This is a genomic window from Streptomyces sp. NPDC026673, from assembly GCF_040638135.1.
Classification (GTDB): Bacteria; Actinomycetota; Actinomycetes; order Streptomycetales; family Streptomycetaceae; genus Actinacidiphila.
Genome location: NZ_JBEZXR010000018.1, coordinates 68,277 through 122,471 on the forward strand (window position 1 = coordinate 68,277; position 54,195 = coordinate 122,471).

Annotated in this window: 50 protein-coding genes, 1 tRNA gene and 2 pseudogenes (2 of these 53 running past the window's edge); 20 read left to right on the plus strand and 33 right to left on the minus strand. The window is 72.1% G+C overall.

The window, feature by feature from the left end:
* Nucleotides 1-5, plus strand: partial view of a ferredoxin gene (locus tag AB0F62_RS15460; protein WP_361797796.1) — the 3' portion only. It extends 205 nt beyond the left edge of the window; only the last 5 of its 210 coding nucleotides appear in the window; the start codon falls outside the window, past its left edge; the stop codon is at nt 3-5.
* Nucleotides 1-1,359 carry the 3' portion of an FAD-dependent oxidoreductase gene (locus AB0F62_RS15465; protein WP_361797799.1) on the plus strand. The gene continues 6 nt to the left of window position 1, outside the view, so 1,359 of the gene's 1,365 nt are visible here — the last part of the coding sequence; its start codon lies off the left edge, out of view; the stop codon is at nt 1,357-1,359. Before AB0F62_RS15460 ends, AB0F62_RS15465 begins: the two co-directional genes overlap by 11 nt.
* A gap of 84 nt (nt 1,360-1,443) precedes the next feature.
* Nucleotides 1,444-2,664 (plus strand): cytochrome P450, encoded by a 1,221-nt coding sequence (locus AB0F62_RS15470; RefSeq protein ID WP_361797802.1) that lies wholly within the window; start codon nt 1,444-1,446, stop codon nt 2,662-2,664.
* 28 nt (nt 2,665-2,692) lie between these two features.
* Here the strand turns inward: AB0F62_RS15470 and AB0F62_RS15475 are convergent, their stop codons facing one another.
* Both AB0F62_RS15475 and AB0F62_RS15480 read right to left on the minus strand, forming a co-directional pair.
* Complete coding sequence (locus AB0F62_RS15475) at nt 2,693-3,574, minus strand: MurR/RpiR family transcriptional regulator (RefSeq protein ID WP_361797805.1); 882 nt, start codon at nt 3,572-3,574, stop codon at nt 2,693-2,695.
* A 76-nt stretch (nt 3,575-3,650) separates the two neighbouring features.
* Nucleotides 3,651-5,003 (minus strand): acyl-CoA synthetase, encoded by a 1,353-nt coding sequence (locus AB0F62_RS15480; RefSeq protein WP_361797808.1) that lies wholly within the window; start codon nt 5,001-5,003, stop codon nt 3,651-3,653.
* Nucleotides 5,004-5,088: 85 nt separating this feature from the next.
* Between AB0F62_RS15480 and AB0F62_RS15485 the strand changes: the two genes are divergently transcribed.
* Entirely contained in the window at nt 5,089-5,535 is a 447-nt protein-coding gene (locus AB0F62_RS15485; protein ID WP_361797811.1) for a hypothetical protein, read from the plus strand.
* A gap of 226 nt (nt 5,536-5,761) precedes the next feature.
* On the opposite strand, the gene AB0F62_RS15490 is transcribed toward AB0F62_RS15485, so the two are convergent.
* Both AB0F62_RS15490 and AB0F62_RS15495 read right to left on the minus strand, forming a co-directional pair.
* Nucleotides 5,762-6,583 (minus strand): inositol monophosphatase family protein, encoded by an 822-nt coding sequence (locus AB0F62_RS15490; protein ID WP_361797814.1) that lies wholly within the window; start codon nt 6,581-6,583, stop codon nt 5,762-5,764.
* Nucleotides 6,584-6,916: 333 nt separating this feature from the next.
* Nucleotides 6,917-8,302 carry a cystathionine beta-synthase gene (locus AB0F62_RS15495; RefSeq protein ID WP_361797949.1) on the minus strand — a complete coding sequence of 462 codons (1,386 nt, stop codon included), beginning with the start codon at nt 8,300-8,302 and terminating at the stop codon, nt 6,917-6,919.
* Nucleotides 8,303-8,504: 202 nt separating this feature from the next.
* Here AB0F62_RS15495 and AB0F62_RS15500 point away from each other — a divergent pair, with 202 nt between their 5' ends.
* Nucleotides 8,505-9,341, plus strand: coding sequence for a LuxR C-terminal-related transcriptional regulator (locus AB0F62_RS15500; protein ID WP_361797817.1), 837 nt, complete (start codon nt 8,505-8,507; stop codon nt 9,339-9,341).
* Nucleotides 9,342-9,456: 115 nt separating this feature from the next.
* Complete coding sequence (locus AB0F62_RS15505; RefSeq protein WP_361797952.1) at nt 9,457-10,497, plus strand: SGNH/GDSL hydrolase family protein; 1,041 nt, start codon at nt 9,457-9,459, stop codon at nt 10,495-10,497.
* 510 nt (nt 10,498-11,007) lie between these two features.
* Here the strand turns inward: AB0F62_RS15505 and AB0F62_RS15510 are convergent.
* Nucleotides 11,008-11,424 (minus strand): VOC family protein, encoded by a 417-nt coding sequence (locus AB0F62_RS15510; protein WP_361797820.1) that lies wholly within the window; start codon nt 11,422-11,424, stop codon nt 11,008-11,010.
* Between the two features lie 10 nt (nt 11,425-11,434).
* Nucleotides 11,435-11,854 (minus strand): helix-turn-helix transcriptional regulator, encoded by a 420-nt coding sequence (locus AB0F62_RS15515; RefSeq protein WP_361797823.1) that lies wholly within the window; start codon nt 11,852-11,854, stop codon nt 11,435-11,437.
* A gap of 175 nt (nt 11,855-12,029) precedes the next feature.
* Here AB0F62_RS15515 and AB0F62_RS15520 point away from each other — a divergent pair, with 175 nt between their 5' ends.
* Both AB0F62_RS15520 and AB0F62_RS15525 read left to right on the plus strand, forming a co-directional pair.
* Nucleotides 12,030-13,250, plus strand: coding sequence for an acetyl-CoA C-acetyltransferase (locus AB0F62_RS15520; protein WP_361797827.1), 1,221 nt, complete (start codon nt 12,030-12,032; stop codon nt 13,248-13,250).
* Nucleotides 13,251-13,491: 241 nt separating this feature from the next.
* The gene (locus AB0F62_RS15525) at nt 13,492-14,301 is read left to right on the plus strand and encodes a hypothetical protein (protein WP_361797830.1); all 810 of its coding nucleotides are present in this window, start codon (nt 13,492-13,494) and stop codon (nt 14,299-14,301) included.
* Between the two features lie 10 nt (nt 14,302-14,311).
* Here the strand turns inward: AB0F62_RS15525 and AB0F62_RS15530 are convergent, their stop codons facing one another.
* Nucleotides 14,312-14,635, minus strand: coding sequence for a hypothetical protein (locus AB0F62_RS15530; RefSeq protein WP_361797833.1), 324 nt, complete (start codon nt 14,633-14,635; stop codon nt 14,312-14,314).
* 106 nt (nt 14,636-14,741) lie between these two features.
* Here AB0F62_RS15530 and AB0F62_RS15535 point away from each other — a divergent pair, with 106 nt between their 5' ends.
* On the plus strand, nt 14,742-14,972 hold the full coding sequence (locus AB0F62_RS15535; RefSeq protein WP_319161564.1) for a DUF4287 domain-containing protein: 231 nt from the start codon (nt 14,742-14,744) through the stop codon (nt 14,970-14,972).
* A gap of 84 nt (nt 14,973-15,056) precedes the next feature.
* On the opposite strand, the gene AB0F62_RS15540 is transcribed toward AB0F62_RS15535, so the two are convergent.
* Together AB0F62_RS15540 and AB0F62_RS15545 are read right to left on the minus strand one after the other, a co-directional pair.
* Nucleotides 15,057-15,920 (minus strand): Bax inhibitor-1/YccA family protein, encoded by an 864-nt coding sequence (locus AB0F62_RS15540; protein ID WP_361797836.1) that lies wholly within the window; start codon nt 15,918-15,920, stop codon nt 15,057-15,059.
* 219 nt (nt 15,921-16,139) lie between these two features.
* Nucleotides 16,140-17,435 carry an alkaline phosphatase gene (locus tag AB0F62_RS15545; protein ID WP_361797839.1) on the minus strand — a complete coding sequence of 432 codons (1,296 nt, stop codon included), beginning with the start codon at nt 17,433-17,435 and terminating at the stop codon, nt 16,140-16,142.
* Nucleotides 17,436-17,701: 266 nt separating this feature from the next.
* On the opposite strand from AB0F62_RS15545, the gene AB0F62_RS15550 reads away from it, so the two are divergent.
* Entirely contained in the window at nt 17,702-17,974 is a 273-nt protein-coding gene (locus AB0F62_RS15550; RefSeq protein WP_361797841.1) for a hypothetical protein, read from the plus strand.
* Between the two features lie 15 nt (nt 17,975-17,989).
* Here AB0F62_RS15550 and AB0F62_RS15555 read toward each other — a convergent pair whose 3' ends face one another.
* The 5 genes from AB0F62_RS15555 to AB0F62_RS15575 all read right to left on the minus strand — a co-directional run bounded on the left by AB0F62_RS15555 (nt 17,990) and on the right by AB0F62_RS15575 (nt 21,547).
* A complete protein-coding gene (locus AB0F62_RS15555; protein ID WP_361797844.1) occupies nt 17,990-19,501 on the minus strand; it encodes a metallophosphoesterase in 1,512 nt (503 codons plus the stop codon).
* A 53-nt stretch (nt 19,502-19,554) separates the two neighbouring features.
* Nucleotides 19,555-19,950 (minus strand): VOC family protein, encoded by a 396-nt coding sequence (locus AB0F62_RS15560; RefSeq protein ID WP_361797847.1) that lies wholly within the window; start codon nt 19,948-19,950, stop codon nt 19,555-19,557.
* 155 nt (nt 19,951-20,105) lie between these two features.
* Nucleotides 20,106-20,588, minus strand: coding sequence for a DUF6461 domain-containing protein (locus tag AB0F62_RS15565; protein ID WP_361797850.1), 483 nt, complete (start codon nt 20,586-20,588; stop codon nt 20,106-20,108).
* Nucleotides 20,589-20,634: 46 nt separating this feature from the next.
* The gene (locus AB0F62_RS15570) at nt 20,635-21,216 is read right to left on the minus strand and encodes a hypothetical protein (protein ID WP_361797853.1); all 582 of its coding nucleotides are present in this window, start codon (nt 21,214-21,216) and stop codon (nt 20,635-20,637) included.
* Nucleotides 21,217-21,464: 248 nt separating this feature from the next.
* Nucleotides 21,465-21,547, minus strand: a tRNA-Leu gene (locus AB0F62_RS15575).
* A 363-nt stretch (nt 21,548-21,910) separates the two neighbouring features.
* Here AB0F62_RS15575 and AB0F62_RS15580 point away from each other — a divergent pair.
* Complete coding sequence (locus tag AB0F62_RS15580; protein ID WP_361797856.1) at nt 21,911-22,681, plus strand: ABC transporter ATP-binding protein; 771 nt, start codon at nt 21,911-21,913, stop codon at nt 22,679-22,681.
* Nucleotides 22,682-22,722: 41 nt separating this feature from the next.
* Nucleotides 22,723-25,224, plus strand: a complete 2,502-nt coding sequence (locus tag AB0F62_RS15585; RefSeq protein ID WP_361797859.1) for an FtsX-like permease family protein — start codon at nt 22,723-22,725, stop codon at nt 25,222-25,224.
* A gap of 120 nt (nt 25,225-25,344) precedes the next feature.
* On the opposite strand, the gene AB0F62_RS15590 is transcribed toward AB0F62_RS15585, so the two are convergent.
* The 13 genes and pseudogenes from AB0F62_RS15590 to AB0F62_RS15650 form a co-directional block, all read right to left on the minus strand.
* Nucleotides 25,345-26,670 carry a cyclopropane-fatty-acyl-phospholipid synthase family protein gene (locus AB0F62_RS15590; RefSeq protein ID WP_361797862.1) on the minus strand — a complete coding sequence of 442 codons (1,326 nt, stop codon included), beginning with the start codon at nt 26,668-26,670 and terminating at the stop codon, nt 25,345-25,347.
* A 196-nt stretch (nt 26,671-26,866) separates the two neighbouring features.
* The gene (locus AB0F62_RS15595) at nt 26,867-28,237 is read right to left on the minus strand and encodes an NAD(P)/FAD-dependent oxidoreductase (RefSeq protein ID WP_361797865.1); all 1,371 of its coding nucleotides are present in this window, start codon (nt 28,235-28,237) and stop codon (nt 26,867-26,869) included.
* A 364-nt stretch (nt 28,238-28,601) separates the two neighbouring features.
* Entirely contained in the window at nt 28,602-29,543 is a 942-nt protein-coding gene (locus AB0F62_RS15600) for a Ppx/GppA phosphatase family protein (protein WP_361797868.1), read from the minus strand.
* Complete coding sequence (locus AB0F62_RS15605) at nt 29,540-30,088, minus strand: DUF501 domain-containing protein (protein ID WP_361797871.1); 549 nt, start codon at nt 30,086-30,088, stop codon at nt 29,540-29,542. Before AB0F62_RS15605 ends, AB0F62_RS15600 begins: the two co-directional genes overlap by 4 nt.
* A 30-nt stretch (nt 30,089-30,118) precedes the next feature.
* Entirely contained in the window at nt 30,119-30,616 is a 498-nt protein-coding gene (locus AB0F62_RS15610; RefSeq protein ID WP_361797874.1) for a septum formation initiator family protein, read from the minus strand.
* Nucleotides 30,617-30,701: 85 nt separating this feature from the next.
* Nucleotides 30,702-31,982, minus strand: a complete 1,281-nt coding sequence (gene eno / locus AB0F62_RS15615) for a phosphopyruvate hydratase (RefSeq protein ID WP_361797877.1) — start codon at nt 31,980-31,982, stop codon at nt 30,702-30,704.
* Between the two features lie 181 nt (nt 31,983-32,163).
* The gene (locus AB0F62_RS15620; RefSeq protein WP_361797880.1) at nt 32,164-33,192 is read right to left on the minus strand and encodes a transglycosylase family protein; all 1,029 of its coding nucleotides are present in this window, start codon (nt 33,190-33,192) and stop codon (nt 32,164-32,166) included.
* Nucleotides 33,193-33,308: 116 nt separating this feature from the next.
* The gene (locus tag AB0F62_RS15625) at nt 33,309-34,583 is read right to left on the minus strand and encodes a cytochrome P450 (protein ID WP_361797883.1); all 1,275 of its coding nucleotides are present in this window, start codon (nt 34,581-34,583) and stop codon (nt 33,309-33,311) included.
* Nucleotides 34,576-35,277 carry an endonuclease V gene (locus AB0F62_RS15630; RefSeq protein WP_361797886.1) on the minus strand — a complete coding sequence of 234 codons (702 nt, stop codon included), beginning with the start codon at nt 35,275-35,277 and terminating at the stop codon, nt 34,576-34,578. Before AB0F62_RS15630 ends, AB0F62_RS15625 begins: the two co-directional genes overlap by 8 nt.
* Before the next feature lie 259 nt (nt 35,278-35,536).
* Nucleotides 35,537-36,109: a DUF6479 family protein gene (locus AB0F62_RS15635; protein WP_361797889.1), complete on the minus strand. Its 573-nt coding sequence runs from the start codon at nt 36,107-36,109 to the stop codon at nt 35,537-35,539.
* A gap of 65 nt (nt 36,110-36,174) precedes the next feature.
* Nucleotides 36,175-37,155 (minus strand): nucleoside triphosphate pyrophosphohydrolase, encoded by a 981-nt coding sequence (locus tag AB0F62_RS15640; protein ID WP_361797892.1) that lies wholly within the window; start codon nt 37,153-37,155, stop codon nt 36,175-36,177.
* A gap of 76 nt (nt 37,156-37,231) precedes the next feature.
* A complete protein-coding gene (locus tag AB0F62_RS15645) occupies nt 37,232-37,873 on the minus strand; it encodes a SurA N-terminal domain-containing protein (protein WP_361797895.1) in 642 nt (213 codons plus the stop codon).
* A 137-nt stretch (nt 37,874-38,010) separates the two neighbouring features.
* A pseudogene (locus tag AB0F62_RS15650) lies at nt 38,011-38,679 on the minus strand (DUF1524 domain-containing protein); the annotation flags it as partial.
* Nucleotides 38,680-38,801: 122 nt separating this feature from the next.
* Here AB0F62_RS15650 and AB0F62_RS15655 point away from each other — a divergent pair.
* The 3 genes from AB0F62_RS15655 (at nt 38,802) to AB0F62_RS15665 (ending at nt 42,720) form a co-directional block, all read left to right on the plus strand.
* Entirely contained in the window at nt 38,802-39,932 is a 1,131-nt protein-coding gene (locus AB0F62_RS15655) for a tyrosine-type recombinase/integrase (protein ID WP_361797898.1), read from the plus strand.
* Between the two features lie 350 nt (nt 39,933-40,282).
* Nucleotides 40,283-42,124: a site-specific integrase gene (locus AB0F62_RS15660; protein WP_361797901.1), complete on the plus strand. Its 1,842-nt coding sequence runs from the start codon at nt 40,283-40,285 to the stop codon at nt 42,122-42,124.
* Nucleotides 42,121-42,720 (plus strand): DUF6262 family protein, encoded by a 600-nt coding sequence (locus AB0F62_RS15665; protein WP_361797904.1) that lies wholly within the window; start codon nt 42,121-42,123, stop codon nt 42,718-42,720. Before AB0F62_RS15660 ends, AB0F62_RS15665 begins: the two co-directional genes overlap by 4 nt.
* Here the strand turns inward: AB0F62_RS15665 and AB0F62_RS15670 are convergent.
* The 5 genes and pseudogenes from AB0F62_RS15670 to AB0F62_RS15690 form a co-directional block, all read right to left on the minus strand.
* Entirely contained in the window at nt 42,665-43,024 is a 360-nt protein-coding gene (locus AB0F62_RS15670; protein ID WP_361797955.1) for a DUF6183 family protein, read from the minus strand. The genes AB0F62_RS15665 and AB0F62_RS15670 overlap by 56 nt on opposite strands.
* A 106-nt stretch (nt 43,025-43,130) precedes the next feature.
* Entirely contained in the window at nt 43,131-43,904 is a 774-nt protein-coding gene (locus AB0F62_RS15675) for an HNH endonuclease family protein (protein WP_361797907.1), read from the minus strand.
* An 82-nt stretch (nt 43,905-43,986) separates the two neighbouring features.
* A pseudogene (locus AB0F62_RS15680) lies at nt 43,987-44,199 on the minus strand (calcium-binding protein); the annotation flags it as partial.
* Between the two features lie 101 nt (nt 44,200-44,300).
* Entirely contained in the window at nt 44,301-45,032 is a 732-nt protein-coding gene (locus AB0F62_RS15685) for a DUF6585 family protein (protein ID WP_361797910.1), read from the minus strand.
* Nucleotides 45,033-45,136: 104 nt separating this feature from the next.
* Nucleotides 45,137-45,874, minus strand: coding sequence for a hypothetical protein (locus AB0F62_RS15690; RefSeq protein WP_361797913.1), 738 nt, complete (start codon nt 45,872-45,874; stop codon nt 45,137-45,139).
* A 225-nt stretch (nt 45,875-46,099) separates the two neighbouring features.
* On the opposite strand from AB0F62_RS15690, the gene AB0F62_RS15695 reads away from it, so the two are divergent.
* From AB0F62_RS15695 to AB0F62_RS15705, 3 genes are all read left to right on the plus strand, one after another.
* Nucleotides 46,100-48,106, plus strand: coding sequence for an N-6 DNA methylase (locus AB0F62_RS15695; protein WP_361797916.1), 2,007 nt, complete (start codon nt 46,100-46,102; stop codon nt 48,104-48,106).
* 99 nt (nt 48,107-48,205) lie between these two features.
* Nucleotides 48,206-48,787 carry a hypothetical protein gene (locus AB0F62_RS15700; RefSeq protein ID WP_361797919.1) on the plus strand — a complete coding sequence of 194 codons (582 nt, stop codon included), beginning with the start codon at nt 48,206-48,208 and terminating at the stop codon, nt 48,785-48,787.
* Nucleotides 48,784-50,313: a serine/threonine-protein kinase gene (locus AB0F62_RS15705; protein ID WP_361797922.1), complete on the plus strand. Its 1,530-nt coding sequence runs from the start codon at nt 48,784-48,786 to the stop codon at nt 50,311-50,313. Before AB0F62_RS15700 ends, AB0F62_RS15705 begins: the two co-directional genes overlap by 4 nt.
* 30 nt (nt 50,314-50,343) lie before the next feature.
* On the opposite strand, the gene AB0F62_RS15710 is transcribed toward AB0F62_RS15705, so the two are convergent.
* A complete protein-coding gene (locus tag AB0F62_RS15710; RefSeq protein ID WP_361797925.1) occupies nt 50,344-51,528 on the minus strand; it encodes an acyltransferase in 1,185 nt (394 codons plus the stop codon).
* A 204-nt stretch (nt 51,529-51,732) separates the two neighbouring features.
* Between AB0F62_RS15710 and AB0F62_RS15715 the strand changes: the two genes are divergently transcribed.
* Nucleotides 51,733-52,749 (plus strand): glycosyltransferase family 2 protein, encoded by a 1,017-nt coding sequence (locus AB0F62_RS15715; protein WP_361797928.1) that lies wholly within the window; start codon nt 51,733-51,735, stop codon nt 52,747-52,749.
* Nucleotides 52,746-54,095, plus strand: a complete 1,350-nt coding sequence (locus AB0F62_RS15720; protein WP_361797931.1) for a polysialyltransferase family glycosyltransferase — start codon at nt 52,746-52,748, stop codon at nt 54,093-54,095. The genes AB0F62_RS15715 and AB0F62_RS15720 overlap by 4 nt, the downstream gene beginning before the upstream one ends.
* The last annotated feature ends 100 nt before the right edge of the window (nt 54,096-54,195 follow it).

A 54,195-nucleotide genomic window follows, 5' to 3' on the forward strand; every position in this document is an offset into this window, starting at 1 on the left:
GGTGAGCTGCGCGACGGCCGCATCGTCATCGTCGGCGCGTCCCTGGCCGGCCTCAGGGCCGCCGAGGCGCTGCGCGACGAGGGGTTCGCGGGGTCCCTGATCCTGGTGGGCGACGAGCCCCATCCGCCGTACGACCGGCCGCCGCTGTCCAAGCAGGTGCTGCTCGGCCGGGTGTCCGCGGCGGAGACCGGGCTGCCGGAGCGCCGCCCGGTGGACGCGGAGTGGAAGCTGGGCGTCGCCGCCGCGGGGGTCGACGGGATCGGCAAACGCGTCTTCCTCGCGAACGGCGAGGAACTCCCCTTCGACCGGCTGCTGATCGCCACCGGCACCCGGGCGCGCCCCTGGCCCAACCCCGCCGAGGCCGCCCTGGACGGTGTGTTCACCCTGCGGACCAGCGACGACGCGGCCGGGCTGGCCGAGCGGCTCGATGCCGGGCCCCGGCGGGTCCTGGTGATCGGCGCCGGGTTCACCGGCTCGGAGATCGCCTCCGCCTGCCGGGAGCGCGGGGTGGAGGTGACGGTCGTGGAGCGCGGTCCCGCGCCCCTGGTGGGCGCGCTCGGCGGGACGCTCGGCGCGGTGGCCGCGGAGATGCACCGCAGGCACGGGGTGGACCTCCGCTGCGGGGTGCAGGTCGCCTCCCTGGAGGGTGACGGCCGGTTCACCGGCGCCCGGCTCTCCGACGGGAGCACCGTCGAGGCGGACGTGGCGGTGGTCGCCCTCGGCGCGATCCGCAACACCGAGTGGCTGGCCGAGTCGGGCCTGGCCGCGGGTCCGCGCGGCGTGACGTGCGACGCCGGCTGCCGGGCCTTCGACATGTACGGCATCGTCACCGACGACGTGTTCGTCGCCGGCGACGTGGCCCGCTTCCCGCACCCGCTCTTCGGCTACCAGCTGCTCGCCCTGGAGCACTGGGGCAACGCGGTCGCGCAGGCCGAGGTGGCGGCCCACAACATGGTCAGCGCGGGGCCGTTCCGGCGGCCGCACCTGGCGGTGCCCACCTTCTGGTCCAGCCAGTTCGGCCACAACATCAAGTCGGTGGGCGTGCCCACCTACTCCGACCAGGTCGTCGTCGCCCAGGGCTCGCTGCGCGAGGCCCGCCTGGTCGTCGTCTACGGCTACAAGGGCCGGATCACGGCCGCGGTGTCGGTGAACCGGGCCAAGTGGCTGGACTACTACCAGAACCTGATCGAGACGGCGGCGCCCTTCCCGCCCGAGCCCGGGGCCGCCGACCGGACGGTCCCGATGGTCCCCCTGCCGTCCGACGTGCCCGATCCCGCGGTGCTCTCGCACGGCCCGACGGTCGCCCTCACCGGTCACCTGCCGGACCGGCGCCTGACCCTGGTGCGGCACGGCGGCTGAGGCCGGCCGCCGGCCGTACCGCGGACCGGTCCGTGGCACACCACCACAACCACCACGGCCCACGAAGACGAGGAGCCCCCGCGCATGGCTGCGGACACGCTGTTCCGACGGATCACCGACTACGCCAGCCGTCCCGACCCCTATCCGCTCTACGCCGAACTCCGCGAGAGCAAGGTGGCGGAGCAGGACGACGGCAGCTATCTCGTCGGCACGTACCACGAGATCACGGCCCTGCTCCACGACCCGCGCGTCAGCTCCGACCGGCGCAACCGCAGCGATCCGGAGGAGGTGCGGCTCGCCACGGAGCTGGCACCGTCCTTCATCGGCCTGGACGACCCCGAGCACGACCGGCTGCGCCGCACGACGATGCGGCCGTTCGGCCCGCCGCACACCCCGGGCCGGGTCGACGCCATGCAGGGGGAGATCGCCGCCATCGCCGAGGAGCTCATCACGGCGATGCGGGACAAGGAACGCGTCGACATCGTGGACGACTTCGCCTATCCGCTCCCCGTCACCGTGATCTGCCGGCTGCTGGGCGTGCCCCAGGAGGACGAGCCGATGTTCCGCGGGTGGTCGGACGCGATCGTGGGCGGGCTGGACCTCAACCCCGACGAGGACCCCACGGCGCGCACGCGGGCCGCCACCGAGGCCCGCCGGTCGATGGGCGTCTACCTGGGCGGGCTCGCGGAAAAGCGGCGGGGCACGTCCTCCGACGACCTGCTGGCCGCGTTCGTCAACGATCAGGACCCCGGCGGCGGCCTGAACCAGATCGAGGTGATGGTCACCTCCGTGCTGCTGCTCGTCGCCGGGCACGAGACGACCGTCAACCTGATCACCAACGGGATGCTCACCCTGCTGCGCCGTCCCGACCAGCTGGACCTGCTGCGCCGTGAACCGGCCCTGATGCCGCGGGCGGTGGAGGAGCTGCTGCGCTTCGAGCCTCCCGTGCAGATGCTGCCCCAGCGCACCCCGCTGGTGGACATCGAGGTCGCGGGGGTCACCGTTCCCAAGGGGGCGCCGCTCGTCCTGGTGCTCGCGTCCGGCAGCCGGGATCCGCGGCGGTTCGGCGATCCGGACCGGTTCGATCCGCGGCGCACGGACAACCAGCACCTGGGCTTCGGCAGCGGCGTCCACAGCTGCTTCGGGGCGCCGCTCGCCCGGCTGGAGGCGCAGATCGCCCTCACGGCGCTGTTGCGGAGTCTGGAGGGGCCCCGGCTGGCGGAGGACCCGCCGCCGTACCGGCGCAGCCCGGTGCTGCGCGGCCCGCGCCATCTGCTCGTCGAGCTCGACGGAGTGCGTGTCTGAGCCCCGACCGCGCGGGGGCCGCGGCCCGCTACTCCACGAACAGGCCCTGCGCCGCGGCCTTGGCGTCGAACTCCTCCAGGCGCGCCTGCGCGTCCGGCAGTCCGTCGCACATGGCCTCCAGCAGCACACGCCCGAGCAGCATCGGCGCGCACGCGGTGTCGAAGGCGAGCCCCGTGCCGACAGCCGCGGGGAGCAGGACGTCGGAGTGGGCGGCGACCGGCGCGAAGGCGCTGTCGGCGACGGTGACGACGGTCAGCCCGGCGGAGCGGGCGTACTCCAGTGCGTCGACGACCTCGCGCGGGTGGCGGGGCAGCGCGAAGCACAGCAGGGCCGTCGCCCCGGCGCGCACCGCGGCGTCCACGCGGTCGGCGAGCATGCTGCCGCCCTCGTCGAGCAGGCGGACATCGGGGTGCACCTTGGCCGCGAAGTAGCCGAAGCCACGGGCCTGGGCGGCCGCGGCCCGCAGCCCGAGCACGGGCAGCGGCCGGGACGCGGCGAGCAGGGCGCCGGCGCGGGCGACCGGGGCGGGGTCGGCGAGCAGCGCGGCGAGGTGCCGCAGGTTCTCGATCTCCGCCTGGACGGCCTCCTGGTACTCGTTGTGCGAGTCGGCGGCCGGACGCCCCTGCGGCACCGCGGCGGGGGCCACCTCGCGCAGGTGGCGGCGGAGCGCGGGATAGCCGTCGAAGCCGAGGGCCACGGCGAACCGGGTGACGGAGGGCTGGCTGACGCCGGCCAGTTCGGCGACCTCGACGCTGGACAGGAAGGGCGCGTCGGCGGCCCGCCGGACGAGGCAGTGGGCGATGCGGCGCTGGGTGGGAGTGAGCCGGTGCGCTTCGAACAGCTTCATCAGGCGCGCCGACGCGGTGTCGGTTCCGGCGCCGCCGGTGGCGGTGGCGTTCTCGGTGGCCATGGCGCCCTCTCCCACTCGCCCATTCATGTGCCGACGACTGTGCATGATTCTATGCAGGAGGGCAAGACACCCCGGATCACACGGGCGGCAGCAGCTTCTTCTGCGGCTTGCCCATCGCGTTGCGCGGCAGTTCCGCCAGGAAGCGGACCTTGCGCGGGCGCTTGTGCGCGGACAGATGGCCGGCCACGAAGTCGATCAGCTCGTGTTCGCCGACCCCGTCCGCCACGACGTAGGCCACGATCTCCTGGCCGAGGTCGGCGTGCGGGGCGCCCACCACGGCCGCCTCGCGCACGGCGGGGTGGTCCAGCAGGGCGTTCTCCACCTCGCCCGCCCCGATCCGGTAGCCGCCGGACTTGATCAGGTCGGTCGAGGCGCGGCCGACGATCCGGTGCATGCCGTCCGGGTCGATCGCGGCGATGTCCCCGGTGCGGAACCAGCCGTCCTCGGTGTACGAGGCCGCCGTGGCCTCCGGCCGCCCCAGGTAGCCGTCGAAGAGCGTGGGCCCGGTGAGCTGGAGCTCGCCGATCTCCGCCCCCGGCTCGGCGGCGATCCGGGTGCGGATCCCCGGCAGCGGCAGCCCGACGGAACCGGGGCGCCGCTCACCGGCCGCCCGGGTGCTCACCGTGATCAGGGTCTCCGTCATGCCGTAGCGCTCGACCGGCCGCTGCCCGGTCAGGGCCTCCAGATCGCGGAAGACGGGCGCGGGCAGCGGCGCGCTGCCCGAGACCAGCAGCCGGGCGCCGCCCAGCGCCCTGGCGGACTCCGGATCCCGGGCGACGCGGCCCCAGACGGTCGGCACGCCGAAGTACAGGCTGCCGCCCGCCGCCGCGTACGCCTGCGGGGTGGGGCGGCCGGTGTGGACCAGGCGGCTCCCGGTGCGCAGCGCTCCCAGCACGCCGAGGACAAGGCCGTGCACGTGGAACAGCGGCAGGCCGTGCACCAGGGTGTCCTCGGCCGTCCACTCCCACGCCCCGGCGAGCGCGTCGAGGCCCGCGGCGACCGCGCGGCGCGGAACCAGTACGCCCTTGGGCGCCCCGGTCGTGCCGGAGGTGTAGAGGACGAGGGCCGTGGTGTCCGGATCCGGCTCGGGGCCGTCCCAGGCGCCGCGCTCGGCGAGATCGGCGGGGGGCGCCTCGACCGCCCCCGAGTCGCGCAGGATGTGGTCGCGCTCGGCCGGTCCGGCGTCGGGCGGCACCGGGACGACCGGCACCCCCGCCAGCAGGCCGCCGACGACCGCGGCGACCGTCTCCAGGGTGGGCGTCGCGTGCACCGCGACCGCCGGGGCCCCCGCGATCCGCGCGGCGAAGGCGCCCGCGGCGCCGAGCAGTTCCTCGCGCGAGCACGACCGCCCGTCCACCGTGACCGCGTCGGGGCGGTCGGCGGGGGCGTCGTGGAGCGCGGTCAGCAGGCGCGGCACGTGTCCGGTCACGGCACGACCATACTGGGGCGGCCCCTGAGAAGGTTCGGGGGTTTCCCCCAGTGCCACGGGCCGGCTCCGTCCGTACGGTGGCGTCATGGACGCCCGAGACCCAGAGCTCAAGAAGGAATTCGCCGCCACCATCCAGGCGCGCAAGGACCTCGGGGAGGAGTACGAGTCGGCCCTGATCGACTCCTTCCTGGAGAAGATGGACCAGCGCATCGACGCCCAGGTCGAGCGGCGGGTGCGCCGCGAACTCGCCGAGCACCAGACGGCGTTCGCCCGCGCCGGGCGCCGGGTCGGTCCGCAGGCGCGCGGCCACGAGGGCAGCCGTTTCGGCGCCCGCTACGGATTCGGGGCGTTCTCCCTCATCATGGCGATCCCGCTGTCCGCCATCGCCGCCGATAAGGCCGAGCTGTCCGGGCTGCTCGTCGCCTGGATCGGCATCGTCGCCGTCAACGCCGCGCACTCGCTGGGCTGGCTCTTCACCGAGCGGGGCGGCGGCGCACGCCGCACCAAGGACCCGGACGCCTGGGAGGACTGACGGCCTGACGGCGTCGGGCCGCCGCACCGGTCACGGCCGGCAGGCGGCGCGCACGCTGCCCCACGGGCCCGCCGGGGCCCGCCGGGGCCCGCCCCCATAGGAGCCGGCCGGACGATACGGGAACCCCCGGGCCGAAAGCCGCGGCAGGCCGTGCGCAGCCGGGGCCCGACACCTGGATGCCCGCTCCATGGCCGCCGGCGACGGCCGGCAGGCGGCGGGCGCGCCGCTACGCGGTGAGCAGCGCCACGACCCGGCGGGCCGCCGTCTCGTCGCGCGCCGCGGCGAAGGGCAGCGGCCCCGCGCCCATGCGGAACGGCAGCCCGTCGGCGCCGAGCACCCGGCCGCCCGCCTCGGCGACCAGCAGGATCCCGGCGGAGTGGTCCCAGGGGTTGTCGTAGGCGTACGTGGCCGCGTCGAGCCGTCCGAGCGCGACATCGAGGTAGTCGCAGCCGGCGGAGCCGCTCGCCCAGGGCTTGATGCCGTGCGCGGCCCCCGTCTCGTACAGCCGCCGGTGCTGGTCGGAGGTGAGGTGCGCGGGCCGGGCGGCGGCCACGAGCAGCACCTCGTCGGCGTCCTCCGCGCCGCCGGGCGCCATCCGCAGCGGCCGGCCGTCGGCATGGGCCCCCTCACCGCGACGGGCGGTGGCGAGCGTCCCGTCCACCGGCCGGTACGTCCAGGAGGCGAGCAGTTCGCCGCGCGCGGCGAGCGCGACCTGGGTGACGAACGAGGCGTCGCCGTGCACGAAGTTGGAGGTGCCGTCGACCGGATCGATGATCCACACGGGATCGTCGCCCAGCAGCGCCCCGAGCAGCGCGGGATCGCCGTGCACGGCCTCCTCGCCGATGACGGCGGAGCCGGGCAGCAGGCCGGTGAGCGTACGGGTGAGGCGTTCCTCGACGCGGCGGTCGGCGACCGTGACGAGATCCAGCGGGCCCTTCTTCTCCCCGACGTCGCCCTCCGCGAGGCGGCCGAAGCGCGCGAGCACCTCCTCGTCGGCCACGGTGCGTATGGACTCCCCGACGGCGGCGAACATCTGTGCGCTGATCACGCGGTCACTCAACCAGAAGAGCGGCCCGCGCACAGGCGCGGGCCGCTCTTTCACAGATTGCGCGGGAACCGCCGCACCCCCGGTCACCCGGGGGGCGGGACGACGGCGGTCCCCGCGAGGGACGCGGGCCGGATCAGGGCCGGACCTCACGTCCTGGGGTCACCATGGAGGTCCGGGAGCCGCTCCGGAGGTCCTTGGCGCCACATCCGTGGTGTCGGCCGGGCGACCGGTGCGCCGTCCGCCGACATCCACCAATGTGCCGGAGCCGTGTTAAGCGCGTGCTGCGCGGACGTGACGTGGGTGTACCAGTTCCACGAACCCTGGCGGCCGGTGCTACTTGGCCTCCTCCGCGAGGAAGGCGAGCAGGTCCTGGCGGCTGACCACTCCGGTCGGCTTGCCCTCGACCAGCACGATCGCCGCGTCGGCCGAGCCCAGCACCGCCATCAGGTCGGCGACCGGCTCACCGGAGCCCACCTGCGGCAGCGGCGCGCTCATGTGCCGCTCCAGCCGGTCGTCGAGGGTCGCGCGCTTGGTGAACAGGGCGTCCAGCAGCTCCCGCTCCACGACCGAGCCGACGACCTCGGCGGCCATGACGTCGGGGTGCCCGGCGCCCGGCTTGACGATCGGCATCTGGGAGACGCCGTACTCGCGCAGCACCTCGATGGCCTGGCCGACCGTCTCGTCGGGGTGCATGTGCACCAGGTGCGGGAGGCCGCCGTCCTTGCGGTCCAGCACGTCGGCGACGCGGGCCTGGCCGCTGCCCTCCTCGAGGAAGCCGTAGTCCGCCATCCACTCGTCGTTGAAGATCTTCGACAGGTAGCCGCGGCCCGAGTCCGGCAGCAGCACGACCACGACGTCGTCCGGGCCGAGCCGCTCGGCCACGCGCAGCGCCGCGACGACGGCCATGCCGCAGGAGCCGCCGACGAGCAGGCCCTCCTCCTTGGCGAGGCGGCGGGTCATCTGGAAGGAGTCCTTGTCCGAGACCGCGACGATCTCGTCCGCGACGGTGCGGTCGTAGGCGGTGGGCCAGAAGTCCTCACCGACGCCCTCGACCAGGTACGGGCGGCCGGAGCCGCCGCTGTAGACGGAGCCCTCCGGGTCGGCGCCGATGACCTTGACCCTGCCGTCCGAGGCGTCCTTCAGATAGCGGCCGGTGCCGGAGATGGTGCCGCCGGTGCCGACGCCCGCCACGAAGTGGGTGATCTTCCCCTCGGTCTGCTCCCACAGCTCCGGGCCGGTGGAGTGGTAGTGCGAGGCCGGGTTGTTGGGGTTGCTGTACTGGTCCGGCTTCCAGGCGTTCGGGGTCTCGCGCACCAGCCGGTCGGAGACGTTGTAGTACGAGTCCGGGTGCTCGGGGTCCACGGCCGTGGGGCAGACCACGACCTCGGCGCCGTAGGCCCGCATGACGTTGATCTTGTCCGCGGAGACCTTGTCGGGGCAGACGAAGATGCACTTGTAGCCCTTCTGCTGGGCCACGATCGCCAGGCCGACGCCCGTGTTGCCGGAGGTCGGCTCCACGATCGTGCCGCCGGGCTTGAGCTCGCCGCTCTTCTCCGCGGCCTCGATCATCCGCAGCGCGATGCGGTCCTTGACCGAACCTCCGGGGTTGAAGTACTCGACCTTGGCCAGGACGGTCGCCTGGATTCCTGCCGTCACGCTGTTGAGCCTCACCAGCGGGGTGTTGCCGACGAGGCTGATCATCGAGTCGTGGAACTGCACCATTGTCTCCGGGTTCTCCGTGATTGTGAGGCCAGGGTAAGCGGTTTTGCGGCGGCGGGCGGCCCCCGTCGTGGGATGGGGGCCCCACACTTCACATCGCTGTTACCCACGCCCCCGACGGTCCGGCGGTAGAGTCACACCGTGGCGCGATCACGACACGTCGCAGTTACGACACCGGGCTTGTACAACCGGGGGGTGAGCGATGCCTGACGAGCAGCACCCGGATCCCGCCGACGCGGGCGCCGGCAACACGGACTACCTCGCCGCCCTCAGCGGCCTGGCCGCGGTGGAGTCCGGCCTCGCCTCCGTGCGGGAACGGCTCACGGCGCTCGCCGCCGTACGCCCGTCGCGGCCCGCCGAGCCGGTGATGCCAGGCGGGATCGCCGAGGTGATCCACGGCGAGGCAGAGCAGCAGCACATGATCGAGCAGCTGCAGCGCGAGGCCCGCAAGGAGGTGCTGACCTTCGTGCGGCCGCCGTACGTCTCCTTCGCGGGCAACTTCGTGCAGAAGGAGCGGCTGGCCGCCGGGGTGGAGTACCGCTCGCTGTACGAGACGACGGCCCTGGTCTACCCCGGCGCGGCCGACATGCCCGGCTTTGTGGAGCCGGGCGAGCTGGCGCGGGCGGCACCGAGCGTGCCGATGAAGCTGATGATCGTGGACGCCGAGCGGGCGCTGCTGCCGCTGTCCGGTGGCGCCGACCGGTCCGTGGTCTCCTCCGCCGGCCTGCTGCTGCTCCACCCCTCGGTGCTGGTCGACGCGCTGCTCGAGCTCTTCGAGGACCGCTGGCTGCGCGGTACGCCGCTGCGCATGCCCTCGCCCGGCGACACGGAGGAGGACCCGGACTTCTCCGGCTCCCCCGAGCTCGACGAACAGCTGCTCTCCCTGCTGATGTCGGGGCTTCCCGACAAGGCGATCGCCTCCCAGCTCGGGATATCCCTGCGCACGCTGCAGCGCAGGATCCGGGCTCTGATGGAGTCCACCGGCACCGCCAACCGCACCCAGCTCGCGTGGTTCGTCGCGCAGCAGCGCCTGACCTGAGTCCGGCCCGCGTGGCGGTTGCGGCGGGCGCCGGACGGGGCAACAAAGTGTTGTACGGGTGAGGGCCAGCGGGGCCCGCGCCCGGCGCGGGAGGTGGACGTTGTCCAGGGCCAGGGTGGCGCGGCGGATCGCGACGGCCGCCGCGTACGGAGGTGGCGGCATCGGGCTGCTGGGCGGAGCCGCGGTCGGCCTGCTGCTGACCGAGGCCGCGCTCGCCCGCAGGACCGTGGGGGGCTCCGACGGCCTCCCGCCCCGCGCGGACGGGGTCTACGGTGCCGCCTTCGCGCTGAGCACCGGCGAACGGCCGATCGTGCTCGCCCTCGCGGGCGACTCCACGGCGGCGGGCCAGGGAGTGCACCGGGCGAGCCAGACCCCCGGGGCGCTGCTGGCGTCCGGACTGGCCGCGGTGGCGGAACGGCCCGCGCGGTTGGTCAACGTGGCCAATCCCGGCGCGCAGTCCGACGATCTGGCCCGGCAGGTCGATCGCCTGCTGGCGGGCGGCCCCGGCGCCGTGCCCGACCTGTGCGTGATCATGATCGGCGCGAACGACGTGACCCGGCGCATGCCGCTGGCCGTCTCGGTGCGGCTGCTCTCCGACGCGGTGCGGCGGCTGCGCGAGGCCGGCTGCGAGGTGATCGTCGGCACCTGCCCGGACCTGGGCACGATCGAGCCGGTCTACCAGCCGCTGCGCTGGATCGCGCGCCGGCTGAGCCGCCAGCTCGCGGCCGCGCAAACCATCGCGGTGGTCGGCCTCGGCGGCCGCACGGTGTCGCTGGGCGATCTGCTCGGGCCCGAGTTCGAATCCCGCCCCCGGGAGATGTTCGGCCCGGACAACTACCACCCCTCGGCCGAGGGTTACGCGACCGCGGCCATGGCGATGCTGCCCACGCTCTGCTCGGCGTTCGGGCTGTGGCCCGAGGAGGACGAGCGCCCCGACGCCCGGCGCGGCGAGGGCTTCCTGCCGGTGGCCCAGGCCGCCGCGGAAGCCGCGGGCGAGGCCGGTACCGAGGTCACCGCGGCGGCCGGCACGGTCTCCGGCCCCCGCGGCCGCTGGGCCCTCCTCAAGCGCCGCCGCCGTCGCCGCCTCCCCGACACGACGGAGCCGGCCACCACGGCCCAGGCCGCGGCGGAGGCCGCAGAGGCCGCCCAGAACTAGCGCCTCCCGGCGGGTCCCCGGACGGCGGCGGTCCCCGTCGCCGCCCGCGGGTCCACCGCGCCCGCGGCGGGCCCTCTCCCACCCACCCGCCCGAACCCCGGACCACCAGGCACCGCAGGGGCACCCATCGCGGGGGCGGTCCGGCATCGAACACACAGCCCACAACCAGCGCCCCCGGCGGGAGCGGGTCCCCGGACGGCGGCGATGCCCGTCGCCGCCCGCCCGAACCCCGGACCACCAGGCACCGCAGGGGCACCCGTCGCGCACCGCCGGCCTCCGCAGAAGGCGCGGTCACGGACGCGCAAGGCCGCCCTGTCGGCGCCCGCCGCGCGGTCGCGGGCGCGGGGCCCGGACCACCGGCGTGAGCACGGGGCAGACCACGCCGCAGGACCGCCCGGAACTCGACCACCGGCGCGACACCCAGGCCGCGCGCCACCCCGCCCCGCGACCGCCACAGGACGGCCCCCGGGGAACCGGCCCCGCACGAGCCGGTCCCGGAGGCCGCCGGCGTCAGCCGGCCTTGCGCTGGTTGAAGCGGAGCAGATTCCCCGCGGGGTCGCGGAAGGCGCAGTCGCGGACGCCGTACGGCTGGTCCATGGGCTCCTGCAGCACCTCGCCGCCCGCGTCGCGGATCCGCTCGAAGGTGCCGTCGACGTCACCCGTGGCGAAGATGACCCCGCGCAGCATGCCCTTGGCCAGCAGCTCGCTCATCGCCTTCCGGTCCGCGGCGGAGGCGTTGGGGTCGGCCAGCGGCGGTTCCAGGACGATCTCGACGCCGGGCTGGTCGGGGGAGCCGACCGTCACCCAGCGCATCCCCTCGAAGCCGACGTCGTTGCGGACCTCGAGGCCCAGGACGTCGCGGTAGAAGGCGAGCGCCTTGTCGTGGTCGTCGACGGCGATGAAGCACTGTGACAGCGTGATGTCCATGCGGACCACGCTAGGCCCGCGCGGCGGGCTTCGCTTCCTTGTTCCTGACCGGCCTGGTGTACCTCTTCGCGACGCACGCCGGGATCGCCGCGCCCGGCTCGTGGTCGCGGGCGCGGTAGGCGCTCGGGCTCTCCCCGACGAGCTCGGTGAAGCGCGAGCTGAACGAGCCGAGCGAGGTGCAGCCCACCGCGAAGCAGACCTCGGTGACCGTCAGGTCGCCGCGCCGCAGCAGGGCCTTGGCGCGCTCGATCCGGCGCGTCATGAGATAGCTGTACGGGGTCTCGCCGTACGCGGCCCGGAAGCTGCGCGAGAAGTGGCCGGGGGACATCAGCGCCGTACGGGCCAGCGCGGTGACGTCGAGGGGTTCCGCGTAGTCGCGGTCCATCGCGTCACGGGCGCGCCGCAGCCGTACCAGGTCGTCCGGATTCACCGGATCAGCATCGCACGGGGGGCGCGGTCGGCACGAGGATGCGCCATCATGGACTAAGCAAGCGCTCAGAAAGAGGTCCGCGTCACAGCGCTCAAGCCGTGACTCCCTCCGCTACGTACAGGTAACTTCCCAGAGAGTCCCAGCCGTACCCCCGCCGCCTCGTCGAGGAGTCGCGATGCCCGAAGCCGTGATCGTCTCTGCCGCCCGCTCCCCCATCGGCCGGGCCGTCAAGGGGTCCCTGAAGGACCTGCGCCCCGACGACCTGACCGCCACGATCATCCAGGCGGCCCTCGCCAAGGTGCCGCAGCTGGACCCGCGCGAGATCGACGACCTGATGCTGGGCTGCGGCCTGCCCGGCGGCGAGCAGGGTCACAACCTGGGCCGGATCGTGGCCGTGCAGATGGGCATGGACCACCTCCCGGGCTGTACGGTCACGCGTTACTGCTCCTCCTCGCTGCAGACGACCCGGATGGCGCTGCACGCCATCAAGGCGGGCGAGGGCGACGTCTTCATCTCGGCCGGCGTCGAGACCGTCTCCCGTTTCGTCAACGGCAGCTCCGACGGCATGCCCGGCACCCACAACCCGCTCTTCGCCGAGGCCGAGGCCCGCACCGCGGCCCGCGCCGCGCAGGGCGGGGGCGAATGGCACGACCCGCGCGAGGACGGGCTGGTCCCCGACGCCTACATCGCGATGGGCCAGACCGCCGAGAACCTGGCGGCCCTCAAGGGCGTCACCCGCGCCGACCAGGACGAGTTCGGCGTCCGCTCGCAGAACCTGGCCGAGGAGGCCATCAAGAAGGGCTTCTGGGAGCGTGAGATCACCCCGGTGACGCTGCCCGACGGCACCGTCGTCGCCAAGGACGACGGCCCGCGCGCCGGGGTCACCCTTGAGGCCGTGCAGGGCCTGAAGCCGGTCTTCCGCCCCGACGGCACGGTCACCGCCGGCAACTGCTGCCCGCTGAACGACGGTGCCGCCGCGCTCGTGATCATGAGCGACACCAAGGCGCGCGAGCTGGGCATCACCCCGCTCGCCCGGGTGGTCTCCACCGGCGTCTCGGGCCTCTCCCCCGAGATCATGGGCCACGGCCCGGTCGAGGCCTCCCGTCAGGCCCTGAAGCGGGCCGGGCTGACCATCGACGACATCGACCTGGTCGAGATCAACGAGGCCTTCGCGGCACAGGTCATCCCGTCCTACCGGGACCTGGGCGTCGACATCGACAAGCTGAACGTCAACGGCGGCGCGATCGCGGTCGGCCACCCCTTCGGCATGACGGGCGCCCGCATCACCACCACGCTGATCAACTCGCTCCAGTGGCACGACAAGCAGTTCGGCCTGGAGACCATGTGCGTCGGCGGCGGCCAGGGCATGGCCATGGTCATCGAGCGCCTGTCGTAGCGAGGGCGCCCACGCCGTCGGACGTATGTTCGAGGCACAAGTCGCAATCGAACCGCCCCCGGGATGTGACCTAATCCCGGGGGCGATCGTTTGCGCAGGTCAGATATGTACCGCCCGGCCGGACCAAGACTTAGGACCCTCCCATTTCGTGACGTTCCGCACTGCAGAGGCCATGGATTCCGGTGCAGAGTGGTGGTGTACAGGGGGCCAGACTCGGGAAAGCACAGTCGGGAGTACGCCAGTGAGCGCCATGTTCCTCGTCCTGCTGACGGGTGCGGCAACCGCCGTGGCCGCCGGCTCCGCCGCGCTGTTCGCCACACGCGGCGTACGTCGTGATGTCGCGGCCCTGCGGGCGGACCTGGCCGAGGCCCGTGCCGAGCGGGCCGCGGTGCCCGCCGCACGCACGACTCCGGACTCCGAGGCCATCCGCACGGCCGTCGCCGACGCCCTCGCCGACGAGCGGGAGCGCGAACTGGCCGAGGCGCGCGCCTTCTGGGCCGCCCAGGAAGCCCCCCTGAGCTACGGCACGGGCGAGTCGGGCGAGGCCCTCACCGACCCCCAGCTGGACGCCCAGCTCTTCGGCGGGCAGGGCAACGGCCCCGTTCCCGGCACCGCCGGTACCGACTACGAGGTGCTGCCGTACGGGCCCTTCCTGCCCCGCCAGGCCGACCTCGCGGGACTGGAGTCCGGCGGCCCGGTGCCGTTCCGGCACCCCTCCGACGCCGATTTCGGCCTCCCGGCGCCGGTCGTGGCCAACCAGGAGCAGACCGCGGACCGCCTCTCCGAGCTCGCGGACCTGCGGATGCCGCTCGCCGACGTCCGCCCCGGCCCGCTGGGCACGCTGGACGTCTACGTCTTCGCCGACGGCACCACGCTCTGCATGACCCCGGGCGACCGGGAGACCGCCGACCGCCTCTGCGACGCCCTGGACCAGGGCGAGTCCCCGATCCTGCTCGGCGGCTCCGCCGTGGCCGGCGGCTACGCGCTGACCTTCACCTTCGGCGAGGAGTCGGTGTACGTCCTCGCCGACCGCGTGGTCGCCTCCCTGTAGCCGGCCCGTCCTACAGACCGCAGCGCGCGGCCGTGTCCCGGATCCGGGACACGGCCGCGTCGCGTACGTGCGCCAGTTCGGGATGCGGTTCCAGGGCGGCGGCCAGGTCGTGGGCGGCCACGGAGATCTGGTCGCCGATCACGAAGATCCCCTCGTCCGGCATCGGCAGCGGTTCCCGTCCGGGGAACTCGATCCGCTGCGCCTGCGCGGCCAGTTCGCGGGCGAGTTCGAGGCCCGCCCGGGCCACCTCGCCGCGGAGCCTGCTCTGCGGCAGGGAGCGGTAGCGCGCCGCCAGGAGTCCGGCGGCGTCGCGGAGCGTCGTACAGTCCAGCACGGCGCGAGCCTACCGGTGCGTACACAGAACCGAGCGCGTTGCACTGTTGCCATCGGTCGACGGCTCAGGCACGGTGGGGTGACCGGAACGCATACCGGAGGCGCCGATGTCACAGACCTTCTCGGAAGAGACCCACCGGAACCTGCTCTCCCACATCCCGCACTGCACCGGCCGCGAGATCGGCGAATGGCTTCGCACGGTCGACGACGGACCCGCATTCCTCCGCTTCGAAGAGAAAGTCAGCTGGCTCCGCAGCGAGCACGACCTGTCCTACGGACACGCCAAGGCCATCGTCCACGAATACGACCTGAGGCGGGCCGCGCGGAGGTTCGGCTGACGCGCCTCCCCTTCCGCGCACGCGAACGGGCCCCGAAAGGCGATGCCTCCGGGGCCCGTTGAATGTGCCGAGTGGGTCGGCGCGCTAGTCGTCGCCGCGCAGGATCGCGATCAGCCGCAGCATCTCCAGGTAGATCCAGACCAGGGAGAGCGTGAGGCCGAAGGCCGCCAGCCAGGACTCCTTGGCCGGAGCGCCGTACTGGATGCCGTCCTCGATCTGCTTGAAGTCCAGCGACAGGAAGAACGCGCCCAGCGCGATCCCGATGACGCCGACCACGACGCCCAGCGCGCCGCTGCGCAGACCCAGGCCGTCACCGCCGCCGATCATCGCGGCGATCAGGTTGACGAACATCAGGATGACGAAGCCGATGGCGATCGCCATGCCGATACGGGTGTAGCGGGCGGTGACCCGGATGAGGCGCGTGCGGTACGCCACCAGCATGCCGACGAAGACCGCCATGGTCCCCAGCACGGCCTGCAGCGGGATGCCCGGCCACATGAAGTTGAGGATCTTGCTCCAGATGCCGAGGAAGATGCCCTCGAAGACCGCGTAGCCGAGGATCAGCGCGGGCGACGCCTCGCGCTTGAACGACTGGATCAGACCCAGGACGAGGGCCACGAGCGAGGCGCCGATCGCCAGGCCGTAGCTCTTCTCCGAGACCGGCAGCACGAACCACGCCACGAGCGCGCCGAGCACGACCGTGCCCAGGGTCATGGCGGTGCGCATGACGACGTCGTCCATCGTCATCCGGCCGGTCTGTACGGGGGCGCCAGGCGGGGCCTGGTACGTCGTCTCGTACGGGTTGGTGCCCGCGTACGGGTTCGTGCCCGCGTAGGGGTTGCCCGCCTGGGGCAGGCCCTGGGTCTGCGGCTGACCGCCGCCGAAGCCCGCGTAGCCCTCCCCGCGGGAGAACCCACGCCGCGAGAAGACCGGGTTGCTGCTCCTCATCTGTCACTCCTCCATGGCCGCGCGATACGGCTTCGCACCAAGAGTAATGCTATGGCAAAGCGTGTCGGCTAGTCCTCAAGGAGGATCTTTTACCACACCCGGCACGCCCTGCCACCACGGCTTTCCCGTCGGACGGCCGCCACACCGCCCTGGCCCGAACGGCGGATGCCGGGGAGGGGCCGGGCCCCTCCCCGGCATCCGCCGGACCTGGATCCGCGCTCAGCGGCGGGGCGCCAGGATCTCGCTCAGCACGTCGTGCACGTAGGTGTTGGCGTGCTTGCCGGTGAAGCGGTTCGCGAGCGGGCCGGCCGCGGTGACGGGCACGTCCACACCGGTGTGACCGGAGGTGGTCCAGTCGATGTAGAACTTCTTGTCGCTGCCGCGGATGGCGAACGGACCGTCCTCGGCGGAGATGCCGTCGCCGGACTCGTCGGCGGCGTCGGCCTCCTCGACGGCCAGGCCGCCGGTCTCGTGGTCACCGGTGACGACCAGGAGGGTGTCGGGGTGGGTGGCCACGTAGGCGCGGGCCACCGCGACGGCCTTCTCCAGCTCCTGCATGGACTGCAGGACGCGGGCGCCGTTGTTGGAGTGCGCGAACTCGTCGGTGCCCTCCTCCTCGACCATGAGGAAGAAGCCCTTCTTGTTCTTGTCCAGCGTGCTCAGGGCCTTGCTGGTCATGGTGGACAGGCCGACCACGGGGTTGTACACGTCGCCCTGGCCCTCGGGACGCTGCTGGAACATCTCCTCGTTGGCGAAGAGGCCCAGGAGCTTGCCGCCCTTGGCGCGGTTCAGCTGGTCCGCGCTGGAGACGTAGGAGTAGCCGGCCTTCTCGGCCTTCTTGATCAGGTCGCCCTTGGTGCCCTTGCTCGCCTCGGAGGTGTCCTCGGCGGGCTTGTCCTGGAAGGCGCCGGGGCTGCCCGCGGGCAGCCACCAGTCCTCGCCACCGCCCAGGATGACGTCGGGCTTGCTGACCTCGATGTACTGGCGCGCGATCTCGTCCTGCGCCGACCGGTTGGCGGTGCTGGAGAAGAAGGCGGCCGGGGACGCGTCGGTGACCTGCGCGGTCGTGACCAGGCCCGTGGCCTTGCCGGCGGCCTTGGCCTGCTGGCCCAGGGTGGCCAGCGGGTTGCCGTCCACGTCGACGCTGATCGCGCCGTTGTAGGTCTTCTCGCCGGTGGCCCACGCGGTCGCGGCGGCGGCGGAGTCGGTGACGACGGCCTTCGGGTCGTCCGGCTCGGTGGTCAGCTGGCCCGAGTAGGGGAGCTTGTCCATCGCGAGCTGGCCGTTCAGGCCGGTCAGGTGCAGGCGCGCGGCCTGCCGGGCGGCGGCACCCATGCCGTCGCCGTTGATGAAGATCACGTTCTTCGCAGCCGGGGCCTTGCCCTTGGCCGCGGCCTGCGGAGCCGACGCCGACGCGCCCAGCGTCGGGTTGACGACCATGGTCACCACCGCGGCGGCGGCAGCGGCCGCCACCGGCGCGGCGTACCGCCGGGCCCTGCGAACACCCTCGGACACAACGACCTCCGTTGTTCACTGCTTGCTATTGCTTGGGCGTGAACTTAGGAGCCCCAGGGGGAAGCTTGACGACGATCAGATGTCCTCTGCGCGACGGGACCTTCAGGTAACGGTAAAGCCTGGGGCATGAACTTGTCCGTACAGGTCGCGGAGGCACCCGGTCCACGCCCGGTTCACGCCCGGCCGCGCCGACGGCGTTCGCCCAGCCCACGGCGGTTCCGGGGCGTTGCGAGCGGCTGTGGCGAGAGGCTCGGCGGGAGCACCGTGTGCGCATCGCGGTGATGGTGTCCCAGGCCGCGCCCGTCGTCCCGGGCACCTGGGCGGCGCTGGTCCTCGGTCTGGCGTCGGTCGCGCTCCTGCCGACGCGCGTGCAGTACTACGCCATCTCACCCCTGACGATGGTGCTGTGGCTCCTCGCCATGGTTCTCGTCCCGCCCGTGGCCTGCGTGGTGCTCCGCGGCTGGATCGGGCACGTGCCGGGCATGCCGCCCCCGGGCAAGCGCCTGCCCGGAGATCCCGGCGGCCCCGCGGCGCCCTGACCGGGCCGCCCCGGTTCACCCTCCGTCCGCGCCCGGCAAGGGGATGGTGAAGTCGTCCTCGACCGGCGGATCCAGTTCGTGCTCGCGCAGCCCGGTGGCGGCGAAGCAGCGCACCCTCACGGCGGCCGGTCCGACGTCGAACCGCAGGAAGCTCTTGAAGAACGGCGGGCTGTACGTCGCCGAGCCCGGGGAGAGCAGCCGCGTCAGCATCCGGCGGACGGGCAGGCGCACCCGGCGCCTGCGGTCCGGGCGGGCCGGCGCGCCCAGGACGCTCGCGACGAAGCGGGTCCGCAGCGTCACGGGCGCGTCGGTGACCCGGATCGCCTTCATGCCGAGCCGCCGGGCGAGAACCGCCGACGCCTCGTCCGGGGTCAGGTCGAACAGCCGGCGCAGGTGGAGCCGGCGGCCGTAGAGCCGGCTGTAGAAGGCGAGGGAGTCGCCGCGCATCGGGTAGCAGCGGAACCGGTCCTCGGTGACGCCGCCGACCTCCACCCTGGGGATCGTGTGGGTCGCGTGCATGAAGGCGCCGCCGCCGCCGGAGACGACGTACTCGATCCTGCGGCCGTCCACGTCCACCGGGTAGCGCTGGTAGTTGTGGATGTCGCCGCCGATCACGGCGACGAAGTTGCGCTCCGGGTCGCGGACGACCTCGTCGACCGTGCCGCCGCCCTCGATGGCGCACGGGCGGTGCTCGCCGTCCACGTAGATCGGGGAACCGGTGACGAGGATCTTGGGCCGGGGCCCCAGGGAGACCCGGCGCAGCCACTCGCCCTGCTCCCTGTCGAGGTCGCCGAGCAGCCCGGTGTCGATGCCTATGATCCGTATCGGCCCCGAGTCGATCGCCCAGTACGGGCCCGGCTGGGACGCCGTCTGCGAGGGCGCGGAGCGCATCCGCCGGGCCTCGTCGAGGCGGGCGTCGTCCGGCACTTCGGGCTTCGCCCAGAGCAGGGTGCGCCACCAGGCCGGGGTCAGCGCCCGGGGACGCGGGGCGGGCGGCAGGGCGGGGGCCCGGCAGAAGACCCGCATGAAGCCGGTGAGCCCGTCGTACCAGTCGTGGTTCCCGGGGATGGCGTAGATGGGCGCGCCGTAGTCCCGGTAGGGCCGGAAGAACTTCGTGTCGTACTCGTCGGCGCTGCCGACGGGGTAGAGCACGTCGCTGCAGATCACGGCGTAGCGCGTGCCGGTGCCCGCCTTCAGCATCCCCGGTACGACGGCGTACTGCGGGTCGTCGCCCTCGCCGGTGTCCCCGAGGAGCAGGAAGGAGAAGGTGTCGGGGTCGTCCCGTTCGATCACCAGGTCCGCGTCGGCCGCTCCCCGCTCCCGCTGACCGCTCACCCAGCGCTGCCGGTCCCGGCCCGTCGGGTCGCCGAACAGCGAGGCGAGCGGGCCGTTGCGGGCCTTCCACAGGGTCGCCGGGTCCAGCCACGACAGGTTGACCACGCGGGCCGGCATCAACTCCCGGTAGGCGCCGGGCCGCTGGTCCTCCCAGCCGGCGCCGGCCAGGGATTCACGTGAGGAGTCGGACACGGGCGCACTGTAGCAACCGCGTCGGGCGCCGACGCCGGCGCCCGACGCGACGCTCAGGCCTCAACGTCCTCCGGATACCAGCGCAGTTCCACCGTGTTGCCGTCCGGGTCCCGGACGTAGGTCGACATGGCGGAGCCGCGGGCGCCGAAGCGCCGGACGTTGCCCTCGAGGACCGTGAAGACCCCCGAGGCGATGACCTCCTCCCAGTCCAGCGGTTCCACGGTGAGGCAGATGTGGTCGACGTTGGACTCGCCGCGGGGCCCGGCGACCAGGTCGATGATGGTCTCCGGGCTGATCCGCACCGAGGGGAACGGGGCCTTCCCTGCCCGCCATTCGTCCACCCGCACCGGTTCCAGTCCGAGCGGCCCGGTGTAGAACGCCAGGGACCGCTCGACGTCCCCCACGTTGAGGACCAGGTGGTCGAAGGCCTTCACGCGCAGCACGGTCATGTCTCCTCCAGGGTGTGGTGTGCCGTGGACGTCCTCCACGATCCGCCCGAAGCGGTCCGCGATCAAGGCATGATCGGCACACGATCGTTGAGCCGGATCCGGCACCGGGGGGAAGGCGCCGGCGCGACGGCGGGCGGGAATTTCGACAACAGGCTCTAGAAGGGGGAGAGGCTCACCGCGGCGAGGGTGCCGTGCTCCACGGCCTCACGGGGAAGGGTCAGACCGAAGTGGCGTTCGCCCATCTCGAGGATCCCGGACTCCGCGTTGGCATCGGGCGCCGAGGTGCCGTCGGGGAGCAGCAGGCCCGCCTCCTGCAGGGCCGGCACCAGCCGGCCGGGGTCCTCCCCGCCGAGTTGGCCGGCCTCGACGCCCGGTTCGAAGTCACCCACGACGCGGCCGTCCTCGGCGTACAGGAACCATTGCGGCGGGGTGCCGCTGTTGAGGTACACGACCGCCTCCGTCCCCGGGAGACATCGCGCAGCGTCTGCCGCTCCATGCCCTCGGCGCTCAGGTGCTCCATGGCGAACGCCCACCCGCCGCAGGTGCCCAGCCGCGCCGCACCGGTGGCGCCCACGGGAGGAGTGGCGGGCGGATGGGCCGGCAGTCGCCTGCCGGCCCGTCCGCGGATCGATCCTCACCGGGGAAGCCGGGCGGCCGGTCCCCGGTCCCCGGCGGTCCGGACCGCTACGGCATGGTCAGCGTGGCGAGGGGGTGGTCGGCGGCGTCGAGGACGGTGACGCTGTGGAAGTAGCGGCCCACCGGCGCCGGAAGCGGCCTGGGGGTGGGCGTGGTGGCGTACCAGGCGCCCCATCCCGGGTGCCCCGGCAGCCGCACGACGGTGCCGGTGACCGTTCCGTCGTCGGTGACGACCTCGACCTTGGCCGCGCTGTCCGGGGCGACGTACACCCCGGACAGGAAGAACTGCTCGCCCACGGTTTCGGCTTGCAGCGACACGTTGGGCTCGTCGCGGTCGATGTTGCCGTCCACCACGCTGCGGAACTGCCCCTCGGGCATGTCGGGGGTGGTCCAGTGCTTGCCCTCCCGGGTGAGCCACAGCTCGACACCGGGGGCCGCGTGGACGCGCTCACCAGGCCGCACGATCCGCGCGGTCCGGGCCTTCGCGGTATAAGCGGCGGCGCCAGCGGTGAGGGGAGCCGCCGCCTTGCCCTGCGCCTGGGCCGGCTTCAGCGCTTGCGCCACCACTGGCACCCCTGTCAACGCCGCCGCTACCACCGCGGCCGTCACGTACTTCTTCATCCGGGTCATGGACAAGGCTCCTCGCAGGCTGTCGATCAGGTCACGGGAGTCGCGTCCACGCCCCTCCCACGCCCCAAACCCCACTCCGACGCGTTTCCGTTGTCGGATCCCGGGAACTTCGGCGAGTTGGCCTGAACCGTGCGGCGCCCGGCTCACGGACGGGCGGTGGGCCCGGCGCCCCGGAGGATCGCCACCGCTGCGGATCGAGAAGGGGTACGCAGCCGGCTGGTCGACGTCGGCGCAGATGAAGGAGTGAGTGCCCGGAACCGGATTCGAACCGGTACGCCCGCAAGGGGCAGCGAGGTTTAAGCTCGCCGTGTCTGCATTCCACCATCCGGGCATGGCGGCGCGAGAGCGCGGTACGAGCCTATCCGGCGAGGTGGGTGCCACAGGGCCCAGGATTCGTCATGTTGTCTGATTTTAAGGGTGCCTGACGGCACGTCAGATCGCCGCCGCTCGGAGGAAAGCACAGGCCCGGGGCGGTCCGGGCGACGGACCGGGCCCGCTGCACATGACGCGAAATCGCTTCCACCCTCGGGTGGGATCCCAGGGTGCCCGTCATCCCCAAGTAGGACGGAGGGGTCGCCGCGTACCTCTCGGGACTGCCTGCGGAACCAGGTTGTGGGCGGATCCCGGCGACGTCCCGCGTCGGGACGATGGAGGGGTCCGATCGACTCCCCCGTCCCGACAGGAGCAGCGTGCCGTGACCACCACCACCGCACACCCCACCGCCACGGCCACGGCCGCCCGCGCCACCGACCTGAGCAAGGTCTACGGGGAGGGCGAGACCCGGGTCGTCGCGCTCGACGCGGTGTCGGTCGAGTTCCGCACCGGCGAGTACACCGCGATCATGGGCCCCTCGGGCTCGGGCAAGTCCACGCTGATGCACTGCATGGCGGGGCTCGACACGGTCTCGTCCGGCTCGGCGCGGATCGGGGAGACCGAGCTGTCCACGCTGAAGGACAAGCAGCTCACCACCCTGCGCCGGGACAAGATCGGCTTCGTCTTCCAGGCGTTCAACCTGCTGCCGACGCTCACCGCCGCCGAGAACATCACGCTCCCGATGGACATCGCGGGACGCAAGGTCGACAAGAAGTGGCTCGACCGGATCGTCGAGACCGTCGGCCTGTCGGGGCGGCTGTCCCACCGGCCGTCGCAGTTGTCGGGCGGCCAGCAGCAGCGCGTCGCCGTCGCCCGGGCGCTGGCGAGCCGGCCGGAGATCATCTTCGCCGACGAGCCGACCGGCAACCTCGACTCCCGCTCCGGCGCGGAGATCCTCGGCTTCCTGCGCAACTCCGTGAAGGAGCTCGGCCAGACGGTCGTCATGGTCACCCACGACCCGGTCGCCGCCTCCTACGCCGACCGCGTGGTCTTCCTCGCGGACGGGCGGATCGTCGACGAACTGCACGGCCCGACCGCGGACACGGTGCTGGAGCGCATGAAGCGCTTCGACGCCAAGGGCCGCACCAGCTGACCGACCGCCGACACCGAGACGACCGAGAGACCCCGCCTGCCATGTTCCGTACCGCCCTGCGCAATGTCCTCGCGCACAAGGCCAGACTGCTGATGACCGTGCTCGCCGTGATGCTCGGCGTGTCCTTCGTCTCCGGCACCCTGGTGTTCACCGACACCATCGGCGACGCCTTCCGCAAGGCCTCCGCCAAGAGCTACGCCGACGTGTCGGTCGCCGTCACCCCCGGGGACACCGACCACCCGCTCCCCCAGCGGCTGCTGGACGAGATCGACCGGCTGCCCGGCGCCGAGTCCACCACCGCCACCGTCACCGGCTTCACCGCGGTCGCCGACAAGAAGGGCCGGCTGGTCGGCGACGGCTGGTCCACCCGCGGCGGCAACTACGCCGGGGAGGACCGCTACCCGATACACGAGGGACGCCCCCCGCGGAGCTCCTCCGAGGTCGCGCTCGACTCCAGGACGGCGGAGCGGACGGGTTACACCGTCGGCGACACCGTACGGATGTCGGTCGACGGACCGGTCATGGAGCAGAAGGTCACCGGTGTCTTCACCACCGACGACGGCAATGTGGCCGCCGGCGGCAGCCTGGTGCTCTTCGACACCGCCACGGCGCAGAAGCTCTTCGCCAAGCCGGGCACGTACGACGAGATCGACGTCAAGGCGGCACCCGGCACCACGGAGTCCGCGCTGCGGGCCGAGGTCGAGAAGCTGCTGCCGCGCCACGCCGAGGACGCCTCCGCGACGACCGGCGGGAAGCTGGCCGACCAGGAGGCTCGGCAGATCGCCGACGACCTCGGCAGCTTCAACACCACGCTGCTGACCTTCGCCGGCATCGCGCTCTTCGTCGGCATCTTCATCATCGCCAACACCTTCACGATGCTGGTCGCCCAGCGCACCAAGGAGCTGGCCCTGCTGCGCGCGGTCGGCGCGAGCCGCCGCCAGGTGACCCGGTCGGTCCTGGTGGAGGCGCTCGTCGTGGGCGTGGTGGCCGGGTTCACCGGGTTCCTGCTGGGCATCGGCATCGCGGCCGTGATGCGCACGGTGCTCGCCTCGACCGGCGCGACACTGCCCGACGGCTCGCTGGTCGTCCAGCCGGGCACGGCCGGCGCGGCGCTCGCGGTCGGCGTGGGCGTCACCGTGCTCGCCGCATGGCTGCCGGCCCGCCGCGCCGCCAAGATCCCGCCGGTGGCGGCGATGGGCAGTGTGCACGCCCCGGCCACGGTCAAGGGCCTCGTCCTGCGCAACACCCTCGGCGCGCTCCTGTCGGCCTCGGGCATCGCCCTGGTGCTGGTCGGCTCCGGGCTGAAGGAGAACGGCAACACGGTTCTGGGCGGCGGCGCGGCGCTGCTGCTGGTAGGCGTCTTCGTCCTCACCCCGCTGCTGTCCCGGCCGGTGATCGCCGCGGCCGGACCGCTGCTGCGGCCCCTCGGCGTGACGGGCAAGCTCGCCCGGCAGAACGCGGTGCGCAACCCGCGGCGTACCGCCGCGACCGCGTCCGCCCTGATGATCGGGCTGACCCTGATCACCGCACTGACCGTGGTGGCCACCTCCGTCAAGAGCACGGTCGACGAGCTGGCGGCCGCCCATCTGAAGTCCGACTACCAGATCTCGATGGCCACCTACCAGGAGCTCTCCCCCGAGGTGGCCGAGCAGGTCGCCGCTCTCGACGGCGTCACCGTCTCCAGCGCGCTGCGCAACGCGCGCACGGAGCTGGGCGGCGAGACCGAGTGGATCACCGGCGTCGACGCGCCGCAGATCGGGCGGCTGCTGTCGCTGGACTTCGTCCACGGCTCCCTGGCGGCGGTGCACGGCGAGTCGGTGGTCGTGGACACCGACACCGCCAAGCGGCGCGGCTGGCACGCCGGGCAGAGCGTGCCGGTGCGCTACGCCGACGGCACCAAGGGGCGGTTGACGATCGGCGGCGTCTACGAGGGCGGCGACCTCATCAACGGCGTGATCGTGGACAACGCCACGGTCACCCCGCACACCCCGAAGGCCGGGGACATGCGGGTGCTGGTGAAGATGGCCGGCGGCGCGGACGAGGCGAACCGCGACGCCCTGGTGAAGGCGCTCGGCGGGAACCCGGTCGTCAAGGTGCAGGACAAGGCGGACACCTCCCGCGAGATCAGCTCCACGATCGACCTGATGCTGAACATCCTCTACGGGCTGCTCGCCATGGCCGTGCTGGTGGCGGTGCTCGGGGTGGTCAACACCCTGGCAATGTCGGTCTTCGAGCGCAAGCACGAGATCGGCATGCTGCGGGCGATCGGGCTGGACCGGTCCGCGGTCAAGCGGATGATCCGGCTGGAGTCGCTGGTGATCTCGCTCTTCGGCGCGGTACTGGGCATCGGCCTCGGCGTGTTCCTCGCCTGGGCCGTCGGCGGCCTCATCCGGGCGGATCTGTCGAGCTACGCGCTGGTGCTGCCCTGGGACCGGATCGGGGTGTTCCTCGCCATCGCCGCCGTGGTGGGCGTGCTGGCCGCGCTGTGGCCGGCCCGGCGGGCGGCCCGGCTGCACATGCTGGAGAGCATCAAGGCCGAGTAGCCGACGCGAGGACCGGCGGGGCGGGAAAGGGCGGGGCGGGGGCCGGGGGGGGCCCCGCCCCGCCCGGGGGGGGGGGTAGGGGGGGGGGGGGGGGCGGGGGCGGCCCCCGCCCCGCCCTTGTCAGGCCCCCTTGCCCAGGCCCAGCCACTCGGCCCGGGTGCGCGGCATCCCGGAGCCGCCGTCCTTCGTCGGGCGGACGGCGAGCACCTGGTTGACGCCGATGCGGTTCTGCTCGAAGGCGAGCGCGGACGCCGCCATGTAGAGCCGCCAGACCCGGGCGCGGCCGGCGCCGGCGAGCCGGACGGCCTCGGGCCAGTGGGTCTCCAGGTTGGTGACCCACTGGCGGAGGGTCAGGGCGTAGTGCTCGCGGATCGCCTCCACGTCGCGCACCTCGAGCCCGGCCTCCTCCAGCCGGGAGACGGTGGAGCCGACCGGGGCCAGCTCGCCGTCGGGGAAGACGTACCGGTCGATGAACTCGTCGACGTGGTAGGCGTCCTCGTCGGCCCACGGCCGGCGGGCGATCTGGTGGTTGAGCAGCCGCCCGCCGGGCCGCAGCAGCCGATGGAGCACTCCGGCGTACTCCCGGTAGCGCTCGTGGCCCACGTGCTCGGCCATGCCGATCGACGAGATGGCGTCGTACGGCCCGTCGTCGACCGCCCGGTAGTCCTGGACGCGGATGTCGATGCGGTCGGTGAGGCCGGCGTCCGCGACGCGCTTGCGCGCGTAGGACGCCTGCTCGGTGGAGAGCGTGATGCCGGTGGCGTGGACGCCGTAGTGCTCGGCGGCGTGCATCACCATGGAGCCCCAGCCGCACCCGACGTCGAGCAGCCGCCGGCCGGGCCTCAGGTCCAGCTTGCGGCAGATGAGGTCGAGCTTGGCCGCCTGGGCGTCCTCCAGGGTCGCGTCGGGCCCCTCCCAGTAGGCGCACGAGTAGACCATGGACGGGCCGAGCACTCGCTCGTAGAAGTCGTTGCCGACGTTGTAGTGGTGGCTGATCGCCTGCCGGTCGCGGATCGGGCTGTGCAGCACGCCGTTGCGTCTGCGGACCTCCTCCCGCGGCGGGGGCGGTGGCAGTCCCGGGCCGGCGAGGGCGAGCGCCTCGCGGGCGAGCCGGTAGGTCTCGGGGTCCCGTACGAGGCCGAGCAGACGGCGCGGTGACGCCCCGTCGCCCTCGGCTGGCCGCTCCCAGAGGATGCCGGAGAGCCGGTCCAGCGCCTCGTAGAGGTCGCCGTCCACGTCCAGTTCACCCGAGACCCAGCCGCGGGCCAGGCCGAGCTCGCCGGGCTTCCACAGCAGCCGGCGCAGAGCCCTGCGATGCCGTACGACCAGGGTCGGGGCGTCCGGCGGCCCGGTCTCGCTGCCGTCCCACGCGCGGACGCGCAGCGGGAAGGGGAAGCCGAGCGCCTGCTCGGCGAGGGCGGTCAGTCGTCCGGCCGTATCGGCCATGGCGCGTACCTCCGTGCCTCCATGAAGACGGGTCCACTGGGCTGGAAACGGGTGTGGGATACAACGACATTCCCGCCCTACCGCTTCTTTACCTCTACCCATCTCATGTCCGGAGCTCGCAGGCCAGGGACACGGGCACGACGAAGGGCGCCCGCCCCACGGATGGCGGACGCCCTTCGGCCGAACTGCTACCTGCTCAGGAGGCCTTGGCCTTGGCGGCCTCGGCCTTGACCGCCGCGGCCGGAACCGGCCTGGCGGCCTCGTAGAACTCCTCGCGCGGGTTCTCGATGGCGCCGAGGGAGACGACCTCGCGCTTGAGGAACATCGCGAGCGTCCAGTCGGCGAGGACCCGGATCTTGCGGTTGAAGGTCGGTACCGCCATGCCGTGGTAGCCACGGTGCATGTACCAGGCCAGACGGCCCTTGAACTTCAGCTTCAGCTTGCCGAAGCGGATCAGGGCGACACCCTTGTGCAGACCGAGACCGGCCACCGCGCCCTTGTTCGGGTGGCTGTACTCCTTCTGCGGGAAGCCGCGCATGCCGGACACCACGTTGTCGCCGAGCACCTTGGCCTGGCGCAGCGCGTGCTGGGCGTTCGGCGGGCACCAGGCGCCGGGACCGGAGGCCAGGTCCGGGACCTGGGCGTTGTCACCGGCGGACCAGATGTAGTCGGTGCCCTGGACCTGCAGCGTCGGGGCGGTGTCCACGTGGCCGCGCGGGCCCAGCGGCAGGCCGTACTTGGCGAGCGCCGGGTTGGGCTTGACGCCCGCGGTCCACACGATGGTGGAGGCGTCGACCTCCAGGCCGTTGGCGAGCACCACGTGCTTGTCGACGCAGGAGGTCATGGAGGTGCTGAGGTAGACCTCGATGCCGCGCTCGCGCAGGTGCTCCAGGCCCCAGGTGCCGAGCTCGGGACCGACCTCGGGGAGGATCTTGTCCGCGGCGTCGACGAGGATGAAGCGCATGTCCTCGCGCTTCACGTTCGTGTAGTACTTGGCCGCGTCGCGGGCCATGTCCTCGACCTCGCCGATGGTCTCGGCCCCGGCGAAGCCACCGCCGACGAAGACGAAGGTGAGCGCCTTGCGGCGGACGTCCTCGTCGGTGGTGGAGTCGGCCTTGTCGAGCTGCTCCAGCACGTGGTTGCGCAGGCCGATGGCCTCCTCGACGCCCTTCATGCCGATGCCGTGCTCGGCGAGGCCGGGGATCGGGAAGGTGCGGGAGACGGCGCCGAGCGCGACCACCAGGTAGTCGAACGGCAGCTCGTAGGACTCGCCCACGAGCGGCTCGACGAGCGCGACCTTGCGGTCCTGGTCGATGGTGGTGACCCGGCCGGTGAGGACCTCCGCCTTGGGGAGCACGCGGCGCAGCGGCACCACGACGTGGCGGGGGGAGATGCTGCCGGCGGCGGCTTCCGGCAGGAAGGGCTGGTACGTCATGTAAGAGCGGGGGTCGACGACGGTGACCGTCGCCTCCGCGTAACGCATCTTCTTGAGGATGCGCCGCGCCGCGTACAGGCCGACGTACCCTCCGCCTACTACGAGGATCCTGGGACGCTCCGTGGTGCTCATGCTTCGAGTATTCACCACGCCCCCGGGGGTACCTCGTGAGCCCCTTCACAAGGTTTCCGGTGCCCTCTGCTACACTGCGCCGCTTCGTGACCAGGGCCACAGCGGTCATGGGGAACCCGGCGCCCCGCACAGGCGTTGAGCGCCCCCTCCGACCAGCGGCGATCGGCATCCGTGGGCACCCCGCAAGCCTCCCGCAACACAGGCGAAACACTTGCGCACAAAGGGTTTTGGGGGCCCCGGGAGCCTCTGGCCTTGGAAAGTTGGGCCGTCCGGCGGGAACTTTCATGTGAAGAAATTCACGAACTTTTCGGGGCGGGCGTGTCACGCCCGCCCCGAAACCCTGCTCAGATGGTAAACGCCCTGCTCAGGCGATACTCCAGGCGATGCCGTCGAGGATGTCGTGCTCGCTCACCACGACCTCCCGCGCGCCCGTCCGTTCCATGATCCGGAGCAGCACCAGGGCACCGGCGCCGATCACGTCGACCCGCCCCGGGTGCATCACCGGGATCGCGGCGCGCTCGGCGTGCGTGGCTGCCAGCAGACGTCCGCTGATCTCCCGTACGGTCCCGACCGGGATGCGGGAGTGGTGGATGGCGGCCCAGTCGTACGCGGGCAGGTCCAGCGCGATCGCGGCCACCGTGGTCACGGAGCCGGCGAGGCCGACCAGGGTGCGGGCCTCGCGCAGCGGGACCGTCCGCTCGGCGAGGTCGAGGGCGGCGTCGATGTCCCGCGTCATGGCGGCGATCTGCTCCGCGGTGGGCGGGTCGGTGACCTGGCCGTCGCGCACCAGGTGACGCTCGGTCATCCGCACGCAGCCGACGTCGACGGACCGGGCGGCGGTGACGTGTTCGTCGCCGACGACGAACTCGGTCGAGCCGCCGCCGATGTCGACGACCAGGAACGGCCGCTGGAGGTCGTCCCGTCCGGTCAGCTCCTTGGTGGCACCGGTGAAGGAGAACTCCGCCTCCTGGTCGCCGGTGATCACCTCGGGCTCGACGCCCAGGATGTCCACGACCCCGCGCACGAAGTCGTCCCGGTTGGAGGCGTCGCGGGACGCGGAGGTGGCCACGAAGCGGACCCTGCTCGCCCCCAGTTCCCCGATGACGGCGGCGTACTCCCGGCACGCCGCGAAGGTCCGCTCCAGGGCCTCGGGGGCGAGCCGGCCGGTGCGGTCCACGTCCTGGCCGAGCCGCACGATGGTCATCCGGCGGTCCAGGTCCTTGATCTCGCCGGTCGCGGGGTCCGCGTCCGCGACGAGCAGGCGGATGGAGTTGGTACCGCAGTCGATGGCGGCGACCCGGGTCACCGGCGGTCCCCCTCCTCCTGCTCGGTGCCGCCGCAGGGGCTCACGCACGGGCCCTTGCGCCACCACTCGGGGAGCATCGCGATCGTCTCGTCGCCCAGCGGGTTGACCCCGGGGCCGGCCGCCAGCGAGTGGCCGACCAGGACGTGCAGGCACTTCACGCGGTCCGGCATGCCGCCGGCGCTGGGGAAGCCCTCCAGCACCTCGATGGCGTCGCGGCGGGCGATGTAGTCCTCGTGCGCGGCGCGGTAGGCGGCGGCGAGCTCCTCGTCCTCGGCGAGGCGGGCCGTCATCTCCTTCATAACGCCCTCGGCCTCGAGGGTGCCGATCGCCGAGGCGGCACGCGGGCAGGTCAGGTAGTACAGGGTCGGGAAGGGCGTCCCGTCCTCCAGGCGCGGGGCCGTCTCCACCACATCCGGGTTGCCGCACGGGCAGCGGTGGGCGATGGCCCGCAGGCCGCGCGGAGGGCGGCCGAGCTGCTCCTTGAACGCGGCGATGTCCGCCTCGGTGGGCGGGGCGTGCTCGGTCTGCGGCGGGGGCTTGTCCATGCCTGGGCGTGTCTCTTTCGGGGGCTTGCGTCAACGGTGTGCTGCGGCGGCGTCCGCGTGGTCGACGCCGTCCCACAGGTTGGCGTACCAGGGGCGGCGGGCCGCGCTGTCGCTGCGGCGGGCGCCGGGGTCCTGGGGGGCCGCGGCCCCGGTGGGCTTGACCACCGTATACGCCGTCTCGCCCGGCAGTACGTAGTGCAGACGGGCCCGGGCCTGCGCCTTGACGTACTCCGGGTCCTGCCAGCGGGCCTTCTCCTCCCGCAGTTCGTCCACCCGCTTGCGGGCCTGCTCCGCCTGGCGTCGCTGGTCGGCGATCTGCGAGCGCTGCGCCACGTACTGACGGGTGGGGTACGCGAGGGCCACGACGAGGGCGCAGACGACCAGCGCCAGCAGCGCGGCCCGGCCCGTCAGGCGGTTGCGGCCGCGGGACAGCGACGGCCTCGGCCGGCCGGCCGCCCGGTACACGCGGGCCTGGGCCTGCGCGCCGAAGGCGCGGATGCGCGTCGCGGTGGAGAAGCGATCCGGCACGTGCACCTCCGGTGGGGGTTCGTCATGGCCGTTCCTACCGCACGGTGCCGCCCGCCGCGGGTGCGGCGGGCGGCACCGGAGGGCGTCAGCCCTTGAAGCGGGGGAACGCGGAGCGGCCGGCGTACACCGCGGCGTCGTCGAGGATCTCCTCGATGCGCAGCAGCTGGTTGTACTTGGCGACGCGCTCGCTGCGGGCCGGGGCGCCGGTCTTGATCTGGCCGCAGTTGGTGGCGACGGCCAGGTCGGCGATGGTGACGTCCTCGGTCTCGCCGGAACGGTGCGACATCATGCACTTGTAGCCGTTGCGCTGGGCCAGCTCGACCGCGTCGAGGGTCTCGGTCAGGGAGCCGATCTGGTTGACCTTGACCAGCAGCGCGTTGGCCGTGCCGCTGTCGATGCCGCGCTGCAGGCGCTCGGGGTTGGTGACGAACAGGTCGTCGCCGACGAGCTGGACCTTGTCACCGAGCTGCTCGGTGATGGTCTTCCAGCCGTCCCAGTCGTCCTCGAACAGCGGGTCCTCGATGGAGACCAGCGGGTAGGCGTCGACCAGCTCGGCGTAGTACGCGGTGAGCTCGGCGGCGGAGAGCGCCTTGCCCTCGAACTGGTAGGCGCCGTCCTTGTAGAACTCGGAGGCGGCGACGTCGAGCGCCAGCGCGATGTCCTGGCCCGGGGTGTAGCCGGCCTTCTTGATCGCCTCGACGATGAGGTCCAGCGCGGCGCGGTTGGAGTCCAGGTTGGGCGCGAAGCCGCCCTCGTCGCCGAGGCCGGTGGACAGGCCGCGCTCCTTCAGGACCGCCTTGAGGGTGTGGTAGACCTCGGCGCCCCAGCGCAGGGCCTCGGAGAAGGACTCCGCGCCGATGGGGGCGATCATGAACTCCTGGATGTCCACGTTGGAGTCGGCGTGCGAGCCGCCGTTCAGGATGTTCATCATCGGGACGGGCAGCACGTGGGCGTTCGGGCCGCCCAGGTAGCGGAAGAGCGGCAGGTCGGAGGCCTCGGAGGCGGCGTGGGCCACGGCCAGCGAGACGCCGAGGATGGCGTTGGCGCCGAGGGAGGACTTGTCCGGGGTGGCGTCCAGGTCGAACATCGCCTGGTCGATCAGGCGCTGCTCGGTCGCGTCGTAGCCGACCAGCTCGGGGCCGATCTGCTCGATGACGGCCAGCACGGCCTTCTCCACGCCCTTGCCCAGGTAACGGCTCTTGTCGCCGTCGCGGAGCTCGAGGGCCTCGAACGCACCGGTGGACGCACCGGAGGGGACGGCTGCACGGCCCGTGCTGCCGTCGTCGAGGCCGACCTCGACCTCGACGGTGGGGTTGCCTCGCGAGTCGAGGATTTCCCGGGCTACGACGACGTCGATGGACGGCACGTGAGTCTCCTTCTGGTGTCTCTTCGTTTCGGCATGAGCCTAACCGACCCGAAAAGCCCCGGCCGGGCACGCTCGGGGGATGGACATGCCCGTGGTGGGAAAGGAGGAGAAAGTTCAGCCCGATGTCAGCCGGCGTCCGCCGGGGCGGGATGGCACCCGGCCCCGGCGGCGCGCGGCCGGCTCAGTGGCCCAGGTTCAGGTACTGCCCGGCGGCGATCGCGTTCGGGTCGTCGCCGATGACGTCGCGGTTCGCGTTGTACAGGCCGCGCCAGCCGCCCGGCACGTGCTGCTCCATCGCGATCTCGCAGAGCGAGTCGCCCTCCTGCACCAGGTAGCGGCCGCCGGTGGTGCTCTTCGCGGTGGCGTCGTTGTCCCGGCTCGTGTCGGCCTTCTTGGCGTCCGTGCGCGTGTCGGCCTTCTTGGCGTCCGTGCGCGTGTCGGCGGCGAACGGGACGACTCCCCAGGCGGCCTCGCCCTCGACGAAGTGGGCCGGCAGGCCCGAGGCGCCGGGCCGGGTGCCCGCGGAGCCCGACGAGCCCGTGGCGGCGTCCTGGGTCGCGGTGCCGCCGGTGATGCCGTCCGGCTTGCGGTGCTTGCCGGCGCCCTTGACCTTGCCCCCGGTGGAAGACGTCGCGGAGGCGTCGGGGCTCTTGTCGGTGTTGTCGTCGTCGTCGGAGGCGGCCGTGTCCTCGTCGCCGGTGGCCGGGGTGGTGGTGCCCGTGGTGCCGTCGCCGGAGCCGGTGTCGTTCGTGCCCTCGTCGCCGGTGCCGGTGCTGCCGCCCGGGTCGGGTGTGGCACCGTCGTCGCCGCCGTGCAGGAGGTCGTTCAGGGCGTCGGTGAGGCCGGCGGTGTCGGCGCAGCCGGACCACGCGTCCGGACCGAGTTCCCCGAGGATCTTCTCCGCCACGGATATCTGCTCGTTGCGGCTGGCGAGGTCGGGACGCTCCGCGTACTGATCGCCGCCGTACTGCTGCCAGGTCTCCTCGGTGATCTGCAGGCCGCCGTAGAAGCCGTTGCCGGTGTTGGCGCTCCACAGGCCGCCGCTCTCGCACACGGCGACCGCGTTCCAGGTGCTGTTGGCGTCGGCGGCGCTGGCGCCGCTCGCTGCGAAGAGGGGGAGCGTGAGGCCCGCCCCGGTCGCCGCGACCGCGACCACCGCGGTCGGGGCCTGACGCGGCTTGCGGTGTCGGCCGTTCCCGGACTTCAGCATGCGCCATCGCCTTTCACTTTCGAATACTGCGATGGCGCCCGACCGTAGTGGTCTTGGCCCATGCATCACAAGTCGATGTCTCACGGATCACGCCGAGATCACGTTCTGACGCGACGTCAGTCACTTTCCGGTGTGAAGGAGACCGGCAGCGTCCGCAGACCGCGCATGATCAGGCCGCCGCGCCATCTCAGGTCGGCCGGATCCGCCGCCAGTCGGAGGTCCGGCAGCCGGGTCAGCAGGGTCGCCAGGGCGGACTGCGCCTCGAGCCGGGCGAGTGGGGCGCCGAGGCAGTAGTGGATGCCGTGACCGTACCCGAGGTGCTGGTTGTCGCGGCGCGACAGGTCCAGGGCGTCCGGGTCGGCGAAGCGGGCCGGATCGCGGTCGGCGGCCGCCAGGACGACGAGCACCGGGTCGCCGGTGGCGACGGACTGACCGCCCACGGTGAGCGGTTCGGTCGCGAAGCGCCAGGTGGCCAGCTCCACCGGGCCGTCGTAGCGCAGCAGTTCCTCGACGGCGGTGCCGAGCGGCTCGCGTTCGCCGCGGGCGAGGGAGTCCTGGAGCAGCCGCCGCTGCTCCGGGTGGCGCAGCAGTGTGTAGGTGCCGTTGCCGATGAGGTTGACGGTGGTCTCGAAGCCCGCGAAGAGCAGGATGAAGGCCATCGCGGCGGCCTCGTTCTCGGTGAGGTGCTCGCCGTGGTCACTGGCGCGGATCAGCCCGGAGATCAGGTCGTCCCCGAGGTCCGAGCGCTTGCGGTGGATCAGTTCCAGCAGGTAGGCGCGCATCTTCTTCACCGAGCGCGCCACTCCCCCGCGCGGCCCGCCGCCGTGCCGGATCATCATGCCCGCCCAGTCGCGGAAGTCGTCCTGGTCCTCGGCGGGGACGCCCAGCAGGTCGCAGATGGCGTAGATCGGCAGCGGGAACGCGAACTCATGGATGAGATCCGCCTCGCCCTTGGCGGCGAAGCCGTCGATCAGCCGGTCGGTGAGCTCCTGCACCCGCGGGGCGAACTCCGCCACCCGGCGCGGGGTGAAGGCCTTGGAGACCAGCCGCCGCAGCCGGGTGTGATCGGGCGGGTCGATGTTGAGCAGGTGCGTCATCAGGTCGGCGCTGCGCTCACCCGGGATGCCCACCTTGCCCTTGGCGTGGGCGCGTTCGGAGTGGTGGACGGGGTTCTTGCTGAGCCGCCCGTCGGCGAGCGCCTGCCTGGCGTCCGCGTACCGGGTCACCAGCCACGCCTCGACCCCGCTGGGCAGGGTCGTACGGTGCACCGGGGAGTGCTCGCGCAGCCAGGCGTACGCGGGGTACGGGTCGGTCGCGAACTGCCAGGTGAAGAGTTCGGGGGCGGCCGGGATGCCCTGGGGGCCGGTCTCGGGGGTCACGCTGTCATGCACCCCATGACGTTAGCCGGTCGCGGCTGAGCCGGTCGGCGAGGCGGGTCGTCTCCGGGAGGCGGTAGGACGGGGCGAGCGCGAGCACATGCCGGCAGGCGGTGTCCAGGTCGATGCCGTGGCCGGTCGAGACGTACACGGGCTTGACCCCGGTCTGCGTCCGCAGGACCCGGCCCACGGTCTCCCCCGCGTCCACCAGCGGCACGGCCGATCCCCGGGTCTCGCCGAGCGCGTCCTGGTCCCAGCCGCCGACGAAGGGCGTCTTCGCCACTCCCGCGGCCGGGAGGCCGGTGAGCACCCCGAGGTGGCAGGCGAGCCCGAAGCGGCGCGGGTGCGCCAGCCCCTGGCCGTCGCAGAGCAGCAGTTCGGGCGTGACGGAGAGCTTCTCCAGCGCGTCGATCAGCACGGGCAGCTCCCGGAAGGCGAAGAGACCGGGGATGTACGGGAAGCCGGCCCGGGCGGTGGCGGTGACCTGCTCGACGGGGGCCAGCGTCGCGGTGTCGAGCACGACGACGGCGGCGGCCACGGTGTCGCCCTCGACGCCGTGGCCGCCGCCGTAGGCGACGTCCAGCCCCGCCACGTACCGGGGGCTTTGGGGTCCGGGCCCGCTGTGGTCGGCCAGCGGGCGGAGCCGGTCCTGCAGCGCCAGCGCCTCCTGCTCGTCGCGCGGCCATGCGTGCGGTACGTCGATGCGCATGGCCGCCACCCTAGGCCGTGCCGTCACAGGAGCTCCCCCGGCTACCGCCGGGAGGTGCCGCCTGGTGCGGGGTATCGCACGTCGGAGAGTCGTCCTCGTAGTGGGCTACTCGGACGATTCGACAACTCCCCCCGGCCGAAGGCTGGAGGGAGTGCCGTGCCTGGGGGCACCTCCCGGCGAAGCTGGGGGAGCGCGTGTGACGACACTGCCCAGAGCGGCCCGCGGCCCGCGGCCCGCAGCTTGGCCCGGTGGCCGCGGCTCAGTGCTCTTCCTTGCCGCTCTCCTCCTGTCCGGGACCGGAACGGGTCGGGGCGCCTCTGGAGACGCCGCCCGGGGCCCCGCCCGCGGCGCCCGCCGGGGTACGGGTGCCGCCCTCGGGGCGTCGGGTGCCCTCGGGGCCGCGGGCGCCCGCCGGACCGGGGGTGCCCTCGGCACTGCGGGTGCCCGCCGGGGTGCGGGTGCCCTCGGGGCTGCTCACGCCGTGGGAGCCCCAGTTCCCGAAGCCCTTCAGCGAGTGCGGCAGCCGCCGGACGCCGTCCTGCGGCCACTCGTCCGGTTCCCGCCACTCGGTGAGGGAGTGCCGCTCGCCTTCCTGGTGCCCGGGCCCGTGATCGGCCGGGGTCTCCCGGCCGTATTCCTGGCGGGTGTGCCATGCCCCGCCGCGGGGCTGCGGTTTCTGCTCGGGGGGCGGTTCCTTGCTGCGGGCCCACATCCCGATCGACACGGCGCCGACAAGGATCCCGACGAGGAAGATGCCCACCACCAGCGGCGCGATGCCGACGATGTAGTCGTGCGGCACGGCCAGCTGGATCTGCTCCAGTGCTCGCATCATATGACCCATTTACCCGATCTGCCCCAACTCACTCGGAACAGCCGGGGACGACCCGTCACAGCAGGTCAGGCCTGCTTCTCGGCCTCCAGGATCGCGTCCCGGTAGCGGCGCGCGGCGGCGCGCAGAGCGGACTCCGGGTCGATGCCGGCCGCCTGGGCGGCGAGCGCGAGCGCCAGCAGGCGGTCACCCGTGTCCGCGGCGTCCCGCTCCGGGACGGGGACGGTCAGGCCCGCCTGGCGGGCCCGGGAGCCGAGTTTGGCGGCGAGCGCGAGCGCGGGCTGGCCGAGGGGGATGCCCTCGGTGACGGAGCCGCGCTCCTTCTCCACCGCCTTGGTGCGCAGCCAGTGCGCCCGGACGTCCTCCGGCGTCTCGGCGACCTCGTCGCCGAAGACGTGCGGATGCCGGTGGATCAGCTTGTCCACGATGGTGGCGGCCACGTCGTCCACGGAGAACGGCTCCTCCGGGTCCTCCTCCGCGATCCGCGCGTGGAACACGACCTGCAGCAGCACGTCGCCGAGCTCCTCGCGCAGCGCGTCGCGATCGCCCTCCTCGGCGGCCTCGGCGAGCTCGTAGATCTCCTCGATGCCGTACTTGACCAGGTCCTGGCTGGTCCGGACGCTGCTCCAGGGGCACTCGCGGCGGATCCGGTCCATCACCTGCACGAGGTCGAGCAGCCGCGCGCCCGGCAGGTCGTACGAGCCGGGCAGCAGCTCCAGGTCGGGCATCCGGACCCGGCCGGAACCGCCGAGCCGGGCCAGTTCGTCGGTGACGGCGCCGTCGCCCTCGCCGCCGGTCAGGTAGACCACGGTGCGCCCGTCCGCGGTGAGGTCGACCAGTTCCCGTCCGGTGGGCGCGGCCGGCTCGACGGCGACCCCGGCCTCGCGCAGGTACGGCAGCTGCGGATTCCCGGGGTCGGGGCAGACGACGAGGTCGGCGGCGCGCAGCAGCTCCCAGGCGGGCCACGAGAGCAGGCCGGGGGCGACCCGGTGGGTGGTGGTCAGCAGTACCAGGCGGCCCGGGCGGGCGGAGTCATCGGAGTGGTCCACCCGTCGAAACTACCTCGCCCCGGGACGGCGCCGGGCCCGGCCCCGTGCGTACCACCGGGCCCGGGCCCCGTGCGTCCTAGGCGCCGGCGGTGCGGCGGCTCACCTCGGTCAGCCACGGGTCCTTGGTGGCGTCCAGGTCGAGCTTGTCGGAGTTCCACTTCCCGTAGCGCGGGTTGACGTCGATGTGGAGCTTCTTCGAGGTGTCGCGCAGCACCTTGATCAGCGCCGCCTGGCCCTCCGGGGTCTGCACGTCGGCGCCGTAGTGGCCGGCGACCTTCTGCATCAGCAGGTCGGTGCGGATGCTCTCGTCGATGTCGGCGGGCACCATCGCGTAGGTCTGCAGCAGCTGGGCCTCCAGCGCCGCCTTGCCGCCCGCCTGCTGCTCGGTCGCCCCGCGGGCCTCCTGGAGTTCGTGCCGGGTGACGGAGACATCCACGTCCTCGGCGGCCCGCTCGATCACCCGGTTCTGCACCAACCGGTGCACGACGTTGCGCTGCAGGTCGCTGCTGCCCTCGATGAGCTGCGCCGCCTGCGGCGACTTCTCCTGCGCGGCGCGCACGGCGGCGACCTTCGCCTGGACCGTCTCCACGGTGATCTGCTTGCCGTCCACGACCGCCGCGGCACCGGCGTGCGGTGTGCCGCAGGAGGTCAGCAGTGGCGCGGCGAGCAGCACGGCTGCGGCGGCGGTGGCGGAGAGCGCAGTCCTGCGGCGGAGCATTTTGCCTCCCGGCAAGGGATCGAGCGACGGTGCACGACCTGGCAGTGATGCTGTGATGCAGTGATCGAGGATATTGAGCGGGGCGCCGGGATATCCAGCACTCTGCACAACACACTGCACAAACGATCCTCGGCAGCTCAGGTGTCGCAGGCGACCCCGTCGCCGTCCCGGTCGAGCGCCCTGGAGTAGCCGGGGTCGCCGCGGCGCAGCGGGGCCGCGCCGGCCTCCCGTACCGCGGCGCAGTTCGCGTACGAGTCACCCGCTGCGGGGGCGGTGCCGTCCTTGCCGTCGCCGGAGTCCTCCCCGCCGCTGCCGCCGTTCCCGCCGTTCCCACCGCCGGACGCCACCGGCCTGCCGGCGTCCGGCAGGGGCTCGTCGGGGCAGGTGTCCAGCACCTTCGTCATGGCGGCCTTCTCGGCCTCGGTGACCCACAGCCCGTACTTCTTCTTCACCGCGACCTGGCGGGCCACATACGGGCAGCGGAAGCCCTTGTCCGGCGGCAGCCAGGTGGCCGCGTCGCCGTCGCCCTTGCCCCGGTTGGTCGGGCCGTCGACGGCGAGGAGGTTCAGCGGGTCGTTGGCGATCTGCGTGCGCTTGTCGCGGGACCAGTACTTCGCGCCCTTCTGCCAGGCGTCGCTGAGCGCCACGACGTGGTCGATGTCGACCGTGCTGCGGCCGCGCGTGAACCCGATCTCCTTGCCGGTGTAGGGGTCGTCGAGGGTGCCCGAGGCGACGACGCAGTCGCCGCCCCGGTCGGCGCGGAAGGAGGTGCCCGTCAGGTCGCGGCGGAGTATGTCGTCGCGGGTTATCTGCAGCTCCTTCATAGATGCGATGCACATGAGGCACGGCCGTAACCCCCTCCTGTCCCTCACTGTTATCGGTCATGCCGTGAGGCACATGAGCGACTTCGGAGACAGGAAGCAGATCCATGACGTTATGCACAGAGAAGGCCGTCTCGCCCACCACCGGCGAGACCACCTGGCTCCTGGTCGACGAAGAGACGTACGCGCCTCACCCCGAAGCCCGTGAGTTCTCCCTGTACCTGCGCGGAGCCGGGCGGTCACCGCAAACACAGCGCGCGTACATCCCCAGAATCGGCCGCTTCCTCAATTGGTGCACAGAGCGGGGCACCGACTGGAGGACCGTCCGGCTCGGGGACATGAGTCTGTTCAAGTTCCACGTCGAGCGGACACCGACCCAGTACGGGCGGCCTCCGTCCGGCAAGACGGTCAACGCCACGCTCACTGCGGTGTGTGAGTTCCTCCGCTTCTGCGCGGTTCAGGGACATGTGCCTCACGAAGTCGCCGAGCGTCTCAGCGAGCCCCGCTTCCTCGCCCACGCCCCGGCCGGGTTCGATCCCGGCGAGGGCGGCCAGCACCTGATGGTCAAAGCCCGCGTCCTGAAGGCGCCGGAGATCGAGTGCGCACCGCAGACTCTCACCGACGTCCAGACGGAGCAGGTCGTCGGCGCCGCCCGCACCGCGCGTGACCGGCTGCTGCTGACGGTCCTGGTGGAAGCAGGCCTCCGCATCGGCGAAGCCCTCGGACTGCGGCGTGAGGACATGCATCTGCTCCCCGATTCCACACACCTGGGCTGCCGAACCGGTGGCGCGCACCTGCACGTCAGGCCCCGTCAGGACAACGTGAACGGGGCGCGGGCCAAGGCCGGGCGCCCTCGCATGGTTCCGCTCACGCCGGAAGCGGTGCACCGATACCGCGATCATCTCGCCGAGCGTGAACAGGTAGTCGGATCCACCGACTGTAACTACGTCTTCCTCAATCTCGTCGGCGTCCACGCGGGGCGCCCGCTCTCCTACTCCAACACCAAGCAGGTGATCGAACGTATCGGGAAACGCTGTGGATTCACCGCCCGGCCGCACATGATGCGGCACACGGCCGCCACCCGCTGGATCCGCAACGGGGTCGCCCCGGACGTCGTCCAGACCCTCCTGGGGCACGCCTCCTCGGCGAGCACGGCTGTCTACCTGCACGCCCAAGACGAGGATCTCCGCGCAGCGGTCGCAGCCGTCGAAAGTCTCGCGCCGGAGCTGCTGCGATGACCATGGCGCTGCTCCACTACCCTGCCGTCCCCGGTGTCCCGGAGTGGCCGTCGTGGCTCGCGGCGCGCCTCCCCTCGGGCTGGCGCGCAGATGAATGGGACCCCGTTCAGAAACTGTTCACTGCCGATCCCCGCAACCCGGCGACCAGCGTGTTCGCCTGCTCCGTGGTCGCCTGTTCCACTCATGTGGCGAGCAACGGATCCCGTTGCGACGCCTGCCGGAAAGCCCGCTACCTCCTGGGGAACCCTGCAGACTTCGACGTCACGCACGCCCCGGATCCGTCTCGCCGTCGGCCCAACACCTCCGCGGACGGGGCGATGCCGGGCATCTCCCAGTTTTCACTCGCGAGTGTGAGCCCTGCGGTCCGCCAGGAGCTCTTGTACGGGCTCCAGCAACGCGACGACGCCGGGATCAGCCTGGTCCCCCAGCGGGTACGCCGCATTGTGGCCGGCCTCCCCGCCGGACTCGGCTCACTCCTCGAACTGGACGCCTCCTTCTCCTCCGGGCTTCCGGCTGCGGCCGCCGGCGTCCTGAACGGAGTGCTCCTGCACGTCCGACGCGCACGCGTCGAGTTCGATGGCACCGACCCGACCTCGAGCAACGTATGGGAGTGTGCTCTCATCGGGCTGACGGCAGGGCGCGGCCGCAAGTACGCCGCTGTCCACGGCGACATCGACTTCCGTCCGGTACGGCAGCGTTGGCTGCGGGAGCTGGTCAAGGAGTACGGCCGCACGGCACGCCCCAACGTCCAGGACCTACGACAGACCGTCTACGCGGCGACCATCGCGTCCTCCGCGCTGGCAGGCCGCCCCCACGGGGATGAGCCGGGGCTCCTCGCCATGGCCGACATGAATGCCGTAGTGGACCTGTTTCGGATCACCAAGCGTCCCGAGGACGGTCACGACTACTCCACCAGCCACCGCAGAGCCCTGCTCCGCCACTGGCGCACATTCCTGGACTACGCCCGTCAGGCCGGGTTGATGGACCACGTGCCCGGCGGGTTCGCGCTCAACCCCCGCTTCCACAGCATCGCCGCCGTGGAAGTGACCGAAGACGATCTCGGCCGTGCGATCCCCGAACACATCATCGCCCAGCTTGACGTGCACCTCGGTCTACTGGGCACCTCGACGGGGTACGCGAGTGGCGGCTGGACGGCCGCCGACTTCGCGCGGATGTACCAGGTGGTCTACGCGGTCCTCCGGGACAGCGGCCGCCGTCCGGGCGAGGTCACCAGCCTGCACCGCGACTGCCTGGAGCGGGTCGACGGCAAACCGACGCTGATCTACGACAACCACAAGCGGCGACGCCACGGCCGTCGGCTGCCCATCTCGGAGAGCACCGCCCAACTGATCGAAACCTGGCAGAAAGAGCTCGATGCGCTACCCGCCGTACCGGGCTGCGCCCAGTGGCTGTTTCCCTCGCCGGGACAGCGCAACCGTCCGCGCCGCGGGCATCTGAACACTTCGCACTTCTGCAACCGGATCTTCCGGAACTGGGTCGACGAACTGATCCCAGACCTTGTGGACGACCAGCTCGACGAGGACGGCGCCCCTCTCGCCTACGACCGCACCCAGGTCGTCCCGTACGGCTTCCGCCACGCTTACGCCCAGCGCCATGCGGACGCGGGCACTCGCCCCGACATCCTGCGGGAACTCATGGACCACCGTTCACTGGACGTGACCATGGGGTATTACAAAGTCTCCCTCAGCCGAAAGCAAGAGGCCGTGCGAACGGTCGCGGCACTCGCCGTCGACCGGCACGGAGCAGCCCGCGGATTCGGCGATCCCCTCGCCTACGAGGTGGACAGCGTCGGGGTTCCCTACGGCGGCTGCACCGAGCCGAGCAACGTCAAGGCCGGCGGCGGGCACTGCCGCATCCGCTTCCAGTGCGCCGGATGCGACTTCTACCGCCCCGACCCCTCCTACCTCCCCGCCCTGGAACAGCAGATCGCGGACCTGCGAGCCGACAAGGAAGCCGCCCTCGCGATGGAGGCCGCCGACTGGGTCGTGCGCAATCTCGATGACCAGATCCGCGCCTACTCGAAGTCGGCCGACGAGATGCGGCGGAAACTTGACGCGCTGCCCGCCGAGGAGCGGGCCGCCGTCGAATCCGCCTCACGCGAGCTGCGCAAGGCACGTTCGGCAGCGGCCTTCATCCCTCTGCAGACGCTGACTACTCGGAGCTCCGAATGAAAATCCCTGCTGCTTCCGGCGGCAACGACCGGAACGCCCGGATCGAGCGGCTGCGCGTCAGCCGCTCCAAGGACAGCGAAGACAAAACGAAGCGCGCGCTCGACGCCGTGGACGCCCTTCTCCGATCGGGCCGACGGATCACCGTCGCTCAAGTAGCCCGGGAAGCCTCGGTATCCACGTGGTTCGTCTACAACCAGCCTCAGGTGCACCAGGCCGTTCAGGACGGCATCACCGCCCAGCGAACGCCGGGTCGCCGGAACGCCCACACCCCGGAGCCGCCTCAGGTGTCCCCGGCCGGGTTGCGGACGGACCTTGCACTGGCCCGCGAAGAGATCAAGGACCTCAAGAAGGAGCGCGATCGGCTCCGTAACCGGGTCAGGCTGTCACTCGGCGCCGAATTGGAGGGCGTGAACCAGCACGAGCTGATCGAGCGGGTACAGCAGATCGAGCAGCGGAATACCGCGCTGCAGCAAGCGTTGTCAGAGGCCAGAGATCAGATCGCCGCCCTGGAGGGCCAACTGCGGGAGACGGAGGACGACCTCACCGCCGCACGAGCCGGCCTCCGCCGTGCCATGCGGGCTGTTCCGTCTCCGTAGCCCTCGCGATAACGCCCACTCGCAGCTGTCCGGCTTTCATACCGTCTTCCGGGCAGCCGCGAGGAAGGTCGGCGAAGTGGTCAGGACTTGACCCCAGGCGCCGGTCAGGCCCGCGCTCAGTCGGTGTCCGTCGCGGCCAGCATCGCCAGCCGTCGGCATTCTGGAGAGACCGCGACTGCCATATCCGTCCGGCGTCAGAGGCGTAGACCCCTGCGAGCGCGATAGCGAGGTCCGCGACGAAAGCAGCGTCTCCCCGCCCGAGACTGCGGTCAGCCATCTTCCACACGTCGGTGACGCTCGTCATGCCGGGCAGCTTCGTCACGATCTTCTGTATGCGGTCAGCCACGCCAATGGCGCCTATGCGTCCCACAGCCCGAAAGCGACGGCATTTCCCCAGTTCACCGCGGTCCTCAGATCCCGCACTGCTTGAGCATCATGCTCTTGTCCGGGGCTGTCACCGGGAGCCCGTACTTTTCCGCGACCTGCGCGAACCGCACCGCGTACGAGCAGCGGATCGCCTTGTTCGGCGGCAGCCAGGACGCCGGGCCCGAGTCCCGCTTGGCGGAGTTCGTGGAGCCCGAGACCGGCAGAAGGTTCAGTACGTCGTTGGCCAACTGCTGTCGCTTCTCCTTGCTCCAGCGGGAAGCACCCATCTGCCAGGCGTACGACAACGGCACCACGTGGTCGATCTGCACCTCGGCCGCCTTCGCCTTCCTCCAGGCGATGTCCTTTCCGGTGTACGGGTCGTACAGGTCCATCGACACCACCACGCAGTCGGAACCCGTACGGAACTGCACGTCCCGTCCATGAAGTTTCAGCAAGTCGTTCCGCGTGTCACAACCGTTCCGCGCCAGCGGTATTCCGTCTGCCGTGTCCATCCACGCATAGCCGAACTTGTCCCGTTCGTAGCCCGTCCTCGGCCCACGCCCCTTGACTGTGAGTTCGTCGACGAGCTTGCGCGCGTTGGCCTTGTCCGCATCCGACGTGAGCGGGCCGAGCCCCGGCTTCGTTCCGTCCGGATTCGTCAGCGGGCTCGCCGCCCGCCCGGCAGTGGCGGCGCCTGGTCCGGACCCCGCAGAGCTGCCGCCCGACTCCAGGTCATCACAGCCCGCGACGAGCGCGGCAGCAACAGCGACCGAAAGGACGGCCCTCTTCCCACGCGTAGACAGCGTCCTGTGCCTCATGTGCCTCTCGCTACGCACAGCCGACCACACCCTGCATACGCTGCAAGAAAATCCCCACCACAGCGCGAAGCATAGAGATAACGCGGGTGTCGCAGCCGTTGTGGTCGGTGTCCACCCAGGCGGCGCCGAACTCGTCGCGCGCGTACCCCGTCTTGGGCGCCCGGCCCTTCACCGCCAGGTCGCCGACCGCCTTGAGCGCGCTGCCCGTCGGGGCCCCGTCGCTCCCGGCACCGCTGCCCGTACCGCCCCCGAGGCCCTCGCCCGTGCAGCCGGCCAGTCCCACGCCGAGCAGCACGACGACGGCCGCCGCTGCCGTTCCCGCCCTGGTTGTACCCACCTCGGCACTCTAGGGGGTGGGGGGCACGGCAGGGCAGGGGGCGTGCGGCGGCCGAACGGTCAGCGTGCGGCGGCGGATCGGCGCAGTTCGTCCACAAGTGCCAGGAAGAGGATGAAATTCGGGATGTCCTTGACCTTCCTGGACGACCAGGACAGCGACTTGCCGGCCTTCTTCAGCACGAGCACGCCGTCGGACACCCGGACGCTCTCGATCTCCGGCCAGGTGACGGCCCCGCGCCTGGGCGTCGCGACGCCGGTGCGGTTGACCGAGATGTCCGCGAAGGTCACCGTCCGCCCCTCGTCCAGCATCCGCAGCATCCCCGGCAACTGGAACCCGGTGACCTCCTGCTGGATGAACGGCCCCCACCGCTCGGGTTCCGCGTAGAAGTTGAGGATCTTCCGGACCGTGCCGTCCCCCTTGTGCAGCGTGTAGCGGTAACCGGTCGCGATGTGGACGCCGTTGACATAGGAGTCGGTGATCTCCTGCAGGACCGTCATCGAGTCCCAGCGGAAGGCGGCGGGGACGCCGCCGTGATCGGTCTCGACCATTCCGAACTCGAAGAAGTGCAGCCGCCGGGCCGCGGCCTTGCGGGAGAAGTTGGGTGTCCGCAGCGCGTGGTGGAGGAACCAGAGGCCGGGCAGGAGGAAGCAGGCCAGACCGACGAGGATCATGAACACGAAGTTGCACGTCATCAGGGGTCCGTGCCGCTTCGGCATGATCGTGAGCCGGTGCCGCCCGAGGCCCTCGGCCGCCGCGAGGGACGCGATGCCGTCGGGTATCCGGTCTTCCATGGTGCGTTCGCCGTTCTCGATGACCCGGTCATCGGTGCTCGGTAAGGGGACGGCCCTGGCGCGACACGCGCCAGGGCCCGGGGATCGCGACCGCGGCCGTGGCCTCAGCCGCCGAGCTTGTCGATGTCGACGGAGTCCTTGGCGGCCGGGGCGGTGATCTTCACCGGCTTGTCGAAGTCCGTGAACAGCACGGTTCCGGGCTCCTTGCCGCCCTTGACGACCACCTTGAGGATGTAGGGCTCGCCCTTGGTGGCGACATAGGCGGTGACGGTCTCGGCGCCGTCCTTGCCGGTGATCGGGAGCGCGGGCGTGCCCGCGACCGTGGCGGACTCGCCCTTCTTCCCGCCGAGTCCGTCGCCCGTCTCCTTCTCCATCTCGGAGAGGAACTGCTTCAGGTCGCAGGCCTGGAGGAAGTCCTTGCTGTCCGGCCCGTCGGCCTTGGTCTTCATCCAGCGGTCGCCGATGAGCTTCTGCGCGGCGGCGCCGTCCGAGCCCTGGGACTTCCAGAAGGCGTCGTCGCCCTTCATGTACAGCGAGGGGCCCACCTTGATCAGCCGGACGGTGCCGCCCTCGACCGTGACCTCTCCCTGGCAGTCGCCGCCCTTGCCCATGGTCATGTGGTACTTCATCGGCTCGCCGTCGGAGACGCCGTCGAGGTCGACGGTCATCGCCGAGGCGGACGTCATGGCGGCCATGGCCTTCTTCTGGATCGTGCCGGCCGACTGGTCGGCGAGGGCCGTGGAGGCCGGTTCCGCCGTGCCGTCGAGCGGACCGCAGGCGGTCGCGGCGAGGGCGGCCGCGACGCAGCCGAGCGTCGCGAGGGCTCCGCGAGTGGTGGTCATGAGGATCGTCCCCCTTGGTGGGCAGCGTGTGGATGACGGTTGCGGGCCGGCGGAACACCCCGGGGACTCCGTGAACCGATGAGTCAATGAGAGCATGAGCTGTGAACCGAGTCAACATGGAATCTTGGTTCACACCCATTCACGCCGTGAAGGTCCGGATCTTGCGTTCATGGGTATGCTCATGGTCACAACCGCACTCCCGTGTACGGGAAGGGAGCCAGCCAGGTGCCGGACAACGCAGCAGAGGTGACCGCCGCGGGGATCGCGCGGCTGGCCGGGGTGGGACGGGCGGCCGTCAGCAACTGGCGCCGCAGGCACGCCGACTTCCCCAAACCGGTGGGCGGCACCGACACCAGCCCGACCTTCGCCCTGGCCGAGGTCGAGAGCTGGCTGCGCGGCCAGGGCAAGCTCGCGGAGGTCCCGCTGCGCGAACGGGTCTGGCAGCGGGCCGAGTCCCACCCCGCGGGAACCGCGACCGCGCTCCGCCAGGCCGGCGCCGTGTGCCTGCTGGTCCGTGAAGGCCCCGCCGACGCACCCCGGCCGGAGCCCGCGGAGGCCGCCGGCGCCGTCGGGGAGCTCTTCGAACGGCGCTTCGGGGGGCGGTTCTCGCCCGGCACGCCGGTGGACGCCGAACTGCTGCGCGGCGCCGCCGGTCTCGCCGCGGAACTGGGCCCGCGCCAGGCCTACGAGTTCCTGCTCGGCCGCTATCTGGACGCCAACCCCCGGCAGTACACGCTGACCCCGCCCGCGCCCGCCGAGCTGATGGCCGCGCTGGCCGGCCCCGCCCGTACCGTGCTGGACCCCGCCTGCGGCACCGGCACCCTGCTGCGGGCCGTCGAGGCCCCGCACGACGTGTACGGCCAGGAGGCCGACCCGGACCTGGCCGCGCTGGCGGCGCTGCGGCTGGCGCTGCACGCCGACCCCGCCGCCGAGGTGCGGGTGGCCGCGGGCGACAGCCTGCGCGCCGACGCCTTCCCCGGGCTCGCAGCCGACGCCGTGCTGTGCCATCCGCCGTTCAACGAGCGCAACTGGGGCCACGAGGAGCTCGCGTACGACCCCCGCTGGGAGTACGGCTTCCCGGCCCGCACCGAGTCCGAACTCGCCTGGGTGCAACACTGCCTGGCCCGGGTCCGGGAGGGCGGGACCGTCGTCCTGCTGATGCCGCCCGCCGCCGCCTCCCGCCGCTCGGGCCGCCGCATCCGGGCCGACCTGCTGCGGCGCGGCGCCCTGCGCGCGGTGGTCGCGCTCCCGGCCGGCGCGGCACCCCCGTACGGCATCCCGCTCCACCTGTGGGTGCTGCGCAGGCCGGGCGCCGGCACCACGGCCTCCCCGCACCTGCTGCTGGTCGACACCGCGGGCGGCCAGGACGCCGTCGGCGGCGAGAAGACGCCCTGGCAGACGGTGCGCGGCACCGTGCTGGACGCCTGGCACTCCTTCGACCGGCACGGCACCACGGAGGAGAGGCCCGGCGTGAGCCGCGCCCTGAAGGTCATCGACCTGCTCGACGACGACGTGGACCTGGCCCCCGCCCGGCATCTGCCGCCGCCCGCCGCGGGCGGTGGGACGGCCGAACTCTCCGGCGTGCGCGACCGGCTGGCCGACACCCTGCTCCGTACCGCCGAACTCACCCCGGCCCCCCCGGGCGCGGCCGAGCCCGCCCGCTGGCCGCTCACCACGGTCGGTGAACTGGCCCGTGCCGGAGCCCTCGTGCTGCGCGCGGGCGGCGCCGGGAGCGCCGCCCCCGGCGGCGGCCCGGCCGTGCTCACCGAGCACGACGTCCTCGGCGGCGGCGCGCCGAGCGGCAGCCTGCCCGAGGGGCCACCCGAGGAGGAACCGGTCCTGACGCGGGAGGGCGACGTGGTCGTCCCGGTCCTCGGCCGAGGTGCGGCCGCCCGGGTCGTCGACGCCGCCACCGCCGGGGCGGCCCTCGGCCGCAACCTCCACCTGCTGCGCCCCGATCCGGCCGCCCTCGACTCCTGGTTCCTCGCCGGCTTCCTGCGCGGCACCGCCAACAACCGCCAGGCCAGCAGCTACGCCTCCACCGCGACCCGGCTCGACGTGCGCCGGCTCCAGGTGCCGCGGCTGCCGCTCACCGACCAACGGCGGTACGGCGAACGCTTCCGCACCCTGGCCGCCTTCGAGGAGGTCCTGCGGCTGGCGGGGCAGCTGGGCGAGCAGTTGGTGCAGGGGCTCTACGACGGGCTGACGGACGGCACGGTGCGTCCCGAATAGTTACGGGATCGGGTGACAGCCTGTCGGCGTCGGCGGATACTCTCCCGATACCACCCGCAGCTGTCCCCGCACTGATGTCCAGGGAGTCCGAGAGCAGTGATGAACGGCCCCGGTCCGGTCCCGCCGTATCCACCCGCTCAGTCCAAGGCCGCGGCGGTCACGCTCCGCGCCATCTTCCTCACGATCACCGCGATCAGCTGCGGCTTCCTGTCCTGCCTGCCGCTGCTGCACCTGGCCGTCCGGCGGCGCCGGACCATGGACTGGGTGTTCTTCTGGGTCGGCACCGCGCTGAGCTTCGGTTCCTTCGCCACGATCGGCAGCCTGCCGGACAAGAACCCCTGGACCGACGTGGCACTGATCACCGTCATGGTCATGGTCCCCGTGGTCGGCGTCCACTACCTCGTGGCCGACCTGGCACTGCACCGGGCGGAGGAGGCCCTCGCCTACCCCCCCTACGCCACGACCGTCCCGTATCCGCAGCCGCACCGGCCGGCACCGCAGCAGCCGCCGGTGGACTACAACCCCTACCGCCCGACCCCGCCGCCCCCCGCACCGCAACCCCCGCAGCCCTCGGTGCCGCCGCAGACGCACGTGCCGCCGCACCAGCCGCGGATCAACCAGGTACGGGCCGAACTGGACGAACTGAGCGACCTGCTGCGCAAGCAGGAGGGCGGTCAGTGAACGGTCGGATCGTCGCCGGCCGATACGAGCTGGCCACGGTCCTCGGCCAGGGCGGCATGGGCCAGGTGTGGACCGCGTACGACCGGCGGCTGGACCGGCGCGTGGCCGTGAAGCTCCTACGCCCGGACAAGGTGGCCGGCGGCGCCGACGCCGAGGAGCTGCGCCGGCGCTTCGAGCGGGAGTGCCGGGTCACCGCCCAGGTCGACCACCCCGGGCTGGTCACCGTCCACGACGCGGGCAGCGACGCCGACGAGCTCTATTTCGTGATGCAGTACGTCGAGGGCGCCGACCTCGCCGACCACCTCGCCGAGCACGACCCCTACCCCTGGCAGTGGGCGGTCGCCGTCGCGGCGCAGCTGTGCGCCGTGCTGTCGGCGGTGCACGCGGTGCCGATCGTGCACCGCGACCTCAAGCCCCGCAACGTGATGGTGCGTCCGGACGGCTCGGTGCTCGTCCTGGACCTGGGCGTCGCCTCCGTCCTGGACACCGACACGACCCGGCTCACCCACACCGGCACGCCCATCGGCACGCCCGCGTACATGGCGCCGGAGCAGGCCATGAGCGGCGCCGTGGGACCCGGCACGGACCTGTACGCGCTCGGCGTGCTGCTGCACGAACTGGTCAGCGGCACCGTCCCGTTCGCGGGCTCCACGGCCCTCGGCGTCCTGCACCGGCACCTGTACGAACAGCCCGTGCCGCTGCGCCAGGTCCGCCCCGAGGTGCCCGAGCCGCTGGAGGCGCTCGTACTGCAGCTGCTGGCGAAGGACCCGCAGCACCGCCCGGCCGACGCGCAGGAGACCTACCGCCGGCTGGCGCCGCTGCTGCCCGTGCCGGGCGCCGTCCACCGCCCGCTCGGCCCGATGGACCCCACCCGCCCCTTCCTGCGCCCGCACGCCCCCTGGCCGGACCGCGCGGCCGCCCCCTCGCACCCCACCCCCGCGCCCACGGGCTCCGCGGCCCCCGCCGGCCACGGCATCGCGGAGGCGGTCGACGAGGTGAAGCGGCTGCTCGACGCCGGCCGCATCACGCAGGCCGTCGACATCCTGGGCGGCGTGCTCCCGGCCGCCGCGGAGAAGCACGGCGAGCACTCGCCGGTCGTGCGGATGCTGCGCAAGCAGTACGCGGCCACGCTCATGGAGGACGGCCAGTACCGCCGCGCCCTGCCCGAGCTGCGCCGGCTCGCCGACGAACTGGCCGCCGAATCGGGTCCGCTGGGCCGCCCGTCGCTGCAGTACCGCTACGAGGCCGCGCAGTGCCTGGAGCAACTGGGCGAGGCCGCGGCCGCGCTCGCCGAGTACCGGGCGCTGCTGCCCTCCTTCGAGCAGTACCGCGCCACCGACCCCGACCTCCCGCTGGAGGTGCGGCGGCGCATCGGCCATCTGCTGCTGTCGGTGGGCGACCGCATGGCCGCCCACGACGTGCTGTCCCGCCTGCTGTACGACTCCGACCGGGTGCACGGCCCGCACCACCCCTTCTCGCTGGAGCTGCGGCGGACGCTGACCTGGCTGGGCCAGGTGGGCCGCTGAGGGGCACCTGCCTCGGCCGTGCGCGCTTCCTCAGGCACGCGTCTGCATCGCCATGCGGATGCGGGCGGATTGGGCGGTCATGGTGTTCTTCAGCCGGAGGCCGAGCGGCTTCTCCACCAGGCGGTGGATCGCGTAAGCCAGTAGGAGGAAGCCCACGACCGAGGTGAGCAGGGTCTCCCTCGGGGTGAAGCCCAGATGCCGGTGCAGGCCGGCGATGGCGAACCAGCCCAGGTGCTCGTGGACCAGGTAGAAGGGGTAGGTGAGCGCCCCCGCCACGGTGAGCCAGCGCCAGTCGGCCCACCGGAGCCAGCCCAGCGCCACGGCGGCCACCGCCGCGAAGGCGAAGGCGACGACGAGCATGATGACGTACGGCGAGCGCTCACCGCTGAGCCCCGTCCCGTGCGGGGACCACAGCCCGTCGACGGCGACGTGCTGTCCCAGCAGCCAGCTGACCGCGACGATGCCCCACAGCAGCAGGTCGCTGCCGTAACGGTGGATCAGGTAGAGGGCGAGGCCGCCGATGAAGAACGGGGCATAATCCGGCATCGCGATCTCGGTCATCAGCGGGTTGTCGGCGACCGTGGAGACGGCCGCCGCAACGGTCCACAGGCAGCAGAAAACGACGACCCGGCGGTAGGTCACGCCCTTCCACACCACGAAGAGCGCGAACAGGATGTAGAAGCGGGCCTCGACCCACAGCGTCCAGCACACGCCGAGCACGCGGTGCGCGCCTACCGGCTGCTGCAGCATCGTGAAGTTGACCAGCACCTCGTCCAGCCGGACCGGCTCGATCACGGACGGCGCCGCGACGCATGCGGCGGTCGTCAGGACGATCGCGACCCAGTAGGCCGGGTAGAGGCGGGCGACGCGGGACCTGAAGAACGCGCCGACCGACTTGCCCCAGGTACTCATGCAGATCACGAAGCCGCTGATGACGAAGAACAACTGCACGCCGAGACAGCCATAAATGGCGGGCCGGGACAGGCCCGGGAAGAGTTCGGCGGGGTCGGCACCCCAGACGTGGCTCGTGTCCTGCTTGCCTATGTAGTGGTACAGGCACACCATCAGGGCCGCCAGAATGCGCAATCCGTCCAGTGCACGCAGCCGGCTGCCGCCGCCCTCGCGGCGCTTGCGGCCATCGGTCGCCACCGGAGCGGCCGCCGCGTCCGGGATCACCGGTGCGGCTGTCGCCGCGCCCGTCGTCGTCGAGGGCATCGCACTCCCACCCGCCGTTCGCCAATTCGTGCGACCCCACAGCGGGGCCACATGCCGAGGGTAGGGAATGAATACGACCAACCAATCGGACTAATCTCCCGGGACGGCGCATCCGGGCTGCGGGAAGGAAATCGTCCAACCTGAGTTCATCTTCCGATCACCTCACGCACAGAAAATGGACGCCCGGCCACCGCTAGCCTTTCGATGGTTTCCCGTATACGAGAACTAGGTGAACATGTGACCGATCGCCCCACACTCTCCGTCATCGTTCCTTGCTTCAACATCAGGTATTACCTGGCCGACACGGTCACCAGTCTGGTCGCGAACGCCCGCGACGACTTCGAGTTCATCTTCGTGGAGGACCGTTCCACCAAGGACGACACCTACGAAGCGCTGCTGGAGATGTCCCGGCGGGTGCCGAACAGCCGGGTCATCCGCCACGAGACGAACCAGGGACTCGCCACGGCCCGCAATACCGGAATCGATGCGGCGGAAGGGCGCTACCTCACCTTTCTCGACGGCGACGACTGGCTCGCTGCGGGGTACCTGGGCAAGCTGGTCGAAGCGATAGAACGGCACGATGTCGACTTCGTGCGCACCGACCACGTCCAGGTGACCGGTACGGAGCGCCGGATCCACCGCGCGCCCGAGGGCCGCCGCGACACACCGCTGGATCCGCGCGGATCGATCCTGCCGATGGACGACGCCACGATGGTCGACTACCCGTACGCATGGGCGGGCATCTACCACCGCCGCCTGCTCGACCGCGGACTGCTGCGCTTCCGCGACGGGCTGCGCACCGCCGAGGACCGCCCGTGGATCTGGGCGCTGCACCGCAACGCGGACTCGTACGCGGTGGCGAGCCTGCACGGCGTCTTCTACCGGCGCGGCATCACGACCTCGCTCACCCAGATCGGCGACGTGCGCCAGCTGGACTTCATCCGCGCCTTCGACCAGGTGCTGGAGGAGCTCGAGAGCGACCCCGAGGCCGACCTGCTCCGCCCCAAGGCCATCCGCAACTACTGCGCCGTCATCGCCCACCACCTGAGCGAGCGGCAGCGCTTCGAGCGCGGTGTGGCCGCACGGCTGAAGGAACTCAGCGGGACGGCGCTACGGCGCATGCCCGAGCAGGACCTCCGGATTGCCCTGGCCGGGATGGACGAGCAGCGCAGGCGCGCGCTCCACCGGATGCGCAACGGCATGAAGGGAGCCCTCGCATGATCCAGATCTTCATGGCGACAACCCAGTACGGCGCCGCGAGCGTCGTCGCGGCCATCCGGGCCGGCCTGTTCGGCCCCCGCGAGGGACGGCGTCTGCTCGTGGTCGGCAACACCTCGTCGATCCCCGAGCTGAGCAGGTCGCTGGACGCGATGCCCGGCTTCGAGGAGATACGGCTCGAGTTCGACGCGGTGCATTCGTGGAACGAGACCATCGCGCCGCACCACCCCTCCGGCTGGTCCCCGCGGGTGGAAGACACCGTCCTGTGGGAGCGGGCGCTGCGTCTGGCCTGGGATCTGGGAGACGAGCCCGTCGAGATCGCTTGCGAGTCCATCCAGGTCAGTCCTTCGCGCGCCGTCGTCGACATCTTCGCGGACAGCCCGATCGACGTGTACGCCGACGGCCTGATGAGCTACGGCCCGACCCGTAACCGCATCCCGGTCGGTGTGCACAGCCGCATCAGGCGGCTGCTGCACCTGGACCTCGTGCCGGGGCTGCGCCCGATGCTGCTGTCCGAGTACGGCGTCGAACCGGTCGTCATCCCCAACGAACCGTTCCTCCGGGTCCTGGAGCAGATCGGCGGGAACGGCCTCGCCGCTCTCGAGGAGCAACTACCCGCCGACGACCGGCCCACGGCCGTGCTGCTCGGCCAGTACCTCTCCGCCCTCGAACTGATCACGGTGGCCGAGGAGGACGCGCTGCACGTGCGGATGCTCCGCGGCGCCGTCGCGGCCGGACACCGGCATGTGCTGTTCAAGCCGCACCCCAGTGCGCCGGCCCAGTACTCGCAGTCGCTGGAGCGGACGGCGGACGAGTTGGGCGTACGCCTCAGCGTCCTCGACGTCCCCGTGCTGGCGGAGACGGTGTACCAGCACGTCCGCCCCGACCTCGTCGTCGGATGCTTCTCGACCGCGCTGATGACCGCGTCCGCGTTCTACGGGATACCCGTCGCGCGGGTGGGCACGGAACTGCTGCTGGAGCGGATCACCCCCTACGAGAACAGCAACCGGGTGCCCCTCACCGTCATCGACGCCGTCCTGCCGGACCTCGAGCGGGACACCGCCGAGGTCGGCAAGCCGCTCGACCTGTCACCGGAGCTGATCACCGGTGAACTGGCGCCCCTGGTCCGGACCGTGAGCTACTGCATGCAGTCGGTCAAGTACGCCCCCCTGCGGGACGAGGCCGTGGCGTGGCTCACGAACCGCCTTTCCGCGCACGCGAAGTACTTCAAGCGGCGCCGGCTGACCAGCCTCGGGCTGCCGGGCGGCAGCGGGATCAAGGCCGAGGGCCTGCGGCGCAACCCGGCCGTCCGGCGCCTGGTGAGGACCATTCGGACCGCCCAGGGCTGAACCCGGTCGGGCCGGCCCGCGCGTGGGCCTACCACCAGCAGGCGTACTGGGGACTCACCCAGAAGGTGTACCGCGCCGCGTTCGACCCCGCCTATGACCC

Coding starts and splice junctions, on each gene's coding strand:
- AB0F62_RS15470 (WP_361797802.1), top strand. CDS start 1,444: ATGGCTGCGGACACGCTGTTCCGACGGATCACCGACTACGCCAGCCGT.
- AB0F62_RS15475 (WP_361797805.1), bottom strand. CDS start 3,574: ATGGCCACCGAGAACGCCACCGCCACCGGCGGCGCCGGAACCGACACC.
- AB0F62_RS15485 (WP_361797811.1), top strand. CDS start 5,089: ATGGACGCCCGAGACCCAGAGCTCAAGAAGGAATTCGCCGCCACCATC.
- AB0F62_RS15500 (WP_361797817.1), top strand. CDS start 8,505: ATGCCTGACGAGCAGCACCCGGATCCCGCCGACGCGGGCGCCGGCAAC.
- AB0F62_RS15510 (WP_361797820.1), bottom strand. CDS start 11,424: ATGGACATCACGCTGTCACAGTGCTTCATCGCCGTCGACGACCACGAC.
- AB0F62_RS15520 (WP_361797827.1), top strand. CDS start 12,030: ATGCCCGAAGCCGTGATCGTCTCTGCCGCCCGCTCCCCCATCGGCCGG.
- AB0F62_RS15535 (WP_319161564.1), top strand. CDS start 14,742: ATGTCACAGACCTTCTCGGAAGAGACCCACCGGAACCTGCTCTCCCAC.
- AB0F62_RS15540 (WP_361797836.1), bottom strand. CDS start 15,920: ATGAGGAGCAGCAACCCGGTCTTCTCGCGGCGTGGGTTCTCCCGCGGG.
- AB0F62_RS15560 (WP_361797847.1), bottom strand. CDS start 19,950: ATGACCGTGCTGCGCGTGAAGGCCTTCGACCACCTGGTCCTCAACGTG.
- AB0F62_RS15570 (WP_361797853.1), bottom strand. CDS start 21,216: ATGACCCGGATGAAGAAGTACGTGACGGCCGCGGTGGTAGCGGCGGCG.
- AB0F62_RS15585 (WP_361797859.1), top strand. CDS start 22,723: ATGTTCCGTACCGCCCTGCGCAATGTCCTCGCGCACAAGGCCAGACTG.
- AB0F62_RS15590 (WP_361797862.1), bottom strand. CDS start 26,670: ATGGCCGATACGGCCGGACGACTGACCGCCCTCGCCGAGCAGGCGCTC.
- AB0F62_RS15595 (WP_361797865.1), bottom strand. CDS start 28,237: ATGAGCACCACGGAGCGTCCCAGGATCCTCGTAGTAGGCGGAGGGTAC.
- AB0F62_RS15605 (WP_361797871.1), bottom strand. CDS start 30,088: ATGGACAAGCCCCCGCCGCAGACCGAGCACGCCCCGCCCACCGAGGCG.
- AB0F62_RS15620 (WP_361797880.1), bottom strand. CDS start 33,192: ATGCTGAAGTCCGGGAACGGCCGACACCGCAAGCCGCGTCAGGCCCCG.
- AB0F62_RS15630 (WP_361797886.1), bottom strand. CDS start 35,277: ATGCGCATCGACGTACCGCACGCATGGCCGCGCGACGAGCAGGAGGCG.
- AB0F62_RS15635 (WP_361797889.1), bottom strand. CDS start 36,109: ATGATGCGAGCACTGGAGCAGATCCAGCTGGCCGTGCCGCACGACTAC.
- AB0F62_RS15645 (WP_361797895.1), bottom strand. CDS start 37,873: ATGCTCCGCCGCAGGACTGCGCTCTCCGCCACCGCCGCCGCAGCCGTG.
- AB0F62_RS15655 (WP_361797898.1), top strand. CDS start 38,802: ATGACGTTATGCACAGAGAAGGCCGTCTCGCCCACCACCGGCGAGACC.
- AB0F62_RS15665 (WP_361797904.1), top strand. CDS start 42,121: ATGAAAATCCCTGCTGCTTCCGGCGGCAACGACCGGAACGCCCGGATC.
- AB0F62_RS15670 (WP_361797955.1), bottom strand. CDS start 43,024: ATGACGAGCGTCACCGACGTGTGGAAGATGGCTGACCGCAGTCTCGGG.
- AB0F62_RS15675 (WP_361797907.1), bottom strand. CDS start 43,904: ATGAGGCACAGGACGCTGTCTACGCGTGGGAAGAGGGCCGTCCTTTCG.
- AB0F62_RS15685 (WP_361797910.1), bottom strand. CDS start 45,032: ATGGAAGACCGGATACCCGACGGCATCGCGTCCCTCGCGGCGGCCGAG.
- AB0F62_RS15690 (WP_361797913.1), bottom strand. CDS start 45,874: ATGACCACCACTCGCGGAGCCCTCGCGACGCTCGGCTGCGTCGCGGCC.
- AB0F62_RS15700 (WP_361797919.1), top strand. CDS start 48,206: ATGAACGGCCCCGGTCCGGTCCCGCCGTATCCACCCGCTCAGTCCAAG.
- AB0F62_RS15710 (WP_361797925.1), bottom strand. CDS start 51,528: ATGCCCTCGACGACGACGGGCGCGGCGACAGCCGCACCGGTGATCCCG.
- AB0F62_RS15715 (WP_361797928.1), top strand. CDS start 51,733: ATGGTTTCCCGTATACGAGAACTAGGTGAACATGTGACCGATCGCCCC.
- AB0F62_RS15720 (WP_361797931.1), top strand. CDS start 52,746: ATGATCCAGATCTTCATGGCGACAACCCAGTACGGCGCCGCGAGCGTC.